Source organism: Brevundimonas sp. AVps5, assembly GCF_058681515.1.
Map to the genome: position 1 here is coordinate 2,475,882 of NZ_CM178740.1, position 55,210 is coordinate 2,531,091.

Below are 55,210 nucleotides of genomic sequence, written 5' to 3' on the forward strand. Positions count from 1 at the left end.
TCAAGCCGAGGCCGAGTTGCTGAACGCCCAGGGACGCTCGGCCGAGGCTTTCGATCTCCTCAGGCGGTATTCGGAAGAACGCAGGCTGCAGCAGTCCCGCCAATTCAGCGACGGTATCGGCCAGGTTACCGCCGAGATGCGATCCCAGTTAGGGGAGCGCCGCCGTCAGCTGGAAACCGCCCGCGCCAACACCGAGCTTCAGGCCGAGATGATCCAGGGGCAGCGCTGGGTCGTCGGCATCGGCGTCGTCGTCCTCCTGCTGGTCGCCGCCCTGCTTCTCCGTCAGTGGCGGATGACCGGCCACCTGCGTCTGGCCCAAAGCCGGGCAGAAGCCGCCAACCGGGCCAAGTCAGAATTCCTGGCCAATATGAGCCATGAGATCCGCACGCCCCTGAACGGGGTCGTGGCCATGGCCGACGCCCTGTCGCGACGGCCGTTGCATGACGCCGAGCACGAGATGGTCGAGATCATCCGTTCGTCCGGCGTGACCCTGGAACGCCTGCTCTCCGACATCCTCGACAGCGCCAAGATCGAGGCCGGTCAGGTCACGATCGAGGCCGCGCCCTTCTCCCTCGGTCATGCCGTCAAGGATGTCGCTGCCCTGTGGAGCTTCAAGGTCGAGGGCGGCCCGGTGGCCCTTGTCGTCGATCTGGACCCGACGCTGGAGCGGATGGTCGTCGGCGATGTCGTCCGGGTGCGCCAGATCCTTGCCAACCTCGTTTCCAACGCCCTGAAATTCACCAGCGTCGGCACAGTGGCCCTGAGCGTCGAGCCGGTTGCAGACGACCGCGTACGCTTCACGGTCACCGACACCGGCGTCGGCTTCGACGCTGAACAGAAGGCGCGCATCTTCACCCGCTTCCAGCAGGCTGACGGATCGATCACCCGGCGCTTCGGCGGCACGGGCCTGGGCCTCGCCATTTCCCGCGACCTCGCCGAACTCATGGGCGGCGAGATGGACTGCGAGTCGACGCCGGGCGCGGGCTCGCGCTTCTGGTTCGAACTTCCCCTGCCCGCCGCTGTGATCAAGGAGGCGGTCGCCGGTGCACCGGACGAGGCCGCGCCGGAGGGGCTGCGCATCCTGCTGGCCGACGACCATCCGGCCAACCGCAAGGTCATCGAGGTGCTTCTGGCCCCGACCGGAGCCACCCTGATCGCCGTCGAGGACGGTCAGGAGGCGCTCGACGCCTTCGCCGGCGGCGGCTTCGACCTGATCCTGATGGACATGCAGATGCCCGTCATGGACGGCCTGACCGCCACCGCCGCCATCCGCGCCCTAGAGGCCGAGCGAGGCCTCGGCCGCACGCCGCTCCTGATGCTGACCGCCAATGCCATGGCCGAGCATGTCGAGGCCGGCCGGGCCGTCGGCGCCGACGGCCACCTCGCCAAGCCGGTGACGACCCAGACCCTGTTCGCGGCCATCGGTGCCGCGCTGGAGGCGGGCGAACCTGAAGTCCAGACCGAAGACGTCCACGCGGCCTAGATCGCCGCGCCTTCGTGGGCCAGCAGCCAGCGTTTGCGCTCCAGACCCCCGGCATAGCCCGTCAGGGTCCCGTTCGCCCCGATCACCCGGTGACAGGGCACGATGACCGCGATGGGGTTCTGGCCGTTCGCCAACCCCGCCGCCCGCACCGCTTTCGGCGATCCGATCGCCGCCGCAAGCTGGCCATAGCTGCGCGTCTCGCCTGCCGGAATGGCCCTGAGGGCCGCCCATACGGACCGCTGGAAGACCGTGCCGCCCGTCCTGACCTTCAGGCCATCCAGCGCCCGCGTGTCGCCGGCGAAATAGGCCTCGACCGCGCCGCGCACCGCCCCCGGCGTCCGACCCGCGACAAGCTCCACGTCCGGCGCATGGCGGCCCAACAACCGTATCATGCGCGGCTCGTAGTCGGCGAAGTCGAGCGCCCGCACTGTGCCGTCGCCGTCGGTGACCAGCAGCACCTCGCCGACCGGAGTCGCAAGCCGGTCCAGGGTCAGGGTCTCAGGCTGCGCGCCAGAGTCGTGAGTTGTCATCGTCGTTCTCCATCAGATCGGCCGCCGTCAGCCCCGCCATCCGCAGGTGCAGCGCGCCATAGGCCCGCCAGGGCCGCCATCGCTCCGCGCGGTCCGCCAGTGTCGCATCGCTCAGTCGGTCGCTGGGTGCGTCCTCGCCCGCGTCGATCCAGTCGCCCGGAAGCCGCAGCCCCGGCCGCGCCTCGACCAGAGGCTTCAGCATCGGGTCGACCGACAGGTCGCGCGCGATGGCTTCGGGGTCGGCGGACAGGTCAAACACCCGGCGCACCCGCGCCAGTATGCCCGGCAGGGCCTTCAGGTCGCTGGCCTCGACGCAGACCTCCAGCCGCCCGGGCTTGCCCGGCGTCGCCGAGACGAAGCCGTCAGCGCCGTCGACATCCGGGATCAGATCGCGCGCCCAGGTCCAGCCCTCGATCCTGTCACCCCGCGCCTTCAAGGCGGCGAACATCGCATCGCGGTCATAGGGTGGGCGCCAGGACAGGCTCAGCTTCACCCCCTCGCTCGACGGCCGCTCGGCCCGGCGACGCAGTTCCGATGGCGCGCGGCGATACAGGGCCTGGAAGGTCTCGTTGAACCGCCGCACCGAGCCGAAGCCCGACGCGTGGGCCACCTGGGCCATGGACAGGTCGGTCTCGTGGATCAGGGCCTTGGCCAGCAGCACGCGCCGCGTCTGGGCCACGCTGACCGGGGCCGCGCCGAGGTGCTGTTTGAACAGTCGCCTCAACTGGCGCTCGCCGACCCCGAGCCGTCCGGCCAGGGTTTCGACGTCGGCCTCGTCCAGCGCGCCCGTCTCGATCAGGGCCAGGGCCCGGCTGACGGTATTCGATGTGCCGCGCCAGGCCCCCATGTCGGGTGCCGTCTCCGGTCGACAGCGCAGGCAGGCGCGGAAGCCGGCTTCCTCAGCCGCCGCCGCCGAGACCACGAAGACCATGTTCTCGCGTTTGGGCGTCCGGGCGGGACAGACCGGACGGCAGTAGATGCCCGTCGTCTTCACGCAGCCGAAGAACCGCCCGTCGAACCGGACGTCGCGCGTCAGCACCGCCCGGTAGCAGGCCTCCTGATCCAGGGTTTCGGCGCGTGTTTCCATGCCGCGAAGATGGCCCCTCTCCGGCAGGAAGTCTCGCGGTTTTCGGACATTGCCGTACATTCCTCCCCCATCGGGGGAGGGGGACCAAGAAGTGGTGGAGGGGGCTCACCCCAGACACCGAGTGCCTGGCTGCCCCCTCCGTCACGTCGCGAAGATACGCCGCGCCACCTCCCCCGATGGGGGAGGATTAAGCTCGCACGGCGCGCCAGGCGTTGGCGACGATCGTGTAGACCAGGCTGACCGCACTGATCGCCCCGGCCCAGGTCAGGATCAGCGACAGGGTCGAGGCCACGCCCGTCAGGTCCCGCTCGCCCGCGCGCAACTCTCGCAGCCGGTCGAAGTCCAGCAGCACCCCGTCGCCGGCGATCCGCGCCTGATCTGCGCCGACGCTCAGGGTGAACCAGTGGCCCGCATCGAAGATGTTCCAGGTCAGCCACAGGCCGGCCCCGGCGACCAGGATCGCCAGAACCGCCCGCATCCGCGCCGCCTGCGGCCGGATCAGGGTGAACAGGTCGACCCCCATCTGGCCCAGGGCATAGAGCAGGACCGGGACAAACAGCATGGCCCAGATCGGTGCCGGCGAGACGGTGACCAGGTCGCCATCGACCCGGATCACGCTCAGGTCGGGGAAGTGAACCAGCCCGACCCACCACAGGACGAACATCCCGACCGCCAGGAAGGAGAAGGCTGCCTCGGCCTCGACGTTCCGATGGCCCGGCATCGCCCGCGCCCGCCACATCGGCCGCAGGCCCGCCCCGGCCCCTGTTCCCACCTTGCCGCCCGCGCTCTTCACGCTCGCCCCCCACCACGACGGATCGGACAGGCCGAAGGCCGACAGGTCCTTGACCCGCCAGTCAGTCAGCCATTTTGGTCGGATGGCGTAGTGCTCCATGATCGCCCCGGCCAGGGTCAGGGCCCCGATCAGCGTCAGGCCGGAGCCGAAGAAGCCGTGGAAGGCCTGGGCGATGTCCTGCCCCGCATCCGCCGTGCCGCTGATCAGCCGCACGAACAGGCCAATCGCCGAGATGGCCAGCAGGATCAGAAGCCCCGCCTTCACCCCGTACAGCCAGTAGGGAAACAGCTCCGCTCCGATCAGGGAATCCGGCCCCTTCCGGTAGCGCGCGGCCACGACCAGCGGATGGCCGATCTCCTTCAGGATCGCCTCGCGCTCGTCGTCGGCCAGCGACCGGCCCAGCGTCTCCTCCTTCGCCTCGACCCGGCTCAGGATCAGATCCCGCAGTTCGGCGACGATGTCGTCCCGCTCTTCCGCCGACAGCTGCGCTGCGACGGCCTCCAGATAGCGTTCCACCATGTCCATGGTCTTGCCCCTCAGTCTTGAAATGTCAGAGAATTTTGTCGAGCGAGGCGTTGATGCCCCGCCATTCGCCGGCGAGCCGTTCCAGCATTGCGGAGCCAATCGGCGACAGGACGTAGAAGCGCTTCCTGCGCTTCTCTTCCTCGCGCCATTCGCTCAGCAGCAACCCCTGGCTCTCCAGCCGGCGGAGCAGCGGATAGAGGGTCGATTCCTCCATCTCCAGCCCGTCGGCGGCCAGGGCCTGGCGCAGGGTGTAGCCGTAGCGTTCGGTCCGCAGGCAGGCGAGCACCGCCAGCACCAGCGATCCCCGCCGCAACTCCAGCCGCATGCTCTCGAAAAGTTCGACGTCGATCGTCACGCGGCCCGGCCCTCACGTCACATAGTGTGTGACACACAGTGTATGCGACATACTGTGTGAGCGAGTCAAGCGAAGGGCCGGAGAGGGGTCTCTCTCCGGCCTTCCATTTCGATCCACGTCTCAGTCGACGAGGTAGAAAAGGTCTTCCACCGTGGTGCCCAGCGCCCGCGCCAGCTCCAGAGCAAGAAGGGTCGAGGGGATGAAGACCCCGTTCTCGACCGTGTTCACCGTCTTGCGCGACACCCCCGCCCGCTCGGCCAGTTCGGCCTGGGTCAGGCCGGCGGCGGTGCGGTACTCCTTCAGTCGCGAGGCCAGACGGGGATCACCCATCGTCGCGCCCGGCCTCCCGGTCCAGCCAGGCAAAGCGCAAGCCCGCCGTCGCACCTGCGGCTGCCAGGGCGAATGGCAGGGCGATCAGGCCGAGTTCCAGCCGCCACAGGCCGAGGCCCAGGGCGATGGTCGTTCCTGACATCAGGACCAGAAAGGCCCAGACGATCGCCCGGGCACGAAGCACCTGGGTCAGTTCGTCCTCAAGGTAGCGGCGGTTCTTCCGGGAGTTTCCGTCCCACCCCATGGTCACCGACGCCGCCAGCCAGGCGTAGATCACCGGCAGGAGGACGCTCATATAGTTCACGAGACTCTCCTCGCCGGCCAGGATCAGCGGGATCGCCCGCGTCGACTGGAACAGGAAGATCAGGGTGATGATCGGGAACAGCCACAGCAGCATCGACCGCTGTTCCTGCATCCGCTCGCGCTTGCCCGGCTCGTCCTCTCCGCGCGAGGCCGGGCCGCCCGGCCGCAGCTTCCAGGCGATCATCAGCCCGACCACGAAGAGGCCGATGCCGATGCCGGTCACGATCCCCACATTGGCATCAGACAAGACGTCACCCAGACGTGCGGCACCCGGATTCAGGCCGACGACCGCCATGCCGAGACCGAGGCCCGAGATGACGAAGCCGCCCATGAACTTCCAGCTACGTCCGCGGACCGGGCGGCGCTCGTCGCGATCGGGCGTGTTCGACATCTGCATCCTCCGGTGTTTGTCACCTTGGGGTTACATATCACCTAAAGGTTACACGGCGTCAAGAGGTCAGATCAGCAACGCCCCCTCGTGGGCCAAAAGCCACGTCTTGCGTTCCAGGCCGCCGCCGAACCCGACCATCGCTCCATCCGTGCCCACGACCCGGTGACAGGCCAGGACCAGCGGGATGGGGTTCCGGTTCAGCGCCACACCCGCCGCCTGGGCCGCGCCCGGCTCACCGGCCCGGCGCGCCATCTCTCCATTGGACAGGGTCTGCCCGACGGGCACCGCCCAAAGGGCGCGCCACACCCGGGCCTGAAAGCCGTCACCCGCGGCCGCTCCGTCCAGCGACCAGTCGATGCGCATCAAGGCCTGCCGGTCTCCGTCAAAGTAGTCGGCCAGCGGGCTCCCTATCGCGTCCGGTGCCTCGCCCGCGTCCATCGCGACGCCGGGATATTCCCGCCCCATCGCCCGCCTCAGCCCGTCACCGAACGACACGCCCCGCAACCGCCCGGCCTCATCGACCGCCAGGGCCAGAGGTCCAATCGGCGAGGCGACCTCGGAGGTGATCAGCCTCACGGCTTCATCAGGCCGTTCAGCGCCCCGTAGTCGAACGCTTCGGCCGCCTGCGGCTTCGAATCCCCGTCCGCCAGGAAGCCGCGTGTCAGCCGGTCCGCCGTCGCATAGGCCGCTGCGGAGAGGTTCGACCCCGCGCTCAGCCGCCGCACGCCCAGCGCCTCCAGCCCCTTCGCATCCGGGAGCGCCGGCCGCGCCAGCAGGTTCAGCGGCAGGCCCAGATCCACCAGGGCCGTGATCGTGTCCGCATCGGTCACGCCCGGCACGAACAGGCCGTCGGCCCCGGCCGCCCGGTACAGCGCCGCCCGCCTGACCGCTTCCTGCAGCCGACCCTCGACCGGGCCGATCGCTCTCAGCCACAGGTCGCACCGGGCATTGATGAACAGCTCGGGTCCCACCGCCGCGCGCACCGCCGCGATCTTGTCGGCCAGAGCCTCCGCCGTCCCGGCCGCGTCCTCGATGTTGATCCCGACCGCGCCCGTCTCCCAGCTCCGCTGCACGAAGCCCGCGACCGCCTTCGGATCGTCGGAGAAGCCGCCCTCGACGTCCGCGCTGACCGGAACCTCGCCCGCCACACGCACCATCCGCGCCAGGGCGCCGAGCAGCTCGGCCTCGGGCGGGGTCGCTCCGTCCGGCCAGCCCAGGGCCCAGGCCACCCCCGCGCTGGTCGTCGCCACGGCCATCGCCCCCGCCGCGATCGACAGGGCCGTCGAGGCCGCGTCCCAGGCGTTGGGCAGAATCAGCAGGCCGTCGGCATGCAGGGCGTGGAAGGTCGAGGCGGCGGTCATCACGGTCTCCTTTTGTTCCTGCGAACATGCCGCGCTTCGCCACGGGAGTCTCGCGGGAATCGGACAGCATTGAGAACCGCCGAGCGGCCTATTTGTGCGTCCAGGGGCGGTTGGCGCCCGGCGTCACACCCGCCGCCTGCTCGCGCTGGAAACGGCCGCCGCGCGGAGGCTTGGGCCGGGCGTCCAGCTTCGCGGTCTTCAGCCGCAGGGCCTTCTGAGCCGGCGTCTCTACCACCGGAAGGTCGGTCGAGGGCGTCGAGGTCTGGTCGGGCTGATCGGTCATGCCCGGACCCTTAGCACGCGGGCGGCCACGGCGCCTGTCGCATCGCGGCGGGTGAGCGGCGCGGCAACCTTAACCGCCGCACGTCGTTCTGCTGACCATACACAGGCGAAACCGCCGGAGAGCTCACCCATGACTTCGATCAAGACCTTTGCGGCCCTCGCGGCCGGCACCGTCGTCCTCTCGATGGCCGCTGCGAGCCAGGCCCAGACGCCCTACTACCCCTCCGGCCAGACCCAGCCCTACGGCCAGTCCCAGCCGAGCGGACAGGACATCTTCGGTCAGATCCTCCGGAATCTGTTCGGCGGCCAGACCACCGGCTCGATCGACAACGAATGGAGCCGCGGACGCCGCGCACTCGGCGACCAGCAGTCGGCCTTCAACAGCCGTCTGGACGCCGAGGTCCGCTCCGGCGCGCTACGACAGTATTCCGCCGACCGCATCAGCGCCGACTATGACGCCCTGGTCCAGCTGGAAGCCCGCTACGGCCAGGACGGCCGCTTCACGACCCAGGAACGTCAGGACCTGACCACCCGCTACAACACCCTGACCGAGGCGCTGCAGCAGGGCGGCTATCACGACGGTCTCGGCAACAACCCGTCGGTCGCCGAGGGCCACAGCGACTTCGACGCCCGCGTCAACGCCGCCGTCCGGGCCCGCACCCTGACCCGCCGTGAGGGGACCCGGTTGACGGCCGACTATGCCGCCCTGGTCCAGACCGAGGCCGACTATCGGCGTGACGGCCTGACCTCCCGGGAGCGTCAGGATCTTGAGACCCGGCTCAACGCGCTCGACACCCGTGTCGGTGATGGCGGCTACGGCGGTGGCTGGCAGCAGGACCCCCGCACACGGCTGACGGCCATCGAGCGCGCGTTGTACAGTCTGCCCCGGATCGATCAGGACCGGCTGCGCGTCCAGCTCGACGACCTGACCCGGCTGGAAAGCGCCTATGCTCGCCTCAACGCCTCGGCCGAAGAGCGGGCCTATATCGATCGCCGGCTCGGCGAGCTGGAGGTTGAGGCGCGGGTACGCCGCTAGGGCCTAGCGACACAGACGACCACTCTCAGCCTCCAGATGCAGGTGGTCGTGGTGCAGGGCGTTGTAGTCGGGGCTCAGCGTCGTGCCGAAGACCTTGCAGGCGTCGTCCCGAATCCGCCTCAGGAAGGCCGCCTCCGGTCCGCCGTCGTTCCAGTCGGCGGCCACGGTGATCCTGCGCCCATCGCGCAACCGCACGCCGGAGAAATCCAGCGCCGCCGCGCGCGAGTGGGCGCTCGGCCGGTTTCCCGCCTGGTTGTTCACCGGCCGGCAGGCATAGACCCCCATGTGGTCGATCTGGACCACGTCGGAGCCCAGCAGCTCCCGCGCCGCCGGCTCCACCGACTGTCGTCGCCAGACGCTGATCGCTGTGGCCAGGGCGCAGGTCATGGTCACATCTGAAGGGGCCATCCGGGCCGTCGTTCCCATGTCCGGCCCCAGTACCCCCGCCGCCGTCAGGCCGCAGGTCGCGGAGTTCACCCGGTCCGGGGTCGGCGTGAAGGTCACCCGCGCCGCCGCCAGCTCCGCCTCGCACCGCGCCGGGGTCTGCGTCGCCTGCTGGAGGCGACCAAGCGTTCCGCTGTCGATCGGCTGATTGATCACCCCGGCGCCGGGTGTGACATAGACCGACGGCCCGGGAGTCGGCGTCGAGGCGTAGGGCGTGTAGGCGGGCGGCGGAACGGTGTGCGGGATCAGACGGCCGCAGGCGGACAGGGCGACGAGCACAAGGGCGACCGCGAGGCGTGACATTCCGGGCATGACCCGACCCTGGCAGGATTCGCCGCGCGATTCTGCTGACACCGTCATCCTCCGGCTCGACCGGAGGATGTCAGCATCCGCAAAGGCCGCCCGCGCCTTGACTGGCGACATCCCCCGTCGCGCACTAAGTTCCGTTCATGAACCGTTCCTCCACGCCCAAGGGCTCGGCGCCTGTCATCAAGAAGCCCGTCCACGTCCCGAACAAGGGCGTGGCGGAGGCGCCGTCGGCGTTCATCCGCGACGGCGATGCGAGGCCCCTGCCCAGGGCGATGGCGAATATGCCGATGTTCGCCCCCGTCACCGGCCCGCGGCTGACGCCCGAAGACGCCCCGGGCAAGCCGGACGACTGGGTCCCGCACCGTCCTTCCCACGACGGCAAGAAGAAGGGCGGCCGGTTCAGGCTGGAGACCAGCTATACCCCCGCCGGCGACCAGCCCGCCGCCATCGCCGAACTGGTCGCCCGGGCCGGGGCCGGGGACCGGGACCAGGTCCTGCTCGGGGTCACCGGCTCGGGCAAGACCTTCACCATGGCCAAGGTCATCGAGCAGACCCAGCGGCCGGCGCTGATCCTCGCGCCCAACAAGACGTTGGCGGCGCAGCTTTATTCGGAATTCAAGTCTTTTTTTCCGGATAATGCGGTCGAGTATTTCGTCAGCTACTACGACTACTATCAGCCTGAAGCTTACGTTCCAAGAACCGACACCTACATCGAGAAAGACTCGTCCATAAACGAGCAGATCGATCGAATGAGGCACTCCGCAACTCGGTCTATACTAGAGCGAGATGATGTCATTGTTGTGGCGAGCGTCAGCTGCATCTACGGCATCGGGTCGGTGGAGACCTATACCGCCATGACCTTCGACCTGAAGGTCGGGGGCCAGATCGACGAGTCCAAGCTGCGGGCCGACCTGATCGCGCTGCAGTACAAGAGGAACGACCTCAATTTCGAGCGCGGCATGTTCCGCAAGCGCGGCGACACGGTCGAGATCTTCCCCGTGCACCAGGAGGATCGGGCCTGGCGCGTCTCCCTGTTCGGCGACGAGATCGAATCCATCCAGGAGTTCGACCCCCTGACCGGCCGGAAGACCGCCGACCTGCAGGAGATCACCGTCTATGCCGCCTCCCACTATGTCACCCCGCGCCCGACGCTGAATCAGGCGCTCGGCGGCATCAAGGCGGAGCTGAAGGAGACGCTCGACTGGATGGTCGAGAACGGCAAACTGCTGGAGGCCCAGCGGCTGGAGCAGCGCGTGCGCTTCGACCTGGAGATGATGGAGGCCACCGGCTCCTGCGCCGGCATCGAGAACTATTCCCGCTGGCTGACGGGCCGCAGCCCCGGCGAGCCGCCGCCGACCTTCTTCGAATACATCCCCGACAACGCCCTGCTGTTCGTCGACGAGAGCCATGTCACCATCGGCCAGATCAACGGCATGTTCCGGGGCGACTACCGCCGCAAGTCGACCCTGGCGGAATACGGCTTCCGCCTGCCCTCCTGCATCGACAACCGGCCGCTCAAGTTCGACGAATGGGAGGCGATGCGGCCCCAGACCATCCACGTCTCGGCCACGCCCCAGACGTGGGAGATGGAACAGACGGGCGGCGTCTTCGTCGAACAGGTCATCCGCCCGACCGGCCTGATCGACCCCCCGGTCGAGATCCGCCCGGTCTCCGGCCAGACCCGCAACCAGGTCGACGACGTCATCGATGAGGTAAAGAACGTCGCTCGTCTCGGTTACAGGTCTTTGGTCACCGTCCTGACCAAGAAGATGGCCGAGGACCTGACGGAATACATGCACGAACAGGGCGTCCGCGTCCGCTACATGCACTCCGACGTCGACACGATGGAGCGGATCGAGATCATCCGCGACCTGCGCCTCGGCTCCTTCGACGTCCTGATCGGCATCAACCTGTTGCGCGAGGGGCTCGACATCCCCGAGTGCGGCCTGGTCGCCATCCTCGACGCGGACAAGGAGGGCTTCCTGCGCTCCGAGACCTCCCTGATCCAGACCATCGGCCGCGCCGCCCGCAACGTCGACGGCCGCGTCATCCTCTATGCCGACCGCCTGACCGGCTCGATGGAGCGCGCCATCGCCGAGACCAACCGTCGCCGCGAGCGGCAGGAGGCCTACAATGCCGAACACGGCATCACCCCGGCCAGCGTCAAGCGCGACATCAAGGAGATCCTGGCCAGCCCCTACGAGAAGGACCGCGTCCTGATCCCCACGGGCGTGAAGGAGGACAGCCGCCCCTTCATCGGCAACAATTTCCAGGCCACCCTGCGCGACATGGAAGGCAAGATGCGCGAGGCCGCCAGCAATCTGGAGTTCGAGGAGGCCGGCCGCATCCGCGACGAGATCAAGACGCTGAAACTGCTCGACCTGGAGTTCGCCAACGAGATCCTGACCGGGGACGGACAGGACGTCGATGCGTCAGCGCCGAAGCGCTGGCGCAAGGAGGCGCAGGCGGAGGCGCAGGAGCGGTTCAGGAAGGGAAGGCTGTAGGGGGCCTCGTGCCTGCGCTGATTAAGCGCGCGCAGGTTGACGTGATCTTCTCATTCCCGCTTAGTCCCGCTTCGGCAGGGGCAGGACTGTGACAGCGGTTTCAATTCAAGATCCGAAATCGAAAGGCAATTGGCTCGTTCACGCCGACGATTGGCTAAGTGAGCGCGTGGGGCTTTATGGCGCGTTGAGACGCTGCCAAAGTCAACACTGGTGGAGCGCCACCGCCGAGTTTGTCATAACTTTAGTGTTCGCTATCCTGCCGCTGGCTGTGCCGTTTGTTGCGCTACCTATGTTTGGAATGGATATAAGTCCGCTTACAAACACATACTGGAGCCAAATAAAAAACGGGGAACTTTATCTACTTTCTACAGCTCTTCTTGCACCCCTTTACTATTTTACGTTCCCGAAAAGCCGTAACGGGAGCGCGCCTGTAATCGTTTTTCCCTCGCAACAAGTACTAATTCTGATATTTATCGTTACAATTTCCATAGCTGTGCTAGCGATCGCTGCAACCAAAGTTCGCGCCGAGGGCTCAGATATCCCAGCCGGCATGATATTGTTTTCGCAATATCTATTTGCGTTCTGCTGTGTGACCTTCTTCTTGACGCTCGCGGTTAAACATAGCCTGCCAGACGTCGCGGGCCAAATATATGATGATGAATCTCGCCGAGAGCAGGCGGAAATCCCACCTAGCGACCCCGTTCCAGATAGCCCACCGGTGGATGAGGATGAGTTTGTCCGCCAAACAATCGAGGCTCATGGCGCTGTGGGGGCACCGAAATGAGTGCCGTTCATAACTACATAGACCCAAGCGACGTCATATTTGAATTTCCATGCATCAAGCTCCGCCAGCCTGTCGGGGAGCTTTTTGTCGGCGCTCTTCCCTTTAGAGTTCTGTGCGCGATCGCTGATTTTGACGTCAGGCATGTGTTGCAGGAACAGAGAGATCTTGACCGCTATCTCGGAATTCAAAGGCCGCTAAAGCCAAAGCGGGTGAAGGAAATCCAAGAGTACGTGAACTTTGCAGACGCGGCATTTCCGACCGCTATCATCATTGCAGTAGAAAGTCGGTGCGCAGTCTTTGATGCTGATAGCTCTCGGATGACGCTTAGGAACGTCAGAGATGAGGGCGATCCCGTTTTAGCTCGCAGGATTGCTCGAGTCATCGACGGACAGCATCGGATTGCGGGACTGTACCAATGCAAGCAGGACAATTTTGAGTGCCCTGTCACGATTTTAGTCGGGTCTGATATTGCCGATCAGGCGCAGATGTTCGCCCGGGTCAACTTAAGCCAAACGCCCGTAAATCCCAGCTTGGTCTATGACTTGTTTGAGCTAGCCAAGACGCGGAGTCCCCAAAAGTTCGCCCATGAACTCACCGTTAGGTTGGACCGGGCTCCCGGGGGGCCGTTCCACAAGCGTATCAAGCGACTTGGAACGGCTACAGCTGGACGTGATGCAGAATTCTTGTCGCAGGCCACCGTAGTTCGAGGCATCTTGCAGCATGTAACAGCTAATGCCGACGCGGATCGAGATCTCTACCTCCGTGGAAAAGAGCCAGCAAAACTCCACAAGCGGGCGAGCGAAGAGTTCATATTCAGGAACTCGTTCATCGACGACAACGACGATACCGTATTTGAGTCGATCACCAACCTTTTTACAGCTGTCAAACAGAGGTGGCCGATAGCCTGGGAGGGTGCAGGCAGAGGCTACATACTCCCAAGGACAAATGGCTATTTCGCGTTGATGCGCTACCTTCGTGATGTAACGCTTTACTTCGCGGGGCCAGATGCGCCCGTGAGCGTCGAAAAACACCTACGTCTGCTGGAAAGAGTCCAGTTGAAGGACGACGATCTCACTTCAGAACGCTTCCTTCCTGGAACGGGCGGGGAAGCTGCGCTCTATCGAGAGCTCGCGGCAGCAGTTCCGTAGGATAGACTACTCCGCCGCCACTGACGAGTTGTACGAATAAGTCTTCCACGTCGGCGCGTAGGTCTCGTCCGCCTGATTGCCCCAGACGGCCCAGCCCGGCCGCTCGCCGCGCGCGAACAACTCCAGATACGGCCCGGTGCTACACGCCTCGACCAGATCGTACTGCTCGTCAGGCTTGCGACTGTGTTCGCGCTTGCGGGTCTGGAGCATATTGACCTGGCTGCGGCCGGGGGCCTCGGTGCGGGCGTTCTTGCCACGCGTTCCGAACAGCAGGATCTCGGTGACGTTGCGGAAATAGAAGCCCACGCCCCGACCGTCCGAGCCGCCGTCCTTACGGATCTTGTGCCAGATCAGGTTGGATTTGTAGTTGAAGCCCCAAGCCTTCAGGACTTCCAGCCCCTCGGGCAGCAGGGCGTTGGGCACCCACATATAGAGGTGCGCCGTATCCTGGGCGACCTCGGCTACTGGCAGATCGCAAATCGCCTGCAGGTCCATGGTCGAATAGCGGTTCAGCCGCTTGTGCTCGGGTGCGACCTTGCCGGTGCGGTTCTGGAACTGCCACGGCGGGTCGGCGAGGATGGTGCGGAACTTGCGGCCTTTTGCAAAGGTGAGAAGATCACTGCCGGTATCAGGCTGGTCTGCGTCGTAAGGCATGCGTTCGTCCCCGCGCAGCGGAAGGAATCAGTCACGCGCGTTACGGAGCGTAACGGCAAGGTATGCGCGCTGCATACCCTTGTTCATGCTTTGTTCCGGACAATTTGTCTACAAAAAGTAGACGGAATGTCTACGCGACTGCCACGTCCGGCCCCACGCAACGCGGCGTGATGCCGATAACCAGCACCGGGCAGGCACCATTTCGTCCCGCGTTCAGGCGATAGAGGAGTTTGCCCATCCAGGTTGTGCTGGCTCCGTATTTGGCGGCCGTGGTCCTCGCGACCCCGTCCTTCATTTCCACCGTGCCGTCCTTTTTGAGCGCAGGGCCCAGCGCCCGGATGTAGTCAGTCATTTCCGTGCCCCGAGTCACCAACACACCTACGTCGACAACTCCGGTCTGTGCGAAGGCGCTGAACGCATAAAGATCGCGGTCGAACGTCTGATCCTTGCTGTTCCATTCCAGATCGAAGGCGACCTTGCCTTTCACGTAGTCGACCTTGTGTCCGTCGAGATACTTCTCCCGCTTGAGCGGAACGGTATCCGGTTCGTAGCGGGGTTTGGCGAGCGGCTTCCCGGTCTTACCGACAGTGATCATTCGCTTTGAGATCTTCTGGATGTGCAGGTCGCCCCTGATGATCGTCTCTCGCCAGTCTCTAGGCCTCAGCATCTTGGAAAGGATTTTCGGAACCTCCGATTCATTTCCGCCCGCCGTACGGATGATTGAATCGGTGATTGTGAACTCCATCAGCGCGTCACAAAGGTCCTTGAACTCTTCCTTATGGCTCATGGCCAATATCGTGGCCGCGCTGCGATAGCTGTAGATTTCGTACTTCGCGAGAAGCTCCGGCGGCATCGTGTCGTCTACCAAGGACTGCGGGTCTGCAGCCTCGTTGGGATCGTTCGTTTCATCGCCAGCGGAAACTGCGGCTTCAAACTCGTCGATCTCGATTGGTTCATCCGTCATGTCGGCACGATGCGTCGGATTCCGTGCTCGCCACAACCCACGACACCGAAGAAGCCGCGGTCTTCAAGGGGCCGACCCGGAACGCCCGCGTCCTGAGCGAGGGCCGGGTCGCCGCCAAGGCCTTCTGTCCCGGCTGCGGGGCGACGCCCCTGACCGCCTTCGCGGCCAACGCGCCGGTGGCCGACGTCCATTGCGGCGTCTGCGCCGGGGACGACGAACTCAAGGCCGCCAGGGGCCGCACCGACGCCAGACTGGTCAACGGGGCCTGGGGCGCGATGAAGGCGCGGCTGGCGGCGGCGAACAATCCGAGCCTGATGGTCATGGGCTATGACAAGGCCCGCACCCGCGTCACCGACCTGATCGTCGTGCCCAGCCACTTTTTCACCGAAGCGATCATCGAGCCGCGCAGGTCGTTGTCGATGACCGCGCGTCGTGCGGGCTGGCAGGGGTGCAATATCCTGATCGGCAAGGTGCCGCTGGCGGGGCGTATTCCGCTGATCCGGGCCGGGACGCATGTGGCGAAACAGACCGTGCTGGATCAGTGGCGGGCGACGCTGTTTTTGCGCGACGCTGCGCCGACCGCGCGGGGCTGGCTGCTCGATGTGATGAAGTGCGTCGAGGATGTCGGAAGGCCGGAGTTCACCCTGGCCGAGGTCTATGGGTTCGAGGCGCGGCTGGCGGCCATCTATCCGGGCAACAACAATGTGCGTCCGAAGATCAGGCAGCAGCTGCAGGTGCTGCGGGATATGGGGTGGCTGGAGTTCGGCGGGCGCGGGTCGTACCGGCGGACGTGACCCCTCTCCCGGTGGGAGAGGGCTTGAGGCTCGCAGAGCGGAGCGATGCGGCTTGGCCGAAAGGGTGAGGGTCGAGCCTCACCGGTAACGCACGGCCCTCACCCTTTCGCGCGAAGAACACTCGCTGACGCTCGTGTGCGCTCAAGCCCTCTCCCGACGGGAGAGGGAAACTTGTCTTTCGTCATCCTCCGGCAACCCGCGCCTTCGCGGCGCAGATCGGGGGATGACGAAAGAGTAGAAGGTCGGCGGTCTTCAAGGGGCCGACCCGGAACGCCCGCGTCCTGAGCGAGGGCCGGGTCGCCGCCAACGGCTTCTGCCCCGACTGCGGCGCGACGCCCCTGACCGCCTTTGCCGCCAAGGCGCCGGTGGCAGACTTCCATTGCGGCGTCTGCGCCGGGGACGACGAACTCAGGGCCGCCAGGGGCCGCACGGACGCAAGGACGACGTGAGCTGTTCCTTCTCCCCTTGCGGGAGAAGGTGGCAGCCCTCCGACTTGATCGGGGGGCTGACGGATGAGGGGTCGCACCGGCGGTCGGAGTGAGTGGAAGCCACCCAGGACTTTGAGGTCAGCGTGACCCCTCATCCGACCTCGCTTCGCTCGGCCACCTTCTCCCGCAAGGGGAGAAGGATCGCCGCCGTGCGCTCAAGCCCTCTCCCACCGGGAGAGGGTTCTTCTTCTTTCGTCATCCTCCGGCAAGCCGCGCCTTCGCGGCGCAGACCGGAGAATGACGAAAGGAAGGGGCAGACCTGCCCGACAGCGTGGCGCCGGGGTGGCCGTCAGAGTGGTATCCTGCCACCGCCCCTCGGGGCCCACCCCTGCGACCGATCCGCGCAATGCCCGGGCCAAGGGCCCCGGGGGACGGTCAGGCGCCTGCCGGGACGACGGATCGAGTGTCTGCGGTATCACCGCATTAACCCCTTGCGTGGGAACGAGCTTGATCAGTCGGAGAGATCGACATGTCGTCTGTGCGTATAAGTGGTGTTCTGAACATCTTCGCCGTCCTCCTGTTGTTCGGCTTTGTGCTGACGACCGGGGCGGCGGTCTTTTCGCTGCAGACCCTGCGCGTGGGCGGGCCGATCTCGGTGGAGCAGTCCCAGGCCCAGATCCTGCTGGCCGACGTCATGCCGCCGCCCCTCTATGTCGTGGAATCGCTGCTCACCGCCCACCGTGGCCCTGACGAGCTGGACAAGGCCCGGGAGATCGAAGCTGACCTGACCCGGCTGCACGGTGAATATGACGCGCGTCTCCAATACTGGGCCGCACAGCCCCTGACGTCCAAAATCCGGACTGATCTGGACCGGTCCGATGCCGAGGCGCAGAAATTCTGGACGGTCATGGACCAGTCGTTTCTGCCGGCCCTGCGGGCGGGCGACATCGCTACCATGGATGCGACGATCGTCACCCTGAGCGTGCATTATCAGGCGCATCGGACGATCATCTATGCGCTCGCGACTGACGCGACGACCCATGCCGAGGGCCAGGTGGATGAGGCGAACACCCTGACGGGGTGGATCTACGGCCTTCTGGCCGCCACCTCGCTCGCGATGCTGATGGTGGTGATCGGCGGGATCCTGTCCCTGCGCGGCCGGGTGGTGCGTCCGGTGCTGACCATGACGGGCTATATGGGCCGGCTGGCCGAGGGCGATTATGAGAAGGAGGCCCCGCACCGGAACCGCACCGACGAGATCGGCGACATGGCCCGCTCGGTCGGGATGTTCCGCGAAGCGGTGCTGGAGCGCCGTGCCGCCCGCGTGGCCCAGGACGCCCGTGACAACGAGATGCATCAGGAGCGTGAGGTGCAGTTCGCCTTGACCGAAACCGAGGCACGCCAGCGCGCGACAGTCGTCACCGCCATCGCCGACGGCCTCAGCGCCCTCGCCGAGGGCGACCTGAGCCAGACCATCTTCGACCCCTTCCCGCCTGAGTACGAGGCGCTCAGGATCAACTTCAACCGCTCGCTTCGCGCGCTCGAGGACACCATCTCCCAGGTCACGGCCGGGGCCCGGGCCGTCGACGGGGGCGCGCGCGAGATCGCCGCCGCGGCCGACGACCTGTCACGGCGCACCGAGCAGCAGGCCGCCAGCCTCGAACAGACCGCCGCCGCCCTCGACGAGGTCACAGCCACAGTCCGCCTTACCGCAGAAAACGCCGGCCAGGCCCGGACATCCATGTCGAACAGCCGCCTGGTCGTCGGCGAGTCCAACTCGGTGGCCGGAGAGGCGATCGAGGCCATGGGCCGGATTGACGCCTCGTCGCGCCAGATCTCGCAGATCATCGGCGTCATCGACGAGATCGCCTTCCAGACCAACCTCCTGGCCCTGAACGCAGGCGTCGAGGCGGCACGCGCCGGGGACAGCGGCCGCGGCTTCGCCGTGGTGGCCCAGGAGGTGCGGGCCCTGGCCCACCGCTCTGCGGAGGCCGCCAAGGAGATCAAGGGCCTGATCGCCCAGGCCTCGGGCAGCGTCGAGAGCGGCGTCACCCTGGTCACCCGGGTCGGCCAATCCCTGGCCGGGGTGGTCGAGGAGTTCGGCCGTATCGAGGGGCTGGTGGCCGATATCGCCGGCGGTGCGCGCGAACAGGCCACCGGCCTCGCCGAGGTCAATATCGCGGTCAACCAGATGGACAATGCGACCCAGCAGAACGCCGCCATGGTCGAACAGACCACGGCCGCCAGCCACAACCTGAGCCAGGAAGCGGCCCATCTCACCAGCCTCGTCGCCGGCTTCAAGATCGCCAAGGGGAACGGCCTGCGCCTGGCGGCCTAAAGACACCGGTGGCCGACATCCATTGCGGCGTCTGCGCCGGGGTGGACGAACTCAAGGCCACCAGGGGCCGCACGGATGGCAAGCCGGTCAACGGTGCCTAGAGCGCGATGAAGGCGCGGACGCTGACCCCTCTCCCGACGGGAGAGGGAGATGCGTCCGATTTCGGCGCAGGGGCATGCGAGGCTGCGGTCCATGAGGCTGCATCGCTACAGGAAATTCCGGGACGACGAGACCTGGGCCAGGGTCCGGCGGGCGTGGGAGGGCGGGGAGACGGCGGCGTCGTGCGCGCGGCGGTTCGATGTCGGACTGGCCAATCTGTGGCGGCGGCGGGCGGCGGAGGGGTGGGAGCGGGACCGGCCCGAGGACCCGACGCCGGAGCCGGTCGAGGGCTGGGACCGGTATGCCCAGGATCAGGTCGAGTGGTTCGAGCGGCGGCTGAGGGACGAGCGGGCGCTGGCGAGGACCCTGGCGCAGTCGATGGCGGGCGGGCCGGTGGAGGATGTGCCGCTGTGGCACCTCGGCTTCGTCCTGGCGTGGCGGGCCGAACATCTGGGCGCCGAGGTCGCGGCCGGGGATCGGGAGCGGAACCGGGAGCAGCCGTGGGCGACCGCGATCTGGGGCGAGGACGGGACGATGAGGATGCAGGCGACGATGGACCGGAACATCGTGGCGTTGCATCGCGAGGAATGGCGCAAGCAGGCGGGGCTGCCGGAGGGGGTGGCGGCGTTGTTTCCGTGAGGCCCCTCTTTCGTCATCCTCCGGCGAGCGTAGCGAGACCGGGGGACTCAGCGGCGCGCGCGAGCGCGAACCTGCCACGCACGCCAGCTTCCGACATCGTGCCTGAACAGATCGCCTTCGGCGCCGCTGGGTTGCCCGGTCAAGCCGGGCAATGACGAAAGAAAAAGCCCTAGGCCGCCGCCTGTTCCGCGGCGATCTTGCGGAGGGCCTCCTCGAAGACGGCGGCGGGCTGGCCGCCGGAGATGAGGTATTGGCCCTCGACGACCACGGCGGGGACGGAGTTGATGCCGCGGCTGCGCCACAGGGCCTGTTCGGCGCGGACCTCGGCGGCGTAGCGGCCGGAGGCGAGCACCTCGGCCGCCTCGACGCGGTCGAGGCCGGCGGCCTCGGCGGCCCGGGTCAGGACGCCGGCGTCGGTCAGGTTGGCGCCGTCGGTGAAATGGGTGCGGAACAGGGCCGCCTTGAGCGTCTTCTGGGCCTCGCCGCCGGTCTCGCCCGCCCAGGCCAGCAGGCGATGGGCGTCGAAGGTGTTCCAGATGCGGCTGTCGGCGCCCATCTTCATCGCGAATCCGGGCCAGGCCTCGGCCGCGCGGGCGGTGATCATGGCGCGGTTGGCGGCCGACTGTTCGGGGGTGGAGCCGTATTTGGCGGCGATGTGCTCGCCGACGTTCTCGCCCTCGGGCGCCATGCCGGGGTTCAGCTCGAACGGCTGGAAAGCGATCTCGGCGGTGATGCCCTCGGCCTTGAGGGTCTCGAGCGCCGTCTCGAGCCCGCCGAGGCCGACGACGCACCAGGGACAGACGACGTCGGAGACGAAGTCGATATGCAGGGGTCTGGTCATGGCTTCAGTCATGGGCGGGGGCTCCGCAACGGTTCATGTTGCATATGGGGGCGCCGGGGGGCAGCGCCAGTCCTCGGGCTCAGTCCGGGACGTAGCCGATGGCGAAGTCCCGGAAGCCGAAATGGGCCAGGATCAGGATGCCGACGAAGGCGATCCCGTGCAGCCACCGCCGCGAGCTGTGCGCCAGGACCACGGTCAGGATCATGGCGCCGATCGCCTGGCCCACCGCCATCCAGTCGCCCATGGGGATGGCCTCGGCCTTGGCCGCGTGTTCGGGGAAATGGAGGACGAAGTCGACGAGGTTCCAGACCTGGACCACGGCCGCCAGCCAGAACAGATAGGCCCGGTTCTCCATATACCAGGCCTCCAGATCGAGCCCCTCGGGCGGGATCTCGTCGGGCAGGGTCGCCGCCGCCACGAGGAACAGGAGGAGGACATAGGCGGCCTCGAGCGCCACCCGATAGAAGCTGATCTCGCTGATGCCGAGGCCCTTCTCCCAGAGCCTGAGAAAATAGGCGATGATCAGGGTGAAGATGACGAGGGCCGAGAGCAGCGGCAACGGGCTCCAGTTCACCCGCTTCCGGGCGACCAGCAGCCTGTGCACGCTGTGGGCGATGTCGGCCACGGCCAGGCCGAGGACCACCGACACGAAGGCCGAGAAATAGTCGAACAGATTGGCCTGCGGCAGCGTCATCGTCATCGTCCCCCCGGGTCCCAACGCGGCGTCAGCCTAGCACAGGGCGGCGCGCCGGCTATGATGGGGGATGGCACATTACGCGCGCATCCTGGCGACCCTCGTCCTGCTCGCCGCCGCCGCCGGCGGATTGGTGTGGCGGCTCTGGAAGCCGGGGCCGGAGCCGCTCTACGAGGAACGGACGATGCTCGGGGGCGAGGTCCGGGCGCGGCTGCAGGCCCTGCGCGACGAGGACAAATTCCACGCCGATGAGGCCTACGCCGGGCCGAAGGGGCCGAAGAACCGGGCCACCCTGTCGGCCTGGGTCGACGGGGTGATCGACGACATCCTGGCCGAGGCGGACGGGCCGCTGGAGGCCTCGGACGTGGCCGGGCGGCTCGGGATCGCCATCGGGGCGGCGTCGAAACGGCCGGCGGCAGACCAGACCCGGCTGCACGGATACCTGATCGAGATCTGGTACATCCTCGGCTTCCGCTCGGCGACCGGCTATTTCCCGGCGTCGGAGGCTGCGCCCGAGGGGTGGTCGGAGCCCCTGCCTCCCGGCTGGGCCGCGCCGGACCGGCCACGCTTGCTGACGCGCCGTTAACCGATCGGGCGCAGGCTCCCCCCAGGGACAACGCCCGAGGAAGCCTGAATGTCCAGCATGATGACGTCCAGCTATCGCAACCGCCGGGATCATTTCGAACCCAGCGACAATGACCCGCAGGAGCAGCGCAAGCTTCGCGGGCATCTGGAACAGATCGACTATACCGCCTTCGTCTCGAACCGGGAGGTGATCCCGCAGGTTCTGGGGCTGGGCGCCAACCACACCGAACCGGCCGCCTTCCAGAGGCTGGCCGTGGCCGCCGCCACGGCGCGGGCGCGCTGGATCGCCGAGGCGCTGAGACTGTCGGAAGCGGGCCACGCCATCGGCCCGGGCGAGGCGCAGAAGCTGACCGACATGCGCGCCATCTACGAGGAACTGTCGGAGGCCTATGAGGGCCTGCGCCGGATGGTCGAGCGGGGCTACCTGCCGTATCGCGCGGCGGAGCGTTAGTTCAGCGGCCCTGATCCAGGGGCTGGGGCGCGGTCGGAACGGGCTCGGCCGGCGCGGGCGCGGCCGGGGTCTGAGGCTCCACGCCCAGGGGGGCGGCCTCGATATAGGACCGGGGCGCGGTCTCGACCGGCGCGGACGGAACCACCACGGGCGCGGCCTGGGTCGGCGTCGGGCGGCGCGGCTGGGGGTTCACGGGAGCAAGGGCAGCAGGGGCAGCAGGAACGGGCGCGGCGCGGGTCGACGCGGGGCGTTCCACAACGGCCGAGGCCGCCTCGACCAGGGGCGTCTCTTCGAGCGACGCCGCATCGGCGACCAGAGGGGTCGGCGCCGGGGCGACGGGCTGGGGTGCCGGCAGGGTGGCCAGCCAGATGAAGCCGCCGATGACGACCAGGGCGGCGACACCCGCGACGATCGGCCAGCGGTCGCCCCGGGCCACCGTCTGCATGGCCGCGCCGACGGAGGCGTAGATCGCCGGGGTCACGACGACCGAAGGCAGTTCGCGCGGCCTGGCGGCCGGTTTCGCCTCGGTCGAGAGCGGCGGCGGCACGGTGACGGCGGGTTCCGGCGCCTCCGGCTCGATGATGATTTCCTGCGGCGCGGGCACCGCTGCGACCGGTTCGGCGACCGGTTCGAATTCGGCGACGACGGGCTCTGGCGCGACGGGTTCGGGCGCGGGGGGTTCGGTCTCGACGACCGGCTGAAACGGCGCTTCGGCCAGAACCTCGGCGGCGGAGGACGCGGCCCGGGCCTGGGGGATCATGGAGCCGGTCAGGATACCCGCGCCCGAGCCACGGACGGGACGAGCGGCCGGGGCCGGCGCGACGCGCGGCAGGGGGCCGACGCGGAACACGGGCTGGGGCGGGCGCGACCACACGATCCGGCCGCGCGAGAACGGCTCGGTCGGACGGTCTTCAGCGGGGGGGCCTGAAGGGGTCTCGGACGACATGGGACGGGTCTTAGCCGCGAACGAGGGGGGCGTCCAATGACGGAACGGTCAGGTCTTCAGACGATAGCCCGTTTTGAATATCCATCCGACGATGGCGAGGCAGGCGATCAGGAAGCCGACGGTGGCCAGAAGGCTCCACACGATCGGCACGTCGCCGGTCCCGTAGAAGCTCCAGCGGAAACCGGAGATCAGATAGACCACCGGGTTGAAGTGGGTGATCGTCCGCCACGGCTCGGGCAGCATGTGGATCGAATAGAAGGAGCCGCCGAGGAAGGTCAGGGGCGTCACCACCAGCATCGGGATGAAGTTCAGCTGCTCGAAGCTCTGGGCCCAGATGCCGATGATGAAGCCGAACAGGCTGAAGGTCGTGGCGATCAGGATCAGGATGGCCAGCATCCACACCGGATGCAGGATCTGCAGCGGCACGAACAGCGCCGCCGTGCCCAGGATGATCAGCCCCAGCACCGCCGACTTGGTGGCGGCGGCCCCGACATAGGCCAGCACGATCTCGAACGGCGACACGGGCGCACTCAGCAGCTCGTAGATGGTGCCGGTGAATTTCGGGAAGTAGATGCCGAAGGAGGCGTTGAAGATCGACTGGGTGAACAGGCTCAGCATGATCAGGCCGGGCACGATGAAGGCGCCGTAGGGGACGCCGTCGATCTCGGTCATGCGGCTGCCGATGGCCGAGCCGAAGACGACGAAATACAGGGCCGTCGTGATCACCGGGGTGACGATCGACTGCCACAGGGTGCGGATCGCCCGCGCCATTTCGAACCTGTAGATGGCCCAGACGCCATGGCCGTTGAAGGTCATGCGGCGGCTCCGGTTTCGGTCGTGGCCGGGTCGCGGTGGACCAGGCTGACGAAGATATCCTCCAGCGAACTCTGACTCGTGTTCAGATCCTTGAAGGCAATGCCGAGGTCCGACAGGCGGCGCAGCAGGGACGGCACGCCGGTCTTCCCGGCGTTGGAATCGAACACGAACTCCAGCTCGTTTCCTTCGGCGCGCAGGGTCAGGTCCCAGTCCGCGAGTTCGGGCGGCAGGGTCTCCAGCGGGTCCTGCAGGTTCAGCGTCAGGGTCTTCCTGCCCAGCTTCTTCATCAGCTCGGTCTTGTCCTGCACCAGGATCAGTTCGCCCTTGAGGATGACGCCGACCCGGTCGGCCATCTCCTCGGCCTCCTCGATATAGTGGGTGGTCAGGATGATGGTGACGCCGCTCTCGCGCAGGCGGCGGACCAGGTTCCACATGTCGCGACGCAGCTCGACGTCCACGCCGGCGGTCGGCTCGTCGAGGAACAGGATGTCGGGCTCGTGGCTCAGGGCCTTGGCGATCATGACCCGGCGCTTCATGCCGCCGGACAGGGTCATGATCTTCGCGTCCTTCTTGTCCCACAGGCTGAGGTCCTTCAGGACCTGTTCAATGTGGGCCGGGTTCGGTGCACGGCCGAACAGACCCCGGCTCAGGGTCACAGTGGCCAGCACCGTCTCGAAGGCGTCTGTGGTCAGTTCCTGGGGCACCAGGCCGATCTTCATCCGGGCCTGGCGGTAGTCCTTGCGGATATCGTGACCGTCCGCCGTGACCGTGCCCGTCGAGGGCGTGACGATGCCGCAGATGATGGAGATCATCGTCGTCTTGCCGGCGCCGTTCGGGCCCAGCAGGGCGAAGATCTCGCCCTTGCCGATCTGGAGGTCGATGGGCTTCAGCGCCTGCAGCCCGGAGGCGTAGGTCTTGCTCAGACCCTTGATGTCGATGACCGGCGGCATTCGGCGCGTCTCCCCAGCGTCCGACGCGCCGTGGCCGCAATATGGCGTCGTTCGGTCGCGGCTCAAGGCAGCGGGACGCTGACAGCCTGAATTTCCGCAGCGGGTGGCCAGCGGTCATCGGCGAGCCACCGCAATGGAAAGTCTGGTTCGCATCGACCTGTGGCGACCACAGTCGACCGCAGTTGAGCCCCCGACGAAAACGGCGGCCCCCTCTCGGGAGCCGCCGCAACATCAGGCGTGAGCAGGAATTCGGCTCCTGTTCCTCGTCGCCGTCTTCGCTTTAGTCTTCGTCCTCGATGTCGAAGTCGCCGCCTTCGCAGAGGTCGACGCCCATGACTTCTTCGGTGTCGCCATCTTCGTAGGTGGCCTGAACGTCCTGAACGCAGTCGTCGCCGACCTCGAAGGTCACTTCGACGCCTTCGCCCGGGGCGATTTCTTCGTCGAGCAGGTTGTCACCGAAATCATCGGAAGACTCGCCCGAGATGGCCAGGCCAACAATGGCCACTTCGCCGTCGTTGGTGACGGTCATCGTGGCCTGCGCCATGGCGCTGGTGCCGAACATGAGAGCGACGGCCGAAGCCGCCACGAAAAGATTGGTCTTCATGAGTGTAGTCCCCCAGGGCCGACGGGACGCCGGCGCAGTCAGAAAAAACGAAATCATGCAATTTCGTCGTCCGAACCATAGCGGTTTTCAGGGCTGCCGCCAGATGACGGCTCCTGACGATCCTCGTCCCGGCGGCTGCGGTGCAGAGATCGGTCGACGCCAGGCTGTTTGATCCGCAATCCGACGCTTTCCGCGTCCTCCGGAGAGCAGACCTGGCCGATGTCGGTTCCGGGTGGGGAGCTGACGCTCGGCTCGGCTTCCGAAGCGAACCACTCCAAAAGCCTGTCCGGGTAGAAGTCGCCCCTCGCACTGGCTTCAGCCGGTCAGCGGGGCGGGGACCTCTTTCTTGGGAAGGAAACTGCCAGCTCCGATCGGTGACGTGCTCCAAGTCGAGTCATCGGTTGAGCAAAAAGGCGGCCACGGCATCGGCTACGCCGGGTGCGAGGGGCAGGTCGGGATCTGCATACGTCGCCAGATTTTCGGCTTGGTCGGACGGGGCGACCTTCAGCACGTGATTGACGCCCTCCCACCTGACCAGCGTTGCCCGAGGCTGGGCCGCGGCCAACGCCTCGGCGTCCGTTATCCTGATCTGCAGGTCGGTCGTCCCCTGACCGATCATCACGGGGCCCTCATACTCTGCCAGCATCCCCGCCGGATCGAGCGGCAACCACGAGATCAGATACGGCTGCACCGACGCGCGGAACAACGCCGCCAGCGCCGGCGGCCCCACCGTCGTCCGCCCCGCCTCCAGTTCGCCCAGTGCCGCGAACGCCTCGCCCTTCAAAGGCTCAGGCACCGAGGCCAGCTGCTCGCGGATCACCGTCCCGGCCGGTCGTCCTGCCCCCGACAACAACACCAGCCCGCAAATCCCTTCGCCGTCTGCCGCCGCTACCTGCGCGACCAGCGCGCCTTCGCTGTGTCCGATCAGCCAGGCGCAAGGAAGCCCGCTCCGCTCGGCCGCGACCTTGGCCCAGCCCCGGGCATCGTCAGCCAGATGCTGGAACCGCAAGTCGATCTCGCTTGTCCCCGCCGCTGCGCTCTCGCCGATCCCGCGCTTGTCGTATCGCACCGTAGCGATCCCCTGCGCCGCCAACCCCTCGGCCAGCAGCCTATAGGTCGACGCGGTCACCCCCAGCGGGCTGTTACCGTTGCGGTCTGTGGGGCCCGACCCCGCGATAATCACCCCGACCGCCCGCGTCGGACCCTCCGGCGTCAGCATCGTTCCGTGCAGCGGCGCGCGCTCGCCCTGCAGGGTCACGGCCGTCTCGGTCGGGCCGGCGATCACGGCGGCCATCAGGAATGCGCTCAACATTGTCGTCTCCACCGAAAAAAGAGGTCTCAGAACGGTTGCCGATCGGGGTCGTCCCGCCACACTCGCCAGCTCTCGAACACGGTCCACACCGCCACCACCAGGGTCAGCCCGACCATGACCGGCACGCCCCACTCCGGCGGCAACACCGCCGCACCCACCAGCCCGCCAAGCCCCAGCCAGAACAGCAGCCGCCCCGCCAAACGGTTCGACCGATCCCAGGACAGCCGGCTCTTGAAGGTCCAGGGCGTTCGCACCCCGACGAACGGATTGGGACCGACCCGGCCCAACACCGCCCCCACGAAGACCAGCAGCAAACTTATGCCCGCCGTGACCCAGGCCATTTCAACCGACTCGCCGACCGCGCCGCGCAGCATCGACACGCTCATCAACGCCGTGACCCCTCCGATGGTGATCACGGTGATGAACTGGCCGATCTTCAATCCCCGGCGTCGCTGCGCGTCTTCGGAGCGATGGACCGCCAGCCCGATCCCGCCCCCGATCGCCCCGACCATGAAGGCCATGAAACCCAGCAGCCACGCCATCTCGACCCGATCGCCCCACCGATCCGGTCGCCCTGTGACGTCAAAATGCATCGGGATCGGCCCCGTCGGCCCCTCGATCGCGATCCACAGCGCCGAGGCGGCGATCACCGCCGTGGTAATCGCCGTCGCCACGTCCAGAAGCGACAGACGGGGTTGAATGCGCGTGTTCATCAGCGTGTCTCCACAGGTTTCGTTTCATTCGTCAGGGGCACCGCCGCAGCGGCCTCGCCCTTGACCCCGGCGATCTGCATCAGGAACGCCATCGCCTCCTCGACCGCCGAGATTTCCAGCCGGTAGCGGATCGACTGTCCCTCCCGTTCCGGACTGACCAGTCCGGCCTCCTTCAGCGCGTTCAGATGCCCAGTGATCGTCGGCCAGCTCATGTCGAACGCCGCTGCGATGTCGCCGGACGCCAGCGGTCCGGCCCTCAGCATCTCGATGATGCGTCGGCGCACGGGGTGCGAAAGGGCCTTGAACAGGGTGTTCATAGGCAGATCCCTAATAAGGCATTTGGCTAATATCAAGCGCTATTAGGGAGTTTCCTAAATATATATCCGACTGGAGCGGACCTCATACGAGATTGCGATGGTCGCACGCTGGCCAGGATAGCGGTGCCCAACAGGGGCCGGTTCCGACGGCTGCTATGGGTCGGACCACGACATTGGCATCAGGCCCGAAACCGGACACTCACCGCCATGTCCCGGAAGCAGACCTTCCGGACTGCGGCCAGGGGTGGATCCCCGACATGACAACGGCCCCGCTTCAGCCAGCCAGGCCGTTGTTGCGGTCGCCCAGGTCGCCCACTTTGCCCGGGTCTGGTTCGCTGCCAGCGCACGGCACAGGATCGTGGACCATTCGTCGCAGATCCCGGGCCATGGCAAGCGCCACCACGAAGGTGCAGTGTTCGATCCGAACCCGGCGTCGAACGCCGACCCTCTCCGACGAACGGAAGCATGATGACCCCGATCAGAAACCTGGCCCTTGTCTCCACAGTGCTGGCGATGCTGGCGGCATGCTCAGCCCCGGTGCCGACACCCCCCGCGGCCGAGGTCGTTGACGCGACCAACGGCACCGTGCGGGTGCGCGGCACAGTCCAGTCCGTGACGGACGGTTCGATGACGGTTCAGACCTGGGACGGCCGAACGGTCGCCGTGCCGGTTGCGGCGACCACGCGTTTTGTCTGGGTTGTGGCGTCCAGCCTTTCGACCCTCCAGGACGGCGATTTCGTCGGGACCGCGACAATGGGTCCGAAGACGGCGCTTCGTTCGCTGGAGCTGGTGATCTTTCCCGAATCGATGCGCGGCGCCGGCGAGGGTCACTATGAGTGGGACATACCGGGCGTTGTCGCATCACGCGGCGGCGGCCCGGTCGTGTCGAGTGCGATGACCAACGGCACTGTCGAGAGCCAGAGCGCGATGACCAACGGGACAGTCGAGAGCCAGAGCGCGATGACCAACGGCACGGTTGCCGGCAGTGAGGCGTCGTCCGGCGGCCGTATGCTGACCATCTCCTACGAGGGTGGCACGGCCAACGTCACGATTCCCGAGGGAACGCCGATCGTGCGTTTCGAACCGACCGAAAGGCCTTCACTGGCGGTGGGCCAGAAGGTGTATGCTGTCATCCCTCAGGGGACGACGTCGGCCGGGTTTCTGGCGATGGGCAAGGACGGTGTGACCCCGCCGATGTAGCCGGCAGGCCGTCACGGCCGGCGATCGGGCCCGTCGCCTTCGGTGCCTGCGCCTTCGAGGAGGCCCGCTTCCGGCGGACCAAGATGTTATGGCCGGACGGTCCGGCGCGTCCGCCGGGGGAACTGACCTCGTATCTGTGGTTTTCCGTCTAACGCGAGGACTGCCGATGTCGATCCGAACCCTGGTCATGGCCGCCGTCGCGGTCGTCGGCGTCAGCGCCTGCGCCACTTCCATCGCTGCCGATCAGGTCCGCGCGCCCCAGCCGGCCCGAGCGGTCGATCTGGAACGGTTCTACTCCGGCCGCTGGCTGGAAGTGGCGCGGCTGCCCATGCGGATCACCGACGGCTGCGTGGCAGCGGCCACCGAGTACACCATCGTCTCGCCGACACGCGTTGATCTGCGCGATACCTGTCGTCAGGGCGGGATCGACGGTCGCGAGCGGGCGGTCGGGGCAGCCGGGGTGATTCTGGACCCCGGCTTCAATGCAAAGCTCCGGGCACCCTACTTCGCCGGCTTCGTCACCTGGGAGTATTGGGTGCTGGACCACGCCGAGGACTACAGCTGGTTCATCTCGGCCGATCCGAAGTTCGACAAGCTGTGGATCTATACCCGCACCCCGCCGTCGGACGCCGCGCTGGCGGCGCTGGTCGAGCGCGCGCGGGCGCTGGGGTATGATGTCAGCCGCCTCGAATTCCCCGCCGTCTAGGAAACATCCGATGATGCACCGCCCGCTCCTGCTCGCCGTCTGCGCCTCCGCCCTGACGCTCGCGGCCTGCGGAAGCGGGCCGGTGGCACCCGAGGGCTCGACCTACGGCGCCCGACCGACCCTGGTCGATCCGCACAGGACCCTGTTGGCACCGACGGTGAATATCGCGCCGGCGGTGGGGTGGGCCGACGGTGTCATGCCGACCGCGCCGCAGGGATTCCGGGTCCAGGCCTTCGCCAGCGGGCTGGATCACCCGCGCTGGCTCTACGCCTTGCCGAACGGCGACATCCTGGTCGCCGAGACCAATGCGCCGCCGAAGCCCGAAGGGAAGTCCGGCGGCATTCGCGGCTGGGTGACGGGGCTGGTGATGAAGCGCGCGGGCGCAGCGCCGCCGAGCCCAAACCGCATCATCCTGCTGCGCGATGCGGACGGCGACGGGGTGGCGGAGACGAAGTCGACCTTCCTTGAAAACCTGACCTCGCCGTTCGGCATGGCCCTGGTCGGGGACCGGCTGTTCGTCGCCAATGCCGACGCCGTCGTCGCCTTCCCCTATCAGGCGGGTCAGACGCAGATCACCGCACCCGCGACGACGATCGCCGACCTGCCCGCGGGCCGGAACCACCACTGGACCAAGAGTCTGGTCGCCTCGGCCGACGGGACGAAGCTCTATGTCGGCATCGGGTCGAATTCGAACATCGGCGAAAACGGGATGGACGAGGAGGAAGGCCGCGCCGCGATCCACGAGATCGACATCGCCACGGGAGCGCAGCGGGTCTTCGCCTCGGGCCTGCGCAATCCGGTCGGCCTGGCCTGGCAGCCGGACAGTCGCGCCCTTTGGGTCGCGGTCAATGAACGGGACGAGCTCGGCAACGATCTGGTACCCGACTATATGACCTCGGTGCGGGACGGCGGCTTCTACGGCTGGCCATTCAGCTATTACGGCCAGACGGTCGATACGCGGGTGCAGCCCCAGGACCCGGCGAAAGTCGCCTCGGCCCTCGCCCCCGACTATGCTCTGGGGGCCCACACGGCGTCGCTGGGCCTGACGTTCTACGAAGGGACCGCCTTCCCCGCCGCCTACAACCACGGGGCCTTCGTGGGTCAGCACGGGTCGTGGAACCGCGAACCGAAGGCCGGATACAAGGTGATCTTCGTGCCCTTCGCCAACGGCGTCCCGAGTGGCGCGCCGCAGGACTTCCTGACCGGCTTCCTCAACGACGAGGGCGAGGCCATGGGCCGGCCGGTCGGCGTGCAGGTCGATCGGCTGGGGGCCCTGCTGGTCGCCGACGATGTGGGCAACGTCATCTGGCGGGTCGGGCCGACACGCTGATCGCCCGCCGACTGTAGAATGCCCCCGGCGCGAACCGGGGGCTTTTTTTCATGCGCCGCGGGTCAGTTCAGCAGGCCCGCCGGATCGCGCCTCGCCTCGCGCCTTCCCCTGCGGCGCCGACGCAAAGGCGCCACGCCCGGGCGGAAACGGCGCCGACCACCGTTGCGGATTCGCCAGCCGGTTGACCCCGTCTCGCCGGTTGTTCATCACCGGTCTGACTTACGCCTGCATACGGAGCGACTGCGACCATGGGTTTGGCAGCCAACATCCGACGCGATCTCAAATTCGCGGCCGGTCTGCGTCGGCTGCTGAAGCGCATCAAGCCGATCGCTCTCGATAGCGACGTGCTGGTCTGCGACGACTTCGAGGAAGCCGTCGACAAGTTTTCCGACAATATCGCGCTCGAGGACGAGCATCGGTCGCTGACCTATCGCGACCTCGACGGCATGGCGAACCGCTATGCCCACTGGGCCCGCAGCCGGAACCTGAGACGGACCGACGTGATCGGCCTGGTGATGACCAACCGGGCGGAGTACATCGCCGCCTGGATGGGGTTCTCGAAGGCCGGGATCGCCACAGCCCTGATCAACACCAACCTGACCGGGCAAGCGCTGGCCCACTGCCTCAACATCGCCGGCGTCGCCGTGGTCGTGGCCGACGAGGAGACCTGGCGGAAGTGTGAGGAGGCCCGGCCCTTCGTCTCCCGCACCATGATGCTGTGGGTCCTGGGCCTGAAGGAGGCCGACGAGGTGTCCGAGCGGCGCGGTCTCGACAATGCGGTGCGCAGCGGGTCCTCGGTGCGACCGACCCGCGCCATCCGCGACGGCATCACCAACCGCGACACCGCCATCTATATCTACACCTCCGGCACCACCGGCCTGCCGAAGGCGGCGCGCATCCCGCACTCGCGGGCGCGAACCTATATGCGCGCCTTCGCCGGCTGCACCGAATCGACGCCGACGGACCGGATCTTCAACGTCCTGCCGTTGTATCACTCGACCGGGGGTCTGGTCGGCGTGGGCCCTGCCCTGCTGAACGGCGGCCGGCTGATTCTGAGGCGCAAATTCTCGGCCTCCAGCTTCTGGAACGACGTGAACACGTCCGGCGCGACCATGTTCGTCTATATCGGCGAGCTGTGCCGCTATCTGGTCAACTGCCCGCCTCAGGACGGCGAGCGCGGACACAAGATCCGTCTGGCCTTCGGCAACGGCCTGCGTCCCGATGTCTGGCCGGACTTCCAGTCGCGGTTCGCCATCCCGCAGATTCTGGAGTTCTACGGATCGACGGAGGGCAATGTCTCGCTGTTCAACTTCGACGGCAAACAGGGTGCCATCGGCCGGGTACCGAAATTCCTCAAGAAGCAGATCAACATCCGTCTGGTCGCCTTCGACGTCGATACCGAAGAACCGATCCGCAACGCCAACGGCTTCGTCAGCGAGGCGTCGGTCGGCGAGATCGGTGAGGCGATCGGCAAGATCGGCGACGACATTCGCCACAACTTCTCCGGATATGCCGACAAGGCCGCCTCCGAGAAGAAGATCCTGACCGACGTCTTCGTGCGCGGGGATCGCTGGTTCCGCACCGGCGACCTGATGCGTCAGGATTCCGAGGGCTATTTCTACTTCATCGACCGAATCGGCGACACCTTCCGCTGGAAGGGCGAGAACGTCTCGACCGCCGAGGTCGAGCAGCGGCTGGTCGATGCGCCGGGCGTAAAGGAAGTCATCGCCTATGGCGTCCCCGTGCCTGGGGCAGAGGGCAAGGCGGGCATGGTCACTCTGGTGGTCGAGGGTCGGTTCTCGGCCAGGGACTTCGCCGCCTGGGCCGACGAACAGCTGCCGCCCTATGCCCGGCCGGTCTTCGTGCGCCTGGCCAAGACGCTGGAGACGACCGGGACGTTCAAATACCGTAAGGTCGATCTGGTCACCGAGGGTTTCGATCCGGCGAGGATCGACGGTCAGGTCTACGTGCGGGGCGGGAAGTCCGGCTACACCAGGCTGACCGGCGAGGGGTTCGCCGCGATCCAGAGCGGCCAAAACCGCCTGTAGTCCTCCCCATCGGCGGAGGAATAAGCGGCCGTTAATCATTAACGGCGAAGGTCGCCGTCTCTGCTCCCGGGGACGTCGGACCGCTTCATGTTTCAGATCATCGGTATTGTCGTGCTGTTCGGCATGGTGTTCGGCGGCTACACGATTGCGGGCGGCAAGATGGGAGTCATCCTCCACTCGCTGCCCTACGAGATGATGATGATTGGCGGCGCCGCGGTGGCTGCTCTGCTGATTGCCAATGCCCCATCGACAGTGAAGGGCGTGGCAGGCGGTTTCGGCCGTGCGTTCGCCGGACCGAAATGGAAGAAGCAGGATTACAAGGATCTCCTCAGCCTGCTGTTCGCCTTGACCAAGACGATGAAGTCCAAGGGTGTCATCGCCCTGGAAAGCCATATCGAGAAGCCGGGCGAATCCACGATTTTCCAGAAATATCCCAAGGTGATGAAGGACCATTTCGCCACCGACTTCATCTGCGACACCCTGCGGATGATGACGATGAACCTGGAGGATCCTCACCAGATCGAGGATGCGATGGAAAAGCAGCTTGAGAAGCACCACCATGAGGCACTGGAGCCGGCGCATGCGCTTCAGAACATGGCCGACGCCCTGCCTGCCCTCGGCATCGTCGCGGCCGTTCTGGGTGTGATCAAGACGATGGCGGCCATCACGGAACCACCGGAAGTCCTGGGCGGAATGATCGGCGGGGCGCTGGTCGGAACCTTCCTCGGCGTGTTCCTGGCCTATGGACTGGTCGGTCCGCTGGCCACACGGCTGACAGGGGTCATCAACGGCGATGCCGCCTTCTACAAGATCATCCAGTCGGTGCTGGTCGCCCACCTGCACGGCAACGCCGCCCAGATCTCGGTGGAGATCGGCCGCGGCGACATCCCTTCGTCCGCCCAGCCCTCGTTCGCCGAAATGGAAGAGCATCTCTCGGCGAACCCTGCCGAGGCCTGATCCCGTTTTTCGCAGGTTTGATGCTCTCCCGGATGGCCTGAAAACCCGGGAACACGGACGATCACGAACGCGTGAGATTTCGCTTGCGAATCCGCTCACGATCCCGTTATCTCCCTGATGGAGAGGTCTGATGACCCCTCTCAAAAAAACCCCCTAGGAGGATAACCCCATGCGCATCGTTGCCCTGATTGCCGCTTCGGCCGCCGCTCTGGCCCTGGCCGCCTGCCAACCCGCCGCTGAAGAAAAAGCCGCTGACGCCGCGACCGACGCCGCCGCCGCCGCCGACACCGCCACGGACGCTGCTGCGACCGCCGACGCTGCCGCCACGGACGCTGCCGCCGCCGCCGGCGCGATGGCTCCTGCCGCCGACGCCGCCATGGCCCCGGCCGCCGACGCCGCAATGGCCCCGGCCGCTACTGCTGCCCCGGCCGCTGAGAAGCCGGCTGCCCACTAAGTCCTGACGGACCTGGTATCGGACGGAGTTCGCTCCGTCTGACGGAAAGGGATCGCCTCCGGGCGGTCCCTTTTTTCGTGCCTGCGACGGGTCAGGCCGCCTATAGACCCCGCGATGACCGACTCGGATGATCGCGACCCGCATTTGGTCTGGACCGAAGACGGAGAGCCGCGCTCCGGCCGCTTCGGGGACGTCTATTTCTCCGCCGGAGACGGGCTGGCCGAGACGCGTGCGGTCTTCCTGGCCGGTTGCGACCTGCCGAACGCATGGGCGGGCCGGCGGGACTTCACGGTCGCCGAACTCGGCTTCGGCAGCGGGCTGAACATCGCCGCCCTGCTCGACCTGTGGTGGCACCATCGCCCCGAAGGCGGGCGGCTGCACATCTTCTCCATCGAGGGCTTTCCGCTGGACGCCGGTCAGGCCCGCCGCGCCCTGTCCGCCTGGCCCGAAATTGGTGAGGCGACGGCGGCGCTCGTCGATCGCTGGCCCACCGCGACGCCGGGCTTCCACCGCATCGACCTGCCGGAGTTCCACGCCGTTCTGGATCTGGCCGTGGGCGAGGCGGAGTGGGCGCTGGCTCAGTGGACAGGCCGCGCCGACGCCTGGTTCCTCGACGGGTTCGCGCCCTCGGTGAACCCGGGCATGTGGTCTGCAGCCGTCTTCGACCTGATCGCCGAAAAGTCGGTGCCCGACGCCCGCGTCGCGACCTTCACTGTCGCCGGCGTGGTCCGGCGGGCACTGGGCGAGCGCGGTTTCGTCGTCGAGAAACGCCCCGGCCATGGTCGGAAGCGCGAGCGGCTCGAGGCGCGCCGGACCGGCGATCCGGGCCCCGTGCTCCTTCCCCGCCCGGTGATCATCATCGGCGCAGGCATCGCCGGGGCCGCCACGGCGCAAGCCCTGACGGCGGCAGGCCTGGCTCCCGTGGTGATCGAGGCGACCGTTGCGGGCGCGGGCGCGTCCGGCTTTCCCGCTGCCCTGGTGACTCCGCGCTTCGATCTCGGCGACGGGGCGGTGGCCACCCTGTTCGCCCAGGCGCTGGAGCGTGCCGAGGCCCTCTACAGCCCCCTGACCGGCGCCGTCGTCGCGCGCGGCGTCCTTCAACTCGCAGGAACCGGGCGTGACGCGCGACGCTTCGAGCGTATCGCAAACCACCCGGCCTGGGTTGACGGCGTAATGACACTGACGGACGACGCCCAGGCCTCACGCCTCGCCGGCGAGCCGGTCGAGGGCCCGGGCCTGCACATGGCCTCCGCCTTCGTCGTCGCACCGCATGTGATCCTGTCGGCCTGGCTCAGCCGCGATACTGTGCGACCCGGCGCGGCGGCCCTCCTGGAGCCGCATGCGGGGGGATGGCGGGTTCTCGACGAAGCGGGCGCCGTGCTGGCGGAGGCGGAGATCGTCGTTCTCTGCGCGGGGGCCGGCTCGGCCGCCCTCGCCCCGGACCTGCCCCTGACGCCCGTGCGCGGCCAGGCCGAATGGGTGGAAACGAGCGAGGAGCCCGACGCCGTCGCCTGGGGCGGCTATCTCGCGCCGATCGGAGCCGGTTTCCTGTTCGGGGCCACGCACGACCGGGGCGATACCGGGACGGAGGTTCGTCGGGCCGATACGGAGCGTAACCTCGCCGCCCTGGCCGCCAGGTTGCCGCGTCTCGCCGCAGGCGTGGAACCGACCGCCGTCCGCTCGCGCGCCGCGACCAGGGCGACCACCCGCGACCGCCTGCCGGTCGCCGGCCCCCTGCCCGGTCAGCCCGGCCTGTTCATCCTCGGCGGCCTCGGATCGCGGGGCTTCTGTCTCGCGCCCTTGCTGGGCGAACATGTCGCCGCCCTGATCTCCGGCCTGCCCTCGCCCCTGCCCTCCGATGTCGCCGACAGGATCAAGCCCTCGCGAGCGGCCCTTGCGCCCGGCGCAAGGCAGGAGGACGGTCGCAGCGCCTAGTTCGAAAGAGGAGACCTGCCATGCGCCGATCGACCGCGGTTCTCATCGCCCTGTCCGGCGTCGCAGGCTGCGCGCCCACCGACGGCGCCGCACCGGGGTCGCAGATCGCCACCCGCGACGGCGGCGCCCGTCAATGCTTCGATCCCGACCGTGTCATCAACTTCCGTCAGGGAGACCGGCAACGCCTCTATCTGCGCGTGCTGGGCGGAGGTGTCTTCCAGGTAGGGGCTTCCGGCTGCTTCGATCTGGGCACGACCAATGCCATGGCCATCAGCCCCTCGGCAGGGATCAGCGACCGCCTGTGCGTGGGCGACAGCGCGCGGATCACCATCCTCAGTCCCTCAAGCCTTCAGGGACCGTGTTTCGCCCGTATCGAACGCTCGCTGACCGAGGCCGAGAGCGAGGCCTTGCCGGGGCGTGATCGCCCCTGAGTCAGGCCTTCTGGGCATAGCCGAGGCGCTGGTTCAGCTTCTCGATCAGATCGATGGCCGTGTCGGCGATGACCGAGCCGGGCGGGTAGACGGCGGCGGCGCCCATGTCGATCAGGGTCTGGACATCGCCCGGCGGGATGACGCCGCCGACCGTGATCATGATGTCGGGGCGGCCCAACTTCTCCAGCTCGGCCTTGAGCGCCGGGACCAGCGTCAAGTGACCGGCTGCCAGGGACGAGGCCCCCACCACATGGACATTGTTGGCCACAGCGTCCCGCGCGGCCTCCGCCGGCGTCTGGAACAGGGGACCGGCGACGGCGTCGAGGCCGAGGTCGCCATAGGCCGTTGCGACGACCTTCTGGCCCCGGTCGTGGCCGTCCTGGCCCAGTTTGGCGATCAGGATGCGTGGCGGGCCACCGTCGTTCTCGACGAAGGCGGCGACCATGTCGCGGGCGCGGGAGATCTTCGGGTCCTTGCCGGCCTCACGGGCGTAGACGCCGGAGACCGTCTTGACCGTGGCGACGTGGCGACCGAAGGCGGCCTCCAGGGCGTCGGACATCTCGCCGACGGTGGCGTGGGCGCGGCCGGCGCGGACGCAGAGTTCCAGCAAATTCTCCGAGCCCCTTGCCCCCGCGGTCAACGCGTCCAGCGCGGCCTGGGTCTTCGCCTCATCGCGTTCGGCGCGGAGGCGTTTCAGTTTCTCGATCTGGGCTGACAGGACGGCGGCGTTGTCGACCTTCAGCACCGGGATGTCGTCGGGGGTGTCGTTGAGATAGCGGTTCACGCCGACGACGGATTGCTGACCCGTATCGATGCGGGCCTGGGTTCTGGCAGCGGCTTCCTCGATCCTTAGCTTTGGCAGGCCGGCCTCGATGGCCCTGGCCATGCCGCCCAGTTCGCGCACCTCGGCCATGTGGGCGCGGGCCCGCTCGGCCAGTTCGTGGGTCAGGCGTTCGACGAAGAAGCTCCCGCCCCAGGGGTCGATGACCTTCGTCAGACCGGTCTCCAGCTGCAGCAACAGCTGGGTATTGCGCGCGATCCGGGCCGAGAAATCCGTCGGCAGGGCCAGGGCTTCATCCAGCGAATTGGTGTGCAGGGACTGGGTCTGGCCGCCCGCCGCGGCCATGGCCTCGACCATGGTGCGGGGCACATTGTTGAACACGTCCTGGGCGGCCAACGACCAGCCGGAGGTCTGGCAGTGGGCGCGCAGGGACAGGCTGCGTTGGTCCATCGGCGCGAACTCGGCCTGGACCGCCTCAGCCCACAGGAGGCGGCCGGCGCGGAGCTTCGCCACCTCCATGAAATAGTCCATGCCGATGGCCCAGAAGAAGCTCAGGCGCGGCGCGAACCGGTCGACGTCCATGCCCGCCGCCACCCCGGCGCGGATATACTCCAGCCCGTCTGACAGGGTGTAGGCCAGCTCCAGGTCGGCGGAGGCTCCCGCCTCCTGCATATGGTAGCCGCTGATCGAGATGGAGTTGAACTTCGGCGTCTCCTGCGCCGTCCAGGCGAAGATATCGGCGATGATCCGCATCGAGGGCCCGGGCGGATAGATGTAGGTGTTCCGGACCATGAACTCCTTGAGGATGTCGTTCTGGATGGTCCCGGTCAGGGCGGCGTGGGCCACGCCCTGTTCCTCGGCCGCCACGACATAGAGGGCCAGGATCGGCAGGACCGCGCCGTTCATGGTCATCGACACCGACATCTGGTCCAGCGGGATGCCGTCGAACAGGGTCCGCATGTCGAGGATGGAATCGATGGCGACACCCGCCATGCCGACGTCGCCGGCGACGCGCGGATGGTCGGAATCGTAGCCCCTATGGGTGGCGAGGTCGAAGGCGATCGACAGCCCCTTCTGACCGGCGGCGAGGTTGCGGCGATAGAAGGCGTTGGAGGCCTCTGCGGTGGAGAAGCCGGCGTATTGGCGGATGGTCCAGGGGTTGGACGCATACATGGTCGGATAGGGACCGCGCACGAACGGCGCGAAGCCGGGAAGGCCGTCGGTGAAGCTCAGGTCGGCGATGGCCTCGGGCCCATAGGCGGAGGCGATGTCGATGCCCTCCGGCGTGCGGATCGATGCGCGGTCGAGGGCACCGTCGAGCGGCGACAAGTCGAGCTTCGCTTTGGTGAAATCGGGTGTGGTCATGCTGCGGCCTCCGCTTCGAAGGCTTCGGCCCAGCGGAGGGGTGGAAGGGGCGGGCAGCGGTCGCCGTCCGTGGTCGCAGCCGATGCGGTCGAGGGTTCGACCGAAACCGCCCGCACATCCGCGTCGACGAATTTCGTGACCCCGACCCTCTGGCCGCCGCCTTCGGACAGGGCGGCCTTGCCGGCCGCGCGGGAGGCGGCGATGCGCTGCTGGAGCGCGCCGCCGCGCAGGGAGGCGACGATGCCGCCCTCGCGCTCGATGCGCTGGAACTCGGCCCAGCCGGCTTCGGCGAGATCGCGGGTGCGGTGATCAAGATACCAGGACCCTGCCGCAGGATCAGCGACGCGGCCGATGTGGGCCTCTTCCATCAGGATCAGCTGAGTGTTGCGGGCCTGACGACGGGCGGAGGCGTCGGGACGGCCGATTGCGCGGCTGAAGCCGTCCAGCACCACGGCGTCGGCGCCGCCGACGGCGCCGGCGAAACCGGCGGCCGTCAGGCGCAGCAGGTTGGGCCAGGGATCTCTGGCCGCCAGCATGCGGCGCGAGGAACGGGCCTCGATCCGGGCGGGGGTGTCGTACCCGAAGGCCGTGGAAATGGAGCGCCAGATCAGGCGGAGGGCGCGGACCTTGGCCAGGCTGTCGAAATATTCGGCGTCGACGCTGACGCCGAGAACCGTGCCAGCCAGCGCCCGTCCGACCGGCAGGCCGGCCTCGACGGCGGCGTTCAGACAGGCGACGGCGGCGGCGGCGGCAAAGCCGAGTTCCTGGCCGTGTGACCCGCCGGCCTCGTGGGCGGCACGGCCCGTGGCGAGAAAGAAGGTGGCGTCGGCATAGGCACCGGCGTGGCGGGCTGCGGTGTTGGCGGCGAGGCTGAGGTGTTCCTCGATCGCGCGGGGCGATCCGCCGGTCGCGGCGAAGGCGGTCAGCGGATCCAGGTGGAACATCAGTTTCGCGCGCGGCGAACCCTTGGCGACGACGGCCAGGGCATTGGCGGCATCGGGCCCGGCCAGACCCGCGTCCAGCGCGACCGGGGCCAGCTCCAGCGCCACGCCGTTCAGCGCCCGGCCGAGCGGCTCGGAATCCGCCAGGATCGATCCCGACAGGATGACAGAGGCGGCACCGCCTTCGAGGTCGGCGAGGACCGCCGCATTGACGGCCTCGGGCTCATCGCCCTCGACCTGGGTGCGCAGATCCCAGGCCCGGCCGTCGGCGTCGGAGGTCCGGGGCGCGAACACCGCCCCGGTCGCATTGGCGCGGCCGTACAGCGGGCGGGTGGTCAGGTGGTCGGCGTCGAGATGGACCAGCGCCTCGACCGGCCGGCCCTTCAGCGCCTTCTCCGCCTCGGCGCGCCAGTCGGCGGGCGACGGAATCGGGAAAGGCTGGGACATGCGGGCTCCGGCGGGGTTCACGCGCCGTATTGCTACTCCAGGCGGCGGGCGTCCAGCCGGTCGATCCAGGATGCGGCCTCCAGAACACCGTTCGAAGCATCCGAAGCGTCCGGAAAGACCGGATCATTTGGTTGACGCCGTCAGCCCCGGCAAAGGAAAAGGCCCCGGCGTTTCCGCCGGGGCCCTCTTCAAATCTGTAAGGCGTGAAACGCTTACGCTTCTTCGCTCTTGTCGGCCGAGCCGGTGACCGGGACGACGGCGCCCTTGGCGGGGCGGACGGTCTGGCGTTCGGCGATACGGGCCGACTTGCCGCGACGGTCGCGCAGGTAATACAGCTTGGCGCGCCGGACGACGCCGCGACGCTTGACCTCGATCGACTCGATGTTCGGCGACAGGATCGGGAAGACGCGCTCGACGCCCTCGCCGAAGGAGATTTTCCGGACGGTGAAGTTCTCGTTCACGCCACCGCCGGCGCGGGCGATGCAGACGCCTTCGAAGGCCTGAACGCGCTCGCGCTCGCCTTCCTTGATCTTGACGCTGACGCGAAGCGTGTCGCCGGGCTGGAAGTTCGGGATCGCACGAACTGCAACCAGACGGGCTTTTTCTTCCGCTTCGAGCGTCTGAAGGATGTTGGCCATAGTCTATTCTCCTCGGGCTTTTTCGCCCTTTAGCTTTGATTTGGCGGAAGGTTCCGCAGGTCTTGTTTCCAGATGCGCCGCCCACAGATCGGGCCGTCGCTCCCGGGTCGTGATTTCCCTTTGCGCCTGACGCCAGGCCGCCATCTTGCGATGGTCGCCGGACAACAGGATCTCCGGGATGTCGATCCCCTCGAACGTCCGCGGTCGCGTGTACTGCGGATGCTCCAGAAGACCGTCCTCGAAGCTTTCGGAACTCAGGCTTTCGGCCTGGCCCAGAACGCCGGGGATCAGTCGTACGCACGCCTCGATCACCACCATCGCCGCCGCCTCGCCACCGGCCAGGACCGCGTCTCCGACGGAGACCTCCTCGAACCCGCGGGCGTCGAGCACCCGCTGGTCCACCCCCTCGAACCGGCCGCAGAGAACGACGACGCCGTCCGCTTTGGCCCACTCTTTCACTCGCGCCTGCGTCAGGGGTCGACCGCGTGCGCTCATGTACAAAAGCGGCCGGGGCGACCCTGTCAGGCTGTCGAGAGCCCGGGCCACCACGTCCGCTTTGAGTACCTGTCCGGGGCCGCCACCCGCGGGGGTGTCGTCCAGGAAGCCGCGCTTATCTTCGGAAAAGTCGCGAATGTCCAGCGTTTGCAGGTCCCACAGCCCCTTCTCGCGCCAGGCCGTGCCGATCAGCGACACGCCGAGCGGCCCGGGAAAGGCCTCGGGGAACATGGTCAGGACGGTGGCGGTGAAGGGCATGGGGCGCGATCTAGCGCGCAATCGCCCGTTCGTCTCCTCCCTGTCGCGCAGCGATGGGGAGGTGGCAGCGAGCCCTTCGCGAGCTGACGGAGGGGGCGACACCGGCTTACCGGCTGGCCCTCACCTGACGCGTCGCCTCGCCCCCTCCGTCACGGCGCTGAAGGAGCGCCGCGCCACCTCCCCATGCTTCGCACGGGGAGGAGAGGGGTTGAGGTTACGCCTTCGCCGCGATGCCCGTCTCGGCGAGCCATTCCAGGATCTTGCCCTTGGGCATGGCGCCGACCTTGAGCGAGGCCATCTGGCCGTCCTTGAACAGCATCAGGGTCGGGATGCCCTTCACGCCCAGTTTGGACGGGGTCATGGGGCTGTCGTCGATGTTGATCTTGGCGATGGTGACCTGGCCGCCGAGTTCGTCGGAGATCTGCTCCAGGGCCGGGCCGATCTGCTTGCAGGGGCCGCACCACTCCGCCCAGAAGTCCACCAGCACGGGGGTGGACGATTTCAGGACGTCGGCGTCGAAGCTCTCGTCGGTGACCTTGACCGTGGCCATAGGGGGTATCTCCTCAAGGGCGGCGTCGGCGCGCCCGGTGTTCTGTTGGTTGGAGATGTGGGGCGATTCTGGGGGAAATCAACGGAGGCCTCGTCCGCCCCACGTCTCACAAATAATTCGGAGCCCGCAAACGCGCTTGTCCGATTGAGCCTCCCTGTTCGACGCCACATGATGGGCGGGTTGGAAAGACTCACAACCCCTACCATGACGCATTCCCTTGATCGCTTGTCCGACAGAGAGCGGGACCTCCTGACGCTTCTTGCCCAAGGTCATACCGCCAAGACGATCGCCAGAAGCCGGGCCCTGTCCGTCAATGTCGTGAACGAGCATCTGCGCTCGGCGCGTCGCAAGACAGACGCGCCCAGCAGCCGCGAACTCGCCCGCATCGTCGCCGCCGAAGCGACGGCTGTCCCACAAGAAAATGGGGACAAGTTATTCGGGATTGAACGCCCGGCCATATCCACCGATCGACGTCTCCAGCGGGGCGTTGCGATCGGCGCAAGGACCGCCTCGAACACCTGGAGATTTGCGATGATCCTTGCCGTTCTGATCGCGGCCGGCGTGCTCGCCTACCAGACCAGCCAGACCGAGGCGTCCCGCCTGGGCGACGGCGCGTCTCAGGCCTCGACTGCGTCGGCCCCACCGGACCTTATCTACCAGGTTACCTTCCTGAAAAACGGCGAGTACCTTGCGTCTCCGACAGTTGTCGGCCAGTTCGGGCGCGAGGTTCGCGTCGAGATTCCGGACACTCTTCGCGTCGTGATGATCGCCGAGTTGCCCGGAGAGGACGGCAGGTCACATACCTCAGTGCAGATGTGGGTATTCGCCGACGGTGCCTGGGGGCACTTCAAGGCGATGTCGGCGGATTTCCCCCTGACCGCCACACCCTCGTTCGAACATTCAGCGGAAGGCACGCCCTATCGGTTCGTGGTTCGGCCTCGCCTGATCGTGCCCGCCGCCGGCTAAACGTCACCGCAGCCCCGCCAACGCCTCATCCATCAACCCCTGCGGCATCAGCTTCGGCCCGTCCGTCCAGACCAGCGCCGCCTCCACCGGGCGATCCGGATACAGCCGCGCCAGCACCGCAACATAGGTGGCCATCTGGGCGACGTAGGCGGGGTCGGCGTTCTCGATGCGGTCGGGGGCGGGGCGGTTGGTCTTGTAGTCGACGACCCCGACCCGGTCGGGGGTGACGACCAGACGGTCCGGCCGGCCGTCGATGATCACGCTGACGGCGTCCCTCGCCTCACATTGAAGACAGCGTTGAAATCCCTGTCGCCGCGATCACAATGCTGATCGTGACCAGTATGATCATCCTTATGGATTCATTTTTGGCACCACGGCCTCGCTCACGATAGATCTTGATAGTGAAGCCCAGCCCCAGAACGGGCCCTGCCAGCAGGAGGGCGACCGTCATGTATCGGGCTGGTGTCGAGAAACCCAAGCCGATCAGCGAGAACACAATCAGCAAATAGACGGCCAGAGCCGCCATGCTGATCGCGCCAAGATCAGCCGATCCTAAAAGGCTCCGGAGTCTCATCGCCCTGATTCCCAATGAACGCCGTCGAATATCGCCAGAGCCGCCATCGCGCAGCGCCTCCCGCGCTACGTAGCTGTACACACGGAACGCGTCTGATCAAGTCAGTTTCCCGGTCAGGCTGCGCCCGCCCGGGAAACTCCGTTCCCCCTACCCCACCCCCTTCAGCGCCTCATCCATCAGCGCCCCCGGCACAGCCATCAGCTTCGGCCCGTCCGTCCACACCAGCGCCGCCTCGACCGGGCGGTCGGGATAGAGCCGGGCCAGGACCGCGACATAGGTGGCCATCTGGGCGACGTAGGCGGGGTCGGCGTCCTCGATGCGGTCGGGGGCGGGGCGGTTGGTCTTGTAGTCGACGACGAGGACGCGGTCGGGCGTGACCACCAGCCGGTCGATGCGGCCGTTAATGACGACGCCGGGGCGCAGGGACTCAGCGCCGCCGGTCAGGGCGATCTCGGCGCGGGAGCCGGGGCCGAAGACGGCGGCGAAACGGGCGTCGTCGAGCACGCGGAAGGCGGCGGCGATCATCTCGGCGCGCTGGGGCTCGGACAGGTCGCGCTCCTTCGCCAGCAGGCGGGCGGCGGCCCCGGCGCGGTCGGCGGCGGCGATCTCGGGCAGGCGTTCGAGCAACAGGTGGATCAGGTCGCCGCGGCGGAAACGACCCAGGGCGGCCCCCTCCCCGGTCGATGAGACGGCGAGCGGCGACGGGGCGGCGATGCGTTTGGTGCCCTCCATCTGCGACGGGGAGATGTAGCGGGCGGACGGATCGACCGGCGGCAGGGTCCGGGCCCAGGCCGGGACAAGGGCACCCGGGAAGGGCACGACCCGCGAGGTCGCCATCACCACCGGATCGACGCCGTAGCGGCGGCGGCCGTCGCCGATGTCGCGGACCTGTGCGCCGAGACGGTCGAAGGTCTCGGTGAGGACGGCCCACCAGCTGATGTCCTGGTAGCCCTGTTTCGAGTTGCCGGCCGCTCGTCCGAGTATGACGATCCGGTCGCGGGCGCGGGTCAGGGCGACGTAGAGAAGCCGCAGGGTCTCGTCGTCGATCCGGGCCCGGCGGACGGCGCGCGCGGCCGCCGAGGCCTCGCAGTCCTCCTTTTCACCGGCCGGGCACATCAGCCAGGCCTCGCCACCGTCGGCGAATTCGACCGGCATCAGGAACGGCCCGTGCATCGGAGCCCGCGCCGTGGTGTCGGGCAGGATCACCACCGGCGCCTCCAGCCCCTTCGAGCCATGGACGGTCATGACGCGGACCTCGTCGCGCGCGCCCTCCAGCTCGCGCTTCACCTCGACGTCGGCGGCCTCCAGCATCGACAGGGCGGTCTCCAGGTCGAGGCCGCCGCGCTGTTCTGCCGCCAGCACCTGGTTCAGGGTCTCGTCGATGGCCTCCTCCGCCTCACGGCCGAGGCGGGACAGGAGGCGGGCCCGGCCGGAGCGGCCGGTCTCGTCGACGCGGTTCAGCAGGGCGGCGAAGAAGGCGAAGGGGTCGCGACCGCGCTGGTCGATCGCGAAGGTCAGCAGGTCGCGGGCGCGGGCCCACTCCGGCCGTTCATGGCCGCGACGTTGCAGGACGGGCCACAGCCGACCCCTGCGGTGCTCGGCGCCGGCGAGGTCGAACAGACTGTCCTCGTCCACGTCGCAGAGGGGGCTGCGCAGGACCCCGGCGAGGCTGAGGTCATCGTCGGGATAGAGGGCGAAACGAGCCACGGCGATCAGGTCGTCGAAGGCGATGTGCGACGACAGCTTGAGCCGGTCGGCGCCGGCCACGGGCACGCCGGCCGCCTTCAGGGCGCGGATGATCTCCTCGAAGGTCGCGTCACGGCGGCGGACGAGAATCAGGAAGTCACCGTAGCCGGAGGGGCGCAGCACGCGATCCTTGCGGTCCTGAACGGCGACGCCGGTCTCGACCTGGCGTCTGATTTCGCGGGCGAGGTCGGCGGCCATCCGCTTGCGGGCACCCTGGACCGGCTCCTGATCGACCGGGTCGTCCCAGGCGTCGCGCTCGGGCGGCTTCTCGTCCTCATAGATCGGCCAGAGGTCGATACAGCCCTGATCATCGGCGCGCATGGCCCTGTGGGCCGGGATGGCGCCGACCTGTTCGCCGACGAGGGCGCGGGTGCGGTCGGGGCCTTCGAACACCGCGTCGACGAAGCCCAGGACCTCCGGCGTCGAGCGGAAGGAGGTGGCCAGTTCGACGCCCGTGTAGGCGAAGCCGGCGCCGCGGACGAGGGTCTCGTAGCTCTGCGCCTCGCGGTTCAGCCGCTCGGGCCGGGCGCCCTGGAAGGAGTAGATCGACTGTTTCTCGTCGCCCACGGCGAAGACGGTGCGCTCGACCTGGCCCGCCCCGAAACGACGCGATCCGGCGCCCGAGAAGAAGCCCTCGGTCAGGGCGCGGATGATGTCCCACTGTTCCGGGGCCGTGTCCTGGGCCTCGTCGATCAGGACATGCTCGACCCCGCCGTCGAGCTTGTAGAGGACCCAGGCGGCGTTGGCGCGGACGGTCAGGAGCTCGACGGTGCGGGCGACGAGGTCGCCGAAATCGAGGGCACCGCGCCGGGCCTTGGCCTGGTCGTAGAAGGCACCGTGGGCCTGGGCCAATGTGAGCACATGAACGGTGTCCTCGGCGACGCGGGCCTTGCGGACCTGACCCAGGGTGGCGACGACCTTGTCCTGCAGGGCGGTCAGCCAGTCGCGGGCGTGGGCGGGCGCGGACTTGGTGGCCATCGACTTGCGCGGCGCGCCGCTGGTCAGGAAGACCGAGGCCACCTCCGGGAAGGTCCAGTCGGCGGCATACATGCGCTCGGCGCAGCCCTGGTCCGTGACCGAACCGGTGGACATCAGCTCGGCGACCTCCAGCCATTCGTCCCGGTCGAGGAAGCGCATGAAGTCGGACTGGATCGTCGCCACGTCGCTGTCGGGATCGGCGCCGACGAGGGCGTAGGGGCTGATCGTGGGGTCGGCGGCGATGCGGGCGACATAGTCGATCAGCCGGGCGCGGTCCTGTTCGATGCGGGCCAGCAGGCTCTCGAAACTGGCCCAGTCCAGCTCGACGGCGAAATGAGCGTAGGCGCGGCCGATGCGGCCGTCGGCGTCGGCCAGCGCCGCCCGGGCCAGGTCCTCGCGCGCGGCATGGGACAGGGCGAGGGCGGCCTGATCCTCCAGCACGGTGAAGCCGGGGGTGACCCCGGCCTCCAGCGGGAAGCGGCGCAGCAGCTTTTCGCAGAAGGCATGCAGGGTCTGGATCTTCAGCCCGCCGGGGGTGTCGAGCGCCTTGGCGAACAGTTTGCGCGCCCGCGACAGGTCGGCGCGGGACAGGGTCGCGGCGTCGCGGCCGTCGAGGTCCGCCAGCGACGCCGACAGGGCGCGGTCATCCATGACGGCCCAGGCGCCGAGCCGGTCGAACAGCCGCGCCTGCATCTCGGCGGCGGCCGCCTTGGTGTAGGTGACGCACAGGATCTCGCCGGGCTGGACCTCTTCCAGCAGCAGGCGGGCCACCCGGTCGACGAGGGTCGAGGTCTTGCCCGAGCCGGCGTTGGCGGTGACGAAGACCGACTGACGCGGGTCCGCCGCCGCGATCTGGGCAGTGTCGGGCAGGATGCGGACAGAGGTGTCAGGGGCGCTCATTCGGCGTCTCCGTCAGCGCCGGCGACCGCCCACTCCCAGACGCGGGCGAGGTGGTCGTAGTTGCCGCCGAAATTGCCCATGAACTGGGGCGCGACCCAGCTGAGGTAGGGGGTCGTCTGGTCGTCGAACCGGGCGACGCGGGCCTTGAGGCCGGCGAGCGCCGCCATCGACAGGTCGGACGCCTCGGCGCCTTGCGCTCGAACCTCGGATTTGCCGGGCTCCTTGCGGCCGATGACCCGGACATAGGTCAGTTCTTCGGGCTCGATCGGGCCGGAGGTCTTGAGGCCCGCCTCGGCGAGGATGGCGCCGGTCAGGGTCAGCTGGGGGGCGAAGCCGGACTTCACCTGTTTGGCCGAGGGGGCGGCGCCGGTCTTGAAATCGAGGATGGCCGCGCCGGTGGAGGACAGTTCGATCCGATCCGCCTTGGCCGTCAGGGTGAAGGGACCGGCGGGGGCGTCGAAGGTCAGGACGACCTCTTCCTCGACGCGGATCTCGATGCCGCGCGCGCGGCGGCGCATCTCGAACCCGGCCAGCCAGCGGGCGCTGTTGCGGGCCAGGGGCCCCTCGCGCGCCATGGCCGCATCCTCGAAGCCGTGGTGGGTCAGCTCCTCGTGCAGCAGGGTGGCGATCTCGGCCTCGCAGTCGTCAGGCAGGACGTCGGGCCAGCTGAGCGTCAGCCGCTCGACCGCCTTGTGGACGGCCTGGCCGCGCGCCAGGGCCTCGGCGGACTGACCCGGCCGGTCGAGCTGACGCAGGTTCAGAACGTAGCGGGCGTAGACGGCATAGGGATCGCGCACCCAGCGCTCGACGCCGGTGACGGGCAGTTGACGCGGGCGGCGGTCGACGGGGGGTTTGGGCGCGGGACGTCTCGCGAGCCCGCCCTGACCGGCGACGGGGGCGTCGAGGGCGCGGGCGGCGGCGAGGGTTCCGGACGGTCGGTCGATCTCCACCCCGGCACCGCGTGTGAGCATATCCAGCCGCCACAGCCACCGGGAGCGAACGGCGGGCTGGCCGCCCCGGCGTTCGGAATGGACGAGGATGGCCTCGGGCGCGCAGGCGGCCTGGACGAAATCCTGAGCCGTCTGGCCGACGCGACGCTCGGGCGGGGGCAGGCCCAGGGCCTTCCTCATCGGGCGCGAAAGGAAGGGGTCGATCGGCGCGCCCTGCGGCCAGACGCCCTCCTCCAGCCCGGCGAGGATCATCCGGTCGGCCCGGACCAGACGCGCCTCGATGGCGCCGAGGATACGCAGGGAGGGATGGGTCGCACCACCGGTGCGGACAGTGACGTCGTGCAACAGGGCGGCGACCAGTTCGGCGAAATCGTTGGCGCTGACGTCCCCGAGCGACGCCCCGCCCTCGATCAGTTGTGACAGGAGGGAGGCCGCCGCCTCCCCATCCGGTCCGGCCCAGACGTCGACACCGGCGAGGGCCTCGACGAGGGCGGTCAGGTTGCGAGCGGCCTGGTCGAGCGGGGCCGCGCGACCGAAGGCGGCGGCGGCGGCGAGGGCCTGCAGACGGAGGGCGAGCGCGGTCGCCTCTCTGGAGCGCGGACCTCCAGGTCCGCTGGTCTCCGCCGTCGTTGAAGAGCGGACCTGGAGGTCCGCGCTCCGTTGCAGGCGGGTCTCGATCCGGGTCCAGTCGCGGGTGCGGGGTCCGCGGAAGGCGACCTTCTCCAGCTCGGCGACGGCGTTGGGCGTGGCCTCGGCCAGGGTCGTCAGATCGTGCTTGATCAGGGCCAGCACGGTCTGGGGCTTCAGCGGATCGGCGATGAAGCGGGCGGCCAGATCGACGAGGACGCCGACGGGCATGCGGTCGAGGCCCGTGCCGGACGAAGAGTCGGCGATGACGCCCCAGCGCTCCAGCCGGGCGGCGACGCGCCGGCCCAGGGCGAGATCCGGGGTCACGAGGGCGCAGGTCCGGCCGGGAGTCTCCAATGTCTCGCGCATCATCAGGGCGATGGTCGCAGCGGCGTCCTCCTCGGTGCGGCTCGCGACGACGGACAGACCTTCGAGACCGAGGGCGATGGGGTCGGCGGCCTGGCCCGAATCGGCGGCGTCGGCGCGCAGCCGGGCGATCTCGGCGCGCCAGTCGGCGGTGGCCTCGGCGGGACGCAGGGCCTCGTTGACCAGTCGCTGGCGGGCGAGACCGCGCGCCTCGACATCGGGCACGGCCGGGCGGCGGAACCATGGGCGGACGGCGGCGCGGTCGGCGCCGGCGCGTTCGAGGAACCGTTTCAACGCGCTCTGCGGATGCTGTTCCTCGATGGCGTCCCAGGCGGGTTCGCTGAGCTCGAGATCAAGGCCGGGGAGGACGACGCAGCCCTGCGGCGCCTTGGCCACGGCCTTCAGCACGTCGGCGGCGGCCTTGACCGTGCCGGTCGAACCGGCGGCGATGACCGGGCCTTGCGGCGGGTGGCTGTCCCAGCGCTCGGCCAGCAGGCGCAGCAGTTTCGTCCGTCGCCATGAGGCGTCGACGAGGCCGAGTTCGGCCAGACGGGCCGGCCATGCCTCGACGGCAAGGTCGAGGAATTTCGCCGACCGCCGCCAGTGGTCGGCGAAGTCCTCGTCGACGAGGGTAGCGATGCGGTTAGGGGCCTCGACCTCCTCGATGTTGCAGGAATCGAGGAAGGCGCCGAGGCTGTCGGCCAGCTCCAGAGCGCGCATCGGAGACAGGCTGTCGTCGTGCTTCTCGACGATCAGCCGGGCCATCTCGAACCGGCGCGTCAGGGGGGCGATGGCGGGCGGCAGGTCGAGGCCCAGTTCGCCCGGGGTGAACGGCGGTTCGTCCTCCTCCAGATCGCCAAGCGGACGGACCTGGGGCAGGAGGACGGGACGATCGCCGCTCAGCACGGACAGGGCGGAGGTGAAGGCCCGCGCGGCCCGGCGGTTGGGCAGGAGGATGGTCGCGTCCGACAGGGTCTCCGGTGCCTGGTCGCCCAGCCAGTCGAGCACGCCGGCGGCCAGATCCTCAAGGAACGGCCGGTGAGCGGGGATGGCGAACCAGCGCGGGTCGTCCTTGCCGCCGTCTGCCGGGAAGGGGTTGAAGGCAATCATGCCCGCTGTCCTTTGATCCGCTCATCCCCGCGAACGCGGGGAGCCAGTGCTGTGGGCGATGATCGCGTATGGCCCGCGCGAACGATCATCCCGGACACCGGGCTTGAAAGAACGACTGGGCCCCACGACAGAACTGGGTCCCCGCGTTCGCGGGGATGAGCGGAAAGGTTGGAGGTGACGGGGTCACTCGCCCGCCAGTCTGGCCTCGGCCTCTTCGCGCGCCTGGGGGTCGCCGACGTGCATCCAGTCGCCGTCGAGAACGCAGCCGTACAGCCGCCCCGCCGCAGCCGACGCCCGCCACAACGGGCTGAGCGAAAAGGGTCCGTCCGGCCCGCCGTCGGCATAGTCCGGCCGGGTGATGTGGACGCCCATATAGGCGAAGGGCGCGGACGCAGCCTCGCCCCGGAAGGTCAGCCTGCCGTCGTCGGCGAGGAAGAAGTCGCCGTCGCCCTCGAACCCGATCGCGCCCTCACGGGTGGCCAGCAGGAGGCAGGCGTCCATCTTCACCGGGTCCCACAGGCCGACCAGTGCGTCGGCCCAGGGGGCGTCGCCGCGATCCATCCAGACGCTGTCGATATTGGCCACAAAGACAGGCGCATCGCCGAGCAGGGGATGAGCCTTCTTCAGCCCGCCGCCGGTTTCCAGCAGCTCGGCGCGTTCGTCGGAAATCGCGATCCCGGGCCCCCGTCCGCGCGCGGCCAGATGGGCCTCCAGCCGGTCGGCGAACCAATGGACATTGACCACCGCCTTTTCGACGCCCGCCCCGGCCAACCGGTCCAGCACATGGTCGATCAGGGCCCGGCCGCCCACCTCGACGAGGGCCTTGGGCCGGTCGTCGGTCAGGGGCCGCATCCGCGTGCCGAGGCCCGCCGCCAGCACCATCGCCGTCTTCGGACCGGTCATGCGCGCAGCTCCGCAGGGACGTGCTTGTCGAACCAGCGGGCCACGCCTTCGAGGCCAGGCTGGGTCAGATTGGCGTTCAGGTGGGCCCACATACGCGGCATGAAGGCGGCGTAGCGCGGCTTGCCGTCGCGCACGATCAGGCGGGCGAAAATGCCGAGGATGCGGGCCTCGTTCAGGGCCGCAAGCCCGGCGTAGGCGCGCATGAAGGCGGGGCGGTCGGCGACCTCGGCCATCTCGAAATACCGCTCCAGCGCCTCGGCCTCGAGCGACGGCGACACATCGCGGCGGGCATCCTGGAGCAGGGAGTGCAGGTCCCACGACGGGTGGGCCCGCACCGCGTCCTGGAAGTCGATCATGCCGACGCGGGCCGGACCTTCGCGCCCGGGCAGCCAGATCAGATTCTCGGCGTGATAGTCGCGGTGGGCCACCACCGAGGCGCCGGCCTCCCCCTCGAGGACGATGGGCGCCCAGGCGGCATTCCAGTCCGCGATGGCGGACTCGTTGAAGATCAGCCCGGGCTTCAGCTTCGGCATCCATTCGACGAACAGATCGGCACCGCCCTGAAGTGCGGTCCGGTCATAGACCTGCAGCGGCCATGGCCCCGCCGCGCCGGTCAGCATCGGCGGCGTCGGGGCGGCGTGAAGTTCGGCCAGGGCGTCGACGGCGGCGAGGTAGAGGGGCGTCTCGTCCTGCCCCGCCTCGATCACGCGGGCGAACAGGTCGTCGCCGAAATCCTCGAGCACCGCGAGGCCCGCGGGCGCATCCAGCGCGACAATGGCGGGCGCCGACAGGCCGACGCTCCGCAGGTGCGAGGCCACGGCGGCGAAGGCCTCGATCCGGCCGGCGGACAGACGGGCGATGGCATTCCAGCCCTCGGCCTTGCGGCGCTCGGGAGACCAGGACGGATCGGCCGGTGGGCTCTCGGCCGCCGCGACCTGATCCATCAGCATCAGGCCGGGCCCGTCAGCGGGCGTCAGCCGCTCATAGCGGCGCGTGGAGGCGTCGCCGGGCAGGGGCGCGCGACCCGCTTCGGCGAGGCCGACCTCGGTCAGGAAAGCGACCCGCTGGGCCTCCCGGTCATTCAGGGCTTCAGACATTCAGGCTCTTTGGCAGGCTTTCGACGACGGCGTTGATCTTCTCTGCCCACGCCCCTGCGCCGGAAACGGTCGCATGCCGTCCCTCGCCGCGGTCTTCCAGGGTGATGGTCAGGCGGTCGGGACCGAGGGCGCGGGCCGGATCGTCGCCCAGTCGCTCGGGCCATTCGATCAGGGCGGCCCCGACGTCCAGCGCCTCGTCCAGACCGATCTCGAACGCCTCCTCGGGCCGGGTCAGGCGATAGAGGTCGAAATGGGCGACGGGCGGGTCCGTCTCGTAGAACTGGACCAGGGTGAAGGTGGGCGACGGCACGTCCTCGTCCTCGCCGGCGAGCGCCCGGATCAGGCCGCGCGCCAGGGTCGACTTGCCCATACCCAGAGGACCGTACAGCAGGACCGCCTCGCCGGGCTCGAGACACGGGGCCACTGCGCGCCCGAGCGCCGTGGTCGCCTCGGCATCGGCCAGATCGATCCCGACCATCAGGCGAAGTCCGCGTCGGGCTGGCCGGGGAGAACCCGCTCGACGAAGGCCTTGAGCGCACAGGTCGCCCGGGTCGAATCGATGTCGAGGCGACCCGGCGGAATCGGCTTGCCGACCATCAGGCGGAACGGCTTCTTCCGCTTGTTCAGCAGCTCGTGGAACAGGGTGATGTCCCGCATCTCCGGCGACACCCGGTTGAACAGGTGGAACAGGGTCGACCAGGGCCCGGTCACATGGATCGGAATGGTCGGTGCGTCGTATTTCCGCGCCAGCGATGTCGCGGTCGATGCCCACTCGGGGTCGGTCAGTTGTCCGTCCTTGCCCACGCGGGAAATCCGTCCCGCAGGGAACATGACCACGCATCGCCCGGCCTCGAACGCAGCCTTCGCGGCATCCAGGGTGACGCGGGTCTTGGCGCGGGTGCGTTTGGCGACGACCCATTCGACGGGGATGACGACCTCGTCCAGCCGGGGCGAGACGCGGACGGCGTCAGCGTTGGCGAAATAGATGGCGTCGGCGCGGCGCTTCCTGACGGCATCATAGACGGCGATCCCGTCGGCGATCCCTGTCGGGTGATTGGCGACAACGATGCAGCGGCCGGTGGCGGGCAGCCGATCGAGGTTCAGGCTCGAGACCTTCAGGTCCAGCAGGCTGGAGACGTGGTCCAGCGCGGCCTGACCCGACAGGGACTGAATCGCGTCCGCCATCTCACGCGCCTGGCCATAGCCTAGAATGGAATAGAACAGCGGGCGAACCAGCGGCCAGATGATAGAGCCGGTCAGGCGCGGCGCGCGCTCGGCGATCAGGACGTCGACGACGTGATCCGGCCGTCGCACGGGGACGGCGGCAGGCTCGGTCGTGGCGGGCGGCGAAGCGGTCATCCGCGCCCCTTGTCGCCTCTGCGCCGGAGACAGGCAAGCGCTCCGGAAGCGCCGACTTCCTGTGGACTTCGGCCGGTGCTACGCCAGCGCCAACGAAGTTCCAGGAGCCGTCCGATGCGTCACCGTTCCCTGCTTTCCGCCTGCGCCGCCCTGGCCATGCTGACGGCCCTGCCCGCCCCCGTTCTGGCAGAAACGTCGGGGGTGCCCGCCGCCGAGGCCGCGCCTGCGCAGGCCGCCGCGCGCGCCTTCACCTACACCGACATGCTGAACGCCAACCGGCTGTCGGATCCGCGCGTGTCGCCGGACGGACGACACGTCGTCTACAACGTGCGCGCCACGGACATGGAAGCCAACCGCGGCGTCTCCAGACTGATGATCCAGACCCTGAGCGGCCAGGGCGAAGCCCGGCGCCTGGCCATCTCGGACGGCGGCGCCAATACCGCCCGCTGGGGCTCGGACGGCGCCCTCTATTTCCTCTCGGGCCGGTCCGGGACCAGCCAGGTCTGGAAGACCGACAGCACCGGTGCCACGGCGACCCAGGTCACGAACCTGCCGCTCGACGTGAACGCCTATGTCCTCAGCCCGGACGCTGCGAAAGTCGCGGTGTCGCTGGCCGTCTATCCGAACTGCGACGACCTGGCCTGCTCGGTCGCGCGGGGCGAGGAAGCGAGCGAGGAAAAATCCACCGGCATGGTCTTCGACCGCATGTTCGTGCGCCACTGGGACACCTGGGCCGACGGCACCCAGAACCACCTGTTCGTGGTCAACGCCGACGGCTCGGGCGATCCGGTCTGGGTCACCCACGGCTTCGACGGCGACACCCCGTCCAAGCCTTTCGGCGATGAGAGCGAGTTCACCTTCACGCCCCAGGGCGACGCCATCGTCTTCTCGGCCCGCGTCGCCGGCCAGACGGAGCCGTGGAGCACCAATTTCGACCTCTACAGGACCAATGGCCTGACGGGTGAGGGCTTCACCAACCTGACCGACGGCAACGACGCCTGGGACACCGGCCCGGTCTTCTCGCCCGACGGCCGCACCCTGGCCTACCGCGCCATGGCCCGGCCGGGCTTCGAGGCCGATCGCTGGCAGATCGTGCTGATGGACGTGGCCACGGGCACCAGGCGTGAGGTCGCCGCCAACTGGGATCGGTCGGCCGACACCCTGCAATGGTCCGCTGACGGCCGCAGCCTGTTCGTCATCGCCGGCGACGTCGGCCAGACGAAGCTGTTCCAGATCGACGCCGCCAACGGTTCGGTGATCCCGATCACCGGCGAGGGCCATGTCTCGG

54 protein-coding genes and 1 pseudogene (2 of these 55 only partly in view) are annotated in these 55,210 nt (G+C 68.0%); 21 read left to right on the plus strand and 34 right to left on the minus strand.

What is annotated here, in order from left to right; translation table 11 throughout:
* Window positions 1-1,483: the 3' portion of a hybrid sensor histidine kinase/response regulator gene (locus tag ACW18A_RS12545; RefSeq protein ID WP_492022054.1), read on the plus strand. The gene continues 1,046 nt to the left of window position 1, outside the view; only the last 1,483 of its 2,529 coding nucleotides appear in the window; the start codon falls outside the window, past its left edge; its stop codon occupies window positions 1,481-1,483.
* On the opposite strand, the gene ACW18A_RS12550 is transcribed toward ACW18A_RS12545, so the two are convergent.
* From ACW18A_RS12550 to ACW18A_RS12590, 9 genes are all read right to left on the minus strand, one after another.
* Window positions 1,480-2,013 (minus strand): methylated-DNA--[protein]-cysteine S-methyltransferase, encoded by a 534-nt coding sequence (locus tag ACW18A_RS12550; protein WP_492022055.1) that lies wholly within the window; start codon window positions 2,011-2,013, stop codon window positions 1,480-1,482. The genes ACW18A_RS12545 and ACW18A_RS12550 overlap by 4 nt on opposite strands.
* A complete protein-coding gene (locus ACW18A_RS12555; RefSeq protein WP_492022056.1) occupies window positions 1,982-3,100 on the minus strand; it encodes a bifunctional transcriptional activator/DNA repair enzyme AdaA in 1,119 nt (372 codons plus the stop codon). The genes ACW18A_RS12550 and ACW18A_RS12555 overlap by 32 nt, the downstream gene beginning before the upstream one ends.
* A gap of 187 nt (window positions 3,101-3,287) precedes the next feature.
* Window positions 3,288-4,418 (minus strand): hypothetical protein, encoded by a 1,131-nt coding sequence (locus tag ACW18A_RS12560; protein ID WP_492022057.1) that lies wholly within the window; start codon window positions 4,416-4,418, stop codon window positions 3,288-3,290.
* A gap of 25 nt (window positions 4,419-4,443) precedes the next feature.
* Complete coding sequence (locus ACW18A_RS12565; RefSeq protein ID WP_492022058.1) at window positions 4,444-4,773, minus strand: PadR family transcriptional regulator; 330 nt, start codon at window positions 4,771-4,773, stop codon at window positions 4,444-4,446.
* A 120-nt stretch (window positions 4,774-4,893) separates the two neighbouring features.
* On the minus strand, window positions 4,894-5,103 hold the full coding sequence (locus tag ACW18A_RS12570; protein WP_492022059.1) for a helix-turn-helix transcriptional regulator: 210 nt from the start codon (window positions 5,101-5,103) through the stop codon (window positions 4,894-4,896).
* Window positions 5,096-5,797 carry a hypothetical protein gene (locus ACW18A_RS12575; protein ID WP_492022060.1) on the minus strand — a complete coding sequence of 234 codons (702 nt, stop codon included), beginning with the start codon at window positions 5,795-5,797 and terminating at the stop codon, window positions 5,096-5,098. Before ACW18A_RS12575 ends, ACW18A_RS12570 begins: the two co-directional genes overlap by 8 nt.
* Before the next feature lie 66 nt (window positions 5,798-5,863).
* Window positions 5,864-6,373 carry a methylated-DNA--[protein]-cysteine S-methyltransferase gene (locus tag ACW18A_RS12580; RefSeq protein ID WP_492022061.1) on the minus strand — a complete coding sequence of 170 codons (510 nt, stop codon included), beginning with the start codon at window positions 6,371-6,373 and terminating at the stop codon, window positions 5,864-5,866.
* On the minus strand, window positions 6,370-7,158 hold the full coding sequence (locus ACW18A_RS12585) for an isocitrate lyase/PEP mutase family protein (protein ID WP_492022062.1): 789 nt from the start codon (window positions 7,156-7,158) through the stop codon (window positions 6,370-6,372). The genes ACW18A_RS12580 and ACW18A_RS12585 overlap by 4 nt, the downstream gene beginning before the upstream one ends.
* An 88-nt stretch (window positions 7,159-7,246) precedes the next feature.
* Entirely contained in the window at window positions 7,247-7,441 is a 195-nt protein-coding gene (locus ACW18A_RS12590; protein WP_492022063.1) for a hypothetical protein, read from the minus strand.
* A 129-nt stretch (window positions 7,442-7,570) separates the two neighbouring features.
* Here ACW18A_RS12590 and ACW18A_RS12595 point away from each other — a divergent pair, with 129 nt between their 5' ends.
* On the plus strand, window positions 7,571-8,476 hold the full coding sequence (locus tag ACW18A_RS12595; protein WP_492022064.1) for a hypothetical protein: 906 nt from the start codon (window positions 7,571-7,573) through the stop codon (window positions 8,474-8,476).
* 3 nt (window positions 8,477-8,479) lie between these two features.
* Here ACW18A_RS12595 and ACW18A_RS12600 read toward each other — a convergent pair whose 3' ends face one another.
* The gene (locus tag ACW18A_RS12600; RefSeq protein ID WP_492022065.1) at window positions 8,480-9,223 is read right to left on the minus strand and encodes an extensin family protein; all 744 of its coding nucleotides are present in this window, start codon (window positions 9,221-9,223) and stop codon (window positions 8,480-8,482) included.
* 287 nt (window positions 9,224-9,510) lie between these two features.
* Here ACW18A_RS12600 and uvrB point away from each other — a divergent pair, with 287 nt between their 5' ends.
* The 3 genes from uvrB (at window position 9,511) to ACW18A_RS12615 (ending at window position 13,665) form a co-directional block, all read left to right on the plus strand.
* Window positions 9,511-11,733, plus strand: coding sequence for an excinuclease ABC subunit UvrB (uvrB, locus tag ACW18A_RS12605; protein ID WP_492024389.1), 2,223 nt, complete (start codon window positions 9,511-9,513; stop codon window positions 11,731-11,733).
* An 88-nt stretch (window positions 11,734-11,821) separates the two neighbouring features.
* The gene (locus ACW18A_RS12610; RefSeq protein WP_492022066.1) at window positions 11,822-12,517 is read left to right on the plus strand and encodes a hypothetical protein; all 696 of its coding nucleotides are present in this window, start codon (window positions 11,822-11,824) and stop codon (window positions 12,515-12,517) included.
* Window positions 12,514-13,665 (plus strand): DGQHR domain-containing protein, encoded by a 1,152-nt coding sequence (locus ACW18A_RS12615; protein WP_492022067.1) that lies wholly within the window; start codon window positions 12,514-12,516, stop codon window positions 13,663-13,665. The genes ACW18A_RS12610 and ACW18A_RS12615 overlap by 4 nt, the downstream gene beginning before the upstream one ends.
* 6 nt (window positions 13,666-13,671) lie before the next feature.
* On the opposite strand, the gene ACW18A_RS12620 is transcribed toward ACW18A_RS12615, so the two are convergent.
* The gene (locus ACW18A_RS12620; protein ID WP_492022068.1) at window positions 13,672-14,319 is read right to left on the minus strand and encodes an MT-A70 family methyltransferase; all 648 of its coding nucleotides are present in this window, start codon (window positions 14,317-14,319) and stop codon (window positions 13,672-13,674) included.
* A 130-nt stretch (window positions 14,320-14,449) separates the two neighbouring features.
* Window positions 14,450-15,283: a BglII/BstYI family type II restriction endonuclease gene (locus ACW18A_RS12625; RefSeq protein ID WP_492022069.1), complete on the minus strand. Its 834-nt coding sequence runs from the start codon at window positions 15,281-15,283 to the stop codon at window positions 14,450-14,452.
* A gap of 23 nt (window positions 15,284-15,306) precedes the next feature.
* Here ACW18A_RS12625 and ACW18A_RS12630 point away from each other — a divergent pair, with 23 nt between their 5' ends.
* From ACW18A_RS12630 to ACW18A_RS12645, 4 genes are all read left to right on the plus strand, one after another.
* Window positions 15,307-16,077 carry a DpnI domain-containing protein gene (locus tag ACW18A_RS12630; RefSeq protein ID WP_492022070.1) on the plus strand — a complete coding sequence of 257 codons (771 nt, stop codon included), beginning with the start codon at window positions 15,307-15,309 and terminating at the stop codon, window positions 16,075-16,077.
* 281 nt (window positions 16,078-16,358) lie between these two features.
* Window positions 16,359-16,526: a DpnI domain-containing protein gene (locus tag ACW18A_RS12635; protein WP_492024390.1), complete on the plus strand. Its 168-nt coding sequence runs from the start codon at window positions 16,359-16,361 to the stop codon at window positions 16,524-16,526.
* A gap of 508 nt (window positions 16,527-17,034) precedes the next feature.
* The gene (locus ACW18A_RS12640) at window positions 17,035-18,843 is read left to right on the plus strand and encodes a methyl-accepting chemotaxis protein (RefSeq protein WP_492022071.1); all 1,809 of its coding nucleotides are present in this window, start codon (window positions 17,035-17,037) and stop codon (window positions 18,841-18,843) included.
* A gap of 150 nt (window positions 18,844-18,993) precedes the next feature.
* Window positions 18,994-19,581: a hypothetical protein gene (locus tag ACW18A_RS12645; RefSeq protein WP_492022072.1), complete on the plus strand. Its 588-nt coding sequence runs from the start codon at window positions 18,994-18,996 to the stop codon at window positions 19,579-19,581.
* Window positions 19,582-19,750: 169 nt separating this feature from the next.
* On the opposite strand, the gene ACW18A_RS12650 is transcribed toward ACW18A_RS12645, so the two are convergent.
* Together ACW18A_RS12650 and ACW18A_RS12655 are read right to left on the minus strand one after the other, a co-directional pair.
* Window positions 19,751-20,422: a DsbA family oxidoreductase gene (locus ACW18A_RS12650; RefSeq protein ID WP_492022073.1), complete on the minus strand. Its 672-nt coding sequence runs from the start codon at window positions 20,420-20,422 to the stop codon at window positions 19,751-19,753.
* 79 nt (window positions 20,423-20,501) lie between these two features.
* Window positions 20,502-21,122, minus strand: coding sequence for a hypothetical protein (locus ACW18A_RS12655; protein WP_492022074.1), 621 nt, complete (start codon window positions 21,120-21,122; stop codon window positions 20,502-20,504).
* A gap of 64 nt (window positions 21,123-21,186) precedes the next feature.
* On the opposite strand from ACW18A_RS12655, the gene ACW18A_RS12660 reads away from it, so the two are divergent.
* Both ACW18A_RS12660 and ACW18A_RS12665 read left to right on the plus strand, forming a co-directional pair.
* The gene (locus tag ACW18A_RS12660; protein WP_492022075.1) at window positions 21,187-21,702 is read left to right on the plus strand and encodes a DUF4844 domain-containing protein; all 516 of its coding nucleotides are present in this window, start codon (window positions 21,187-21,189) and stop codon (window positions 21,700-21,702) included.
* Window positions 21,703-21,750: 48 nt separating this feature from the next.
* Window positions 21,751-22,152, plus strand: coding sequence for a hypothetical protein (locus ACW18A_RS12665; RefSeq protein WP_492022076.1), 402 nt, complete (start codon window positions 21,751-21,753; stop codon window positions 22,150-22,152).
* A 1-nt stretch (window position 22,153) separates the two neighbouring features.
* Here ACW18A_RS12665 and ACW18A_RS12670 read toward each other — a convergent pair whose 3' ends face one another.
* The 7 genes from ACW18A_RS12670 to ACW18A_RS12700 form a co-directional block, all read right to left on the minus strand.
* Window positions 22,154-23,098 carry a hypothetical protein gene (locus ACW18A_RS12670; RefSeq protein ID WP_492022077.1) on the minus strand — a complete coding sequence of 315 codons (945 nt, stop codon included), beginning with the start codon at window positions 23,096-23,098 and terminating at the stop codon, window positions 22,154-22,156.
* Between the two features lie 48 nt (window positions 23,099-23,146).
* Window positions 23,147-23,914, minus strand: a complete 768-nt coding sequence (locus ACW18A_RS12675) for an ABC transporter permease (RefSeq protein WP_492022078.1) — start codon at window positions 23,912-23,914, stop codon at window positions 23,147-23,149.
* Entirely contained in the window at window positions 23,911-24,864 is a 954-nt protein-coding gene (locus ACW18A_RS12680) for an ABC transporter ATP-binding protein (RefSeq protein WP_492022079.1), read from the minus strand. Before ACW18A_RS12680 ends, ACW18A_RS12675 begins: the two co-directional genes overlap by 4 nt.
* 280 nt (window positions 24,865-25,144) lie before the next feature.
* Window positions 25,145-25,468, minus strand: coding sequence for a hypothetical protein (locus tag ACW18A_RS12685; protein WP_492022080.1), 324 nt, complete (start codon window positions 25,466-25,468; stop codon window positions 25,145-25,147).
* Window positions 25,469-25,862: 394 nt separating this feature from the next.
* Window positions 25,863-26,780: an alpha/beta hydrolase gene (locus ACW18A_RS12690; protein WP_492022081.1), complete on the minus strand. Its 918-nt coding sequence runs from the start codon at window positions 26,778-26,780 to the stop codon at window positions 25,863-25,865.
* Window positions 26,781-26,806: 26 nt separating this feature from the next.
* On the minus strand, window positions 26,807-27,493 hold the full coding sequence (locus tag ACW18A_RS12695) for an SdpI family protein (RefSeq protein WP_492022082.1): 687 nt from the start codon (window positions 27,491-27,493) through the stop codon (window positions 26,807-26,809).
* A complete protein-coding gene (locus ACW18A_RS12700; protein WP_492022083.1) occupies window positions 27,493-27,810 on the minus strand; it encodes a metalloregulator ArsR/SmtB family transcription factor in 318 nt (105 codons plus the stop codon). Before ACW18A_RS12700 ends, ACW18A_RS12695 begins: the two co-directional genes overlap by 1 nt.
* Window positions 27,811-28,275: 465 nt before the next feature.
* On the opposite strand from ACW18A_RS12700, the gene ACW18A_RS12705 reads away from it, so the two are divergent.
* From ACW18A_RS12705 to ACW18A_RS12740, 8 genes are all read left to right on the plus strand, one after another.
* On the plus strand, window positions 28,276-29,010 hold the full coding sequence (locus tag ACW18A_RS12705) for a hypothetical protein (protein ID WP_492022084.1): 735 nt from the start codon (window positions 28,276-28,278) through the stop codon (window positions 29,008-29,010).
* A 166-nt stretch (window positions 29,011-29,176) separates the two neighbouring features.
* Window positions 29,177-29,716, plus strand: a complete 540-nt coding sequence (locus ACW18A_RS12710) for a lipocalin family protein (protein ID WP_492022085.1) — start codon at window positions 29,177-29,179, stop codon at window positions 29,714-29,716.
* Window positions 29,717-29,726: 10 nt separating this feature from the next.
* The gene (locus ACW18A_RS12715) at window positions 29,727-31,046 is read left to right on the plus strand and encodes a PQQ-dependent sugar dehydrogenase (protein WP_492022086.1); all 1,320 of its coding nucleotides are present in this window, start codon (window positions 29,727-29,729) and stop codon (window positions 31,044-31,046) included.
* A 248-nt stretch (window positions 31,047-31,294) separates the two neighbouring features.
* Window positions 31,295-33,094: a long-chain-acyl-CoA synthetase gene (locus tag ACW18A_RS12720; protein WP_492022087.1), complete on the plus strand. Its 1,800-nt coding sequence runs from the start codon at window positions 31,295-31,297 to the stop codon at window positions 33,092-33,094.
* A gap of 87 nt (window positions 33,095-33,181) precedes the next feature.
* Window positions 33,182-34,051: a flagellar motor stator protein MotA gene (gene motA, locus ACW18A_RS12725; RefSeq protein WP_492022088.1), complete on the plus strand. Its 870-nt coding sequence runs from the start codon at window positions 33,182-33,184 to the stop codon at window positions 34,049-34,051.
* A gap of 169 nt (window positions 34,052-34,220) precedes the next feature.
* Complete coding sequence (locus tag ACW18A_RS12730; protein ID WP_492022089.1) at window positions 34,221-34,505, plus strand: hypothetical protein; 285 nt, start codon at window positions 34,221-34,223, stop codon at window positions 34,503-34,505.
* Between the two features lie 114 nt (window positions 34,506-34,619).
* Window positions 34,620-36,440 carry an FAD-dependent 5-carboxymethylaminomethyl-2-thiouridine(34) oxidoreductase MnmC1 gene (gene mnmC1, locus ACW18A_RS12735; RefSeq protein ID WP_492022090.1) on the plus strand — a complete coding sequence of 607 codons (1,821 nt, stop codon included), beginning with the start codon at window positions 34,620-34,622 and terminating at the stop codon, window positions 36,438-36,440.
* Between the two features lie 20 nt (window positions 36,441-36,460).
* Entirely contained in the window at window positions 36,461-36,871 is a 411-nt protein-coding gene (locus tag ACW18A_RS12740; RefSeq protein WP_492022091.1) for a hypothetical protein, read from the plus strand.
* Between the two features lies 1 nt (window position 36,872).
* Here ACW18A_RS12740 and scpA read toward each other — a convergent pair whose 3' ends face one another.
* From scpA to trxA, 5 genes are all read right to left on the minus strand, one after another.
* Window positions 36,873-39,017, minus strand: coding sequence for a methylmalonyl-CoA mutase (gene scpA / locus ACW18A_RS12745; RefSeq protein WP_492022092.1), 2,145 nt, complete (start codon window positions 39,015-39,017; stop codon window positions 36,873-36,875).
* On the minus strand, window positions 39,014-40,405 hold the full coding sequence (locus tag ACW18A_RS12750) for a methylmalonyl-CoA mutase family protein (protein ID WP_492022093.1): 1,392 nt from the start codon (window positions 40,403-40,405) through the stop codon (window positions 39,014-39,016). Before ACW18A_RS12750 ends, scpA begins: the two co-directional genes overlap by 4 nt.
* 212 nt (window positions 40,406-40,617) lie before the next feature.
* The gene (rplS, locus tag ACW18A_RS12755) at window positions 40,618-41,043 is read right to left on the minus strand and encodes a 50S ribosomal protein L19 (protein WP_492022094.1); all 426 of its coding nucleotides are present in this window, start codon (window positions 41,041-41,043) and stop codon (window positions 40,618-40,620) included.
* Window positions 41,044-41,046: 3 nt separating this feature from the next.
* Window positions 41,047-41,796 (minus strand): tRNA (guanosine(37)-N1)-methyltransferase TrmD, encoded by a 750-nt coding sequence (trmD, locus tag ACW18A_RS12760; RefSeq protein ID WP_492022095.1) that lies wholly within the window; start codon window positions 41,794-41,796, stop codon window positions 41,047-41,049.
* A gap of 214 nt (window positions 41,797-42,010) precedes the next feature.
* Entirely contained in the window at window positions 42,011-42,346 is a 336-nt protein-coding gene (gene trxA, locus ACW18A_RS12765; protein WP_298163590.1) for a thioredoxin, read from the minus strand.
* 180 nt (window positions 42,347-42,526) lie between these two features.
* Here trxA and ACW18A_RS12770 point away from each other — a divergent pair, with 180 nt between their 5' ends.
* A complete protein-coding gene (locus ACW18A_RS12770) occupies window positions 42,527-43,312 on the plus strand; it encodes a helix-turn-helix domain-containing protein (protein WP_492022096.1) in 786 nt (261 codons plus the stop codon).
* A 3-nt stretch (window positions 43,313-43,315) separates the two neighbouring features.
* Here the strand turns inward: ACW18A_RS12770 and ACW18A_RS12775 are convergent.
* The 8 genes and pseudogenes from ACW18A_RS12775 to ACW18A_RS12810 all read right to left on the minus strand — a co-directional run.
* Window positions 43,316-43,567, minus strand: a pseudogene (locus tag ACW18A_RS12775) (PD-(D/E)XK nuclease family protein); the annotation flags it as partial.
* Window positions 43,568-43,592: 25 nt separating this feature from the next.
* The gene (locus ACW18A_RS12780; RefSeq protein ID WP_492022097.1) at window positions 43,593-43,838 is read right to left on the minus strand and encodes a hypothetical protein; all 246 of its coding nucleotides are present in this window, start codon (window positions 43,836-43,838) and stop codon (window positions 43,593-43,595) included.
* Window positions 43,839-44,033: 195 nt separating this feature from the next.
* Window positions 44,034-47,510 (minus strand): double-strand break repair helicase AddA, encoded by a 3,477-nt coding sequence (gene addA / locus ACW18A_RS12785; RefSeq protein ID WP_492022098.1) that lies wholly within the window; start codon window positions 47,508-47,510, stop codon window positions 44,034-44,036.
* Window positions 47,507-50,563, minus strand: coding sequence for a double-strand break repair protein AddB (gene addB / locus ACW18A_RS12790; protein WP_492022099.1), 3,057 nt, complete (start codon window positions 50,561-50,563; stop codon window positions 47,507-47,509). Before addB ends, addA begins: the two co-directional genes overlap by 4 nt.
* 183 nt (window positions 50,564-50,746) lie before the next feature.
* Window positions 50,747-51,466: an N-acetylmuramate alpha-1-phosphate uridylyltransferase MurU gene (gene murU, locus ACW18A_RS12795; RefSeq protein ID WP_492022100.1), complete on the minus strand. Its 720-nt coding sequence runs from the start codon at window positions 51,464-51,466 to the stop codon at window positions 50,747-50,749.
* Entirely contained in the window at window positions 51,463-52,563 is a 1,101-nt protein-coding gene (gene amgK / locus ACW18A_RS12800; RefSeq protein ID WP_492022101.1) for an N-acetylmuramate/N-acetylglucosamine kinase AmgK, read from the minus strand. The genes murU and amgK overlap by 4 nt, the downstream gene beginning before the upstream one ends.
* Window positions 52,556-53,041 (minus strand): tRNA (adenosine(37)-N6)-threonylcarbamoyltransferase complex ATPase subunit type 1 TsaE, encoded by a 486-nt coding sequence (tsaE, locus tag ACW18A_RS12805; protein WP_492022102.1) that lies wholly within the window; start codon window positions 53,039-53,041, stop codon window positions 52,556-52,558. Before tsaE ends, amgK begins: the two co-directional genes overlap by 8 nt.
* Window positions 53,041-53,922, minus strand: coding sequence for a GNAT family N-acetyltransferase (locus ACW18A_RS12810; RefSeq protein WP_492022103.1), 882 nt, complete (start codon window positions 53,920-53,922; stop codon window positions 53,041-53,043). The genes tsaE and ACW18A_RS12810 overlap by 1 nt, the downstream gene beginning before the upstream one ends.
* Window positions 53,923-54,036: 114 nt before the next feature.
* Here ACW18A_RS12810 and ACW18A_RS12815 point away from each other — a divergent pair, with 114 nt between their 5' ends.
* Window positions 54,037-55,210, plus strand: the 5' portion of a protein-coding gene (locus tag ACW18A_RS12815; RefSeq protein WP_492022104.1) for a S9 family peptidase. 932 nt of this gene lie beyond the right edge of the window; only the first 1,174 of its 2,106 coding nucleotides appear in the window; it begins with the start codon at window positions 54,037-54,039; its stop codon lies beyond the right edge, outside the window.

What these genes read in the sequence shown, in the direction of transcription:
- ACW18A_RS12575 (WP_492022060.1), bottom strand. Translation starts at nt 5,797, where the DNA reads ATGTCGAACACGCCCGATCGCGACGAGCGCCGCCCGGTCCGCGGACGT.
- ACW18A_RS12640 (WP_492022071.1), top strand. Translation starts at nt 17,035, where the DNA reads ATGTCGTCTGTGCGTATAAGTGGTGTTCTGAACATCTTCGCCGTCCTC.
- ACW18A_RS12700 (WP_492022083.1), bottom strand. Translation starts at nt 27,810, where the DNA reads ATGAACACCCTGTTCAAGGCCCTTTCGCACCCCGTGCGCCGACGCATC.
- ACW18A_RS12660 (WP_492022075.1), top strand. Translation starts at nt 21,187, where the DNA reads ATGGCACATTACGCGCGCATCCTGGCGACCCTCGTCCTGCTCGCCGCC.
- ACW18A_RS12665 (WP_492022076.1), top strand. Translation starts at nt 21,751, where the DNA reads ATGTCCAGCATGATGACGTCCAGCTATCGCAACCGCCGGGATCATTTC.
- uvrB (WP_492024389.1), top strand. Translation starts at nt 9,511, where the DNA reads ATGCCGATGTTCGCCCCCGTCACCGGCCCGCGGCTGACGCCCGAAGAC.
- ACW18A_RS12680 (WP_492022079.1), bottom strand. Translation starts at nt 24,864, where the DNA reads ATGCCGCCGGTCATCGACATCAAGGGTCTGAGCAAGACCTACGCCTCC.
- motA (WP_492022088.1), top strand. Translation starts at nt 33,182, where the DNA reads ATGTTTCAGATCATCGGTATTGTCGTGCTGTTCGGCATGGTGTTCGGC.
- ACW18A_RS12750 (WP_492022093.1), bottom strand. Translation starts at nt 40,405, where the DNA reads ATGTCCCAGCCTTTCCCGATTCCGTCGCCCGCCGACTGGCGCGCCGAG.
- ACW18A_RS12670 (WP_492022077.1), bottom strand. Translation starts at nt 23,098, where the DNA reads ATGTCGTCCGAGACCCCTTCAGGCCCCCCCGCTGAAGACCGTCCGACC.
- ACW18A_RS12720 (WP_492022087.1), top strand. Translation starts at nt 31,295, where the DNA reads ATGGGTTTGGCAGCCAACATCCGACGCGATCTCAAATTCGCGGCCGGT.
- ACW18A_RS12780 (WP_492022097.1), bottom strand. Translation starts at nt 43,838, where the DNA reads ATGGCGGCTCTGGCCGTCTATTTGCTGATTGTGTTCTCGCTGATCGGC.
- ACW18A_RS12645 (WP_492022072.1), top strand. Translation starts at nt 18,994, where the DNA reads ATGCGTCCGATTTCGGCGCAGGGGCATGCGAGGCTGCGGTCCATGAGG.
- tsaE (WP_492022102.1), bottom strand. Translation starts at nt 53,041, where the DNA reads ATGGTCGGGATCGATCTGGCCGATGCCGAGGCGACCACGGCGCTCGGG.
- trmD (WP_492022095.1), bottom strand. Translation starts at nt 41,796, where the DNA reads ATGCCCTTCACCGCCACCGTCCTGACCATGTTCCCCGAGGCCTTTCCC.
- addB (WP_492022099.1), bottom strand. Translation starts at nt 50,563, where the DNA reads ATGATTGCCTTCAACCCCTTCCCGGCAGACGGCGGCAAGGACGACCCG.
- ACW18A_RS12585 (WP_492022062.1), bottom strand. Translation starts at nt 7,158, where the DNA reads ATGACCGCCGCCTCGACCTTCCACGCCCTGCATGCCGACGGCCTGCTG.
- ACW18A_RS12560 (WP_492022057.1), bottom strand. Translation starts at nt 4,418, where the DNA reads ATGGACATGGTGGAACGCTATCTGGAGGCCGTCGCAGCGCAGCTGTCG.
- trxA (WP_298163590.1), bottom strand. Translation starts at nt 42,346, where the DNA reads ATGGCCACGGTCAAGGTCACCGACGAGAGCTTCGACGCCGACGTCCTG.
- ACW18A_RS12655 (WP_492022074.1), bottom strand. Translation starts at nt 21,122, where the DNA reads ATGACGATGACGCTGCCGCAGGCCAATCTGTTCGACTATTTCTCGGCC.
- ACW18A_RS12705 (WP_492022084.1), top strand. Translation starts at nt 28,276, where the DNA reads ATGATGACCCCGATCAGAAACCTGGCCCTTGTCTCCACAGTGCTGGCG.
- ACW18A_RS12710 (WP_492022085.1), top strand. Translation starts at nt 29,177, where the DNA reads ATGTCGATCCGAACCCTGGTCATGGCCGCCGTCGCGGTCGTCGGCGTC.
- ACW18A_RS12615 (WP_492022067.1), top strand. Translation starts at nt 12,514, where the DNA reads ATGAGTGCCGTTCATAACTACATAGACCCAAGCGACGTCATATTTGAA.
- rplS (WP_492022094.1), bottom strand. Translation starts at nt 41,043, where the DNA reads ATGGCCAACATCCTTCAGACGCTCGAAGCGGAAGAAAAAGCCCGTCTG.
- ACW18A_RS12620 (WP_492022068.1), bottom strand. Translation starts at nt 14,319, where the DNA reads ATGCCTTACGACGCAGACCAGCCTGATACCGGCAGTGATCTTCTCACC.
- ACW18A_RS12675 (WP_492022078.1), bottom strand. Translation starts at nt 23,914, where the DNA reads ATGACCTTCAACGGCCATGGCGTCTGGGCCATCTACAGGTTCGAAATG.
- ACW18A_RS12570 (WP_492022059.1), bottom strand. Translation starts at nt 5,103, where the DNA reads ATGGGTGATCCCCGTCTGGCCTCGCGACTGAAGGAGTACCGCACCGCC.
- ACW18A_RS12550 (WP_492022055.1), bottom strand. Translation starts at nt 2,013, where the DNA reads ATGACAACTCACGACTCTGGCGCGCAGCCTGAGACCCTGACCCTGGAC.
- ACW18A_RS12810 (WP_492022103.1), bottom strand. Translation starts at nt 53,922, where the DNA reads ATGACCGCTTCGCCGCCCGCCACGACCGAGCCTGCCGCCGTCCCCGTG.
- ACW18A_RS12695 (WP_492022082.1), bottom strand. Translation starts at nt 27,493, where the DNA reads ATGAACACGCGCATTCAACCCCGTCTGTCGCTTCTGGACGTGGCGACG.
- amgK (WP_492022101.1), bottom strand. Translation starts at nt 52,563, where the DNA reads ATGTCTGAAGCCCTGAATGACCGGGAGGCCCAGCGGGTCGCTTTCCTG.
- ACW18A_RS12600 (WP_492022065.1), bottom strand. Translation starts at nt 9,223, where the DNA reads ATGTCACGCCTCGCGGTCGCCCTTGTGCTCGTCGCCCTGTCCGCCTGC.
- scpA (WP_492022092.1), bottom strand. Translation starts at nt 39,017, where the DNA reads ATGACCACACCCGATTTCACCAAAGCGAAGCTCGACTTGTCGCCGCTC.
- ACW18A_RS12730 (WP_492022089.1), top strand. Translation starts at nt 34,221, where the DNA reads ATGCGCATCGTTGCCCTGATTGCCGCTTCGGCCGCCGCTCTGGCCCTG.
- ACW18A_RS12740 (WP_492022091.1), top strand. Translation starts at nt 36,461, where the DNA reads ATGCGCCGATCGACCGCGGTTCTCATCGCCCTGTCCGGCGTCGCAGGC.
- mnmC1 (WP_492022090.1), top strand. Translation starts at nt 34,620, where the DNA reads ATGACCGACTCGGATGATCGCGACCCGCATTTGGTCTGGACCGAAGAC.
- ACW18A_RS12625 (WP_492022069.1), bottom strand. Translation starts at nt 15,283, where the DNA reads ATGACGGATGAACCAATCGAGATCGACGAGTTTGAAGCCGCAGTTTCC.
- ACW18A_RS12650 (WP_492022073.1), bottom strand. Translation starts at nt 20,422, where the DNA reads ATGACCAGACCCCTGCATATCGACTTCGTCTCCGACGTCGTCTGTCCC.
- ACW18A_RS12685 (WP_492022080.1), bottom strand. Translation starts at nt 25,468, where the DNA reads ATGAAGACCAATCTTTTCGTGGCGGCTTCGGCCGTCGCTCTCATGTTC.
- murU (WP_492022100.1), bottom strand. Translation starts at nt 51,466, where the DNA reads ATGACCGGTCCGAAGACGGCGATGGTGCTGGCGGCGGGCCTCGGCACG.
- ACW18A_RS12690 (WP_492022081.1), bottom strand. Translation starts at nt 26,780, where the DNA reads ATGTTGAGCGCATTCCTGATGGCCGCCGTGATCGCCGGCCCGACCGAG.
- ACW18A_RS12555 (WP_492022056.1), bottom strand. Translation starts at nt 3,100, where the DNA reads ATGGAAACACGCGCCGAAACCCTGGATCAGGAGGCCTGCTACCGGGCG.
- ACW18A_RS12595 (WP_492022064.1), top strand. Translation starts at nt 7,571, where the DNA reads ATGACTTCGATCAAGACCTTTGCGGCCCTCGCGGCCGGCACCGTCGTC.
- addA (WP_492022098.1), bottom strand. Translation starts at nt 47,510, where the DNA reads ATGAGCGCCCCTGACACCTCTGTCCGCATCCTGCCCGACACTGCCCAG.
- ACW18A_RS12715 (WP_492022086.1), top strand. Translation starts at nt 29,727, where the DNA reads ATGATGCACCGCCCGCTCCTGCTCGCCGTCTGCGCCTCCGCCCTGACG.
- ACW18A_RS12590 (WP_492022063.1), bottom strand. Translation starts at nt 7,441, where the DNA reads ATGACCGATCAGCCCGACCAGACCTCGACGCCCTCGACCGACCTTCCG.